Genomic DNA, 54355 nt, shown 5'->3' with positions numbered 1-54355 from the left:
GTGCTGTAGCCCGGCAGTTCCAGCGTGTTGGCGTTGTCCGCGTACCGCTTGCCGACATAGCGCGCGCCACCGGCCACGGTCCAGTCCGGCAGGAACTGCCAGCTCAGCCACACGTTCGCCATCCGCTCGGCCACGTTCGGCGGCACGTTGCCATCGCGCGAGACCACCACCGCCGGCGAGCCGGTGGTTTCCAGGAAGTCCTCGAATTCGGCCTTCAGCACCGTGGCATTCGCATCCAGCGACCAGTGCGGTGCGAACGCCCAGTTCAACGACGCCTCGATACCACGCGAGGTCTGCGCGCCCACCTGCACGCGGCGATCGGGCTGCAGCGGATCACGGCTGAGCAGGCCGGTCTTGCGGATGCGGTACGCCGCCAGCGTCCACTCGCCGCCATCGAACGCCTGCTTCATGCCGACCTCGAACTGCCGGCCCTTGGCCAGGTCGAATGCACCGTTGGCCGGGCTGATCATCAGCAGGCCACTGACCGGATCGGCCGCCTGCGAATACTGCGCATAAAGGCTCAAGGTCGGCCGCAGCGCGAACACCGTACCCGCGCGCCAGCCGGTGCTGCTGTACGTCTTCGAAAACGCTGCCGCGCCACTGATCAGATCGGTGCGGTCGATGGTCGCGCGGTCATGGCGCAGCCCACCCAACACCGACCAGCGTTCACTCAGCGTCAGGTGGTCTTCGGCAAACAGCGCGTACTGTTCGGCACTGTTGCGGTAGCGCGGCAGGTTCGGTGCATCGCTGGCGAATTCACCCGGCACCGGACGGAACGGATCGACCGGCCCGGAGCTGCCAGCGTAGGTGTTGTTGGTGTGCTTGAAGTGCGCGCGGTTGGCATCCAGGCCCACCGCGAAGCTGTTGGCCAGCCCGCCCACCTGCCCCTGCACGCGCAGCGTCGAGGTCAGCCCGGTCTGGTCCTGGTTGTGGGTGATCTGCGTGTTGTCCGAGCGATCGATCAGCCCCGTGGCATCGTTGTAGACGTAGGCCTCGGCATTGCGCCAGTCGCGCTGGCTGTCGATCTGATAGACACGCGTGCGCCATTCGACGTTCGCGGTCGGCGTCCACAGCGCATCCAGCTGGGTCCAGCGGTCGCGGAAGCGGATCTCGCTGTCGGCCACGTTGTAGTTGCGATGACGCAGCGCATCCAGCTGGCGGCCATCCACCAGCGGCGTGCCGAAGTAGCGCATCGGCTGCTGGTAGCCCTGCGCATGGGTCAGGGTCAACTGCAGGTCCGTACGCGGCTGCCACAGCAGCGCGCCGGAGAACGTCGCATCGTTGTTGCGGCCGCGGTCGACCCAGCCACCGCTGTAGTTGCCGCTCACATCCACACGGTAGGCCAGCTCCGGCGTCAGCGCGCCACCGCTGCCGAAGCCCAGGCGCGCGGTGTCCTCGCTGCCCACGGTCACGCTGATCTCGTTCTCGATGGCACCGCGCGTCGGCTTCTTCGGCACGATGTTGATGACCCCGCCGATGGCACCGTCGCCATGGATGACCGAGGCCGGGCCGCGAAGCACTTCGATGCGCTCGATGGACCAGGTATCGAACGGGAAGGTGACGCCCACCCCGCCGTACTGGCGCAGGCCGTCGTACAGGCGCATCACCGACGCGCCATCGGTGGAGCCGCGGCTGCACAGCGCACTGAGGCCATTGCCGGGATGCGGCATCGCACTGATCGCACCCGCGCGGCTGATCGCATCGTTGAGGTTGCTGTCGCCACGCTGTTCCAGCTGGTCGCGGTCGATGACGGTGAGCGCGGCCGGCGTCTGCAGCACGCTCAGGCCAAGGGCGGAGCCCGCGCTGGGCACGGCCGACAGTTCGCCATGGCGGGTATCGACCACGCGCACGGTATCCAGGGTGGTGGGGTCTGCGGCATCGGCGCGGGCCGGTGCGGTGTACAGGGCGCAGGCGCACAGCGCCGGCAGCGTCGCCCAGCGCAGGGCAACGACGTTCGGATTCGTTTTCATGTTTCCACGGCATGCAATGCCGCCCCATCAACGAGGGCAGCAGAAAGAAAGTCGCACGCGGGTGCACCGGGTCATGACCCGGCGGCTTCAATCAGCTCGACAACGCCGGGCGATGCCCAGCAGCTTCAAGAAAATCGGTAGCGCCGGGCCATGCCCGACGGCTTTCGCGTGCGCGGCTCAGCCAGCGAACGCCAGCGGCGGCCCACGCGCGCCCAGGGTTCCGCGCAGCCGCGAGGGCAGCGCTCTGACAGATCCTGCCAATGCCCGGCATACCGGCGCCAACGGCACCAGCAGCAGGAATGCCGCCACCAGCAAGGTGATCAAGCGTGCCGCGATCAGGCAGTACTCGCAGTCCACGCCCATTTCATGCTCGGCGTGTGGATCGACCGCCGGTTTGGCGACGGTCTCGTCGTGCGCCATCGTCATCGCGTGGTGGTCGTGGTGACCTTCCATCGCGTGCTGCGCGTGTTCGGCATGCGCGCTGTGGTCCATCGCGCTGTGGTCCATGGCGCCGTGATCCATCGCACCATGATCCATACCCGCCATCACCGGCGCGACGGCCGGCGCCGGCCCATGGGCCATCCAGCGGCTTACCAGCGGGGCAAGCAGCACCAGCAGCATGGCAAGCCATGCCAGGATCTGGAACCGGCGGTGGAATCGGGGGCGACGCACCCGCCCATTCTACGGCGCGTCGGCCAACCCTGGACCACGTTCAGGGTTTTGCCCCTGCGACACGGTGACGCAGGGGCAAAACCCGGACCATACCGATGACTCCGCCCTCTCGCAGTAGATCCACGCCATGCGTGGATGCTCCTGCTCCTGGGCCATCAACTCACGTACTGCGCCACCCCATTCCCGAACGACCAGTTCTCCGGCTTCACTTCCACCAGATTGATGAACACGTCCTCGCGGCGGACGCCCACCGCCTCATGCAGGCCATTGGCAATGCCCAGGTAGAGCGCTTTCTCCTGCTCCTGCGTGCGCCCCTCGCTCCAGGTGATCTGCACGCAGATGAAGTCATCGGTGCGCGCCACGCCGAGGTAGCCGGGGTCGAAGACGAGGGTGCCGGCCTCGTGTTCCTGAAAAACCTGGAAGCGATCGTTTTCCGGAACACCCACCGCGCGCAGGGCCTGGTAGATGGCCTCCCCCACGCGCTGCAGATAATCAGCGGATTTACCTTTGCGAAGATCGATACGGGCGAGCGGCATGGTGGGACTCCAGAGCCAGAGGGGACAACGTGAGCCGAGACTACGCCTGCCGGGGTCGGCGACACAGCGCATGGATGGAACGTCTGCTTTCATCCATGGCACGTTCGCGCGGGGCTGCGCCGGGTGACGTGATTGCCACCTGCCGGGGCTGTGTAACGGCACGCCTTGGTTCAGGTAACGCGGCGGGCTACGCCATGGGTGCTGGTACACCGTCGTGGCTGGCGTTGTTGCAACTTTCCTCACTGACTTCCGTGTTTGTGCGAATCGATGATCGCCTCGCCGAGGCAGGTCGCCTTGGTCGGGATTGGCGTCTCGAATAAACGAATGAACTTCCAATCGCTACGGTTTACGCCGCAGCAGAGAAAATGCACCGATTGCCTTCAATGGCGGCCGGTGCGTGGGGATCGACAGATCCGCCAGGCCTTCTTCTCGTTGGGAGTTCGTTTGCCTAGGTACGCCAACCCGCACCGTCCGCCACCTTCATTACGGAAGGTGGCTCTACGCCAGTGAGGGTTTCGCCATGAGCAATCGAACCGCATCCCACCCACGCCTGCACGCGCTGATCGGCGACATCGCCAACGAAATGCCCGAAGACCTCGCGCGTGAGATCGAGTGCGCATTGAACGAACAAAATCTGCCCGTGCAGGCACCCACGTTCTTCGCCTGTCTCGATGCCATCCGCCAAGGTGATGGTGCAGATGGTCAGCCGTGCAACGCCCGCAGGATCGGCGCCGACCATCACGCATCACTCAGTCGCTCGCTGGCAGGGCTCACCGCGCTGCTGGATCTTCTCCAAGCCGCCGACCGCGCGCGTGTCGAAGGCATGCCCCAAGAACAGCTGGGCAGTTTCCACACCGATGGTTTGATCGTCGCGGCGCGACAACTGGTGCGCGAAGCCACCCATTGCTTGGAGCGCGGAACGCCCTGAACGCCTTGGCTACAATCGCGAAGGGAATCGCAGGAAACCGCAATGGACGCCGAACACCTGGAGTACTTCAAGGCCGCACTGGAAGGCCGTGCAACCGTAGGCTGGAACGCGTGGTTTGCCGCCAACCAGCAGGCGCTGTCACAGCAGTTGAGCCGCCCTGCCCTGCTGCGGTTGAAGTTCAATCAGCTGGATGAAGCCGAACGCCTGCTGGCCGAGGCAGGCATCGTGCCCACCAGCACGGCGGGCAAGCGCTACGAGATGTACTGCGCGCAGTTCGCACTGGACGTGCTGGATGAAAAAGGCCGACCGCTGCCGGCCATCTGGCGCGCGGCGCACGGCGGTGCCATCGGCCTGCTTGCCGATGGCGAACACGCGGCGGGCCAGGCGAAGCTGCTTGCGGAATTCCGCGGCGTCCGCAAGCGCGGACTGACGCAGGCGCACGAATGGCTGGGCGATCTGTGCTTCGAGGGAGAGGTGGAGCTGCGCGACGGCAATACCGAGGTGGGCCGCCAACTGCTGGCGGTGGTGGTGCAGGCCGGTAGCGGTCACGACCTGCTGGACGGGACCGCGATGATCGCGCGCGAGCTGCTGGGGGATCAAAACTGAAAAAGCCGCGCAGGAGTTCTCTGGAACTACGCAACCCTTCAGGCAAGAAAGACGCTGACAGCTTTTCCCGCACCCGCAAGTGCTGCCACAGCACCGGTGAACAGAAACGCGGCGGGCACACAGCACCCCAGTGCTCTGCCCATCTTGCGCTGGCGACCTGATCGGGTAAGAGGTATGCCGATCTGGCGCGACAGCTTGCTCTTGGCGGCAGACAAGCCGGAAGCCCTCTTCCAGGAGAACCCGGGGATACCTCGCTTACGAGCCATCTCGTTTCCTTGCATGCACTGAGGGACAGTGGCGCCGTGCCAAGCCTATCGCTGCTGCCGGCTACCCTCAATGCGCTATCGCGTCGCACGCACGGGTGCGCGAAGTCACAGGCAACAAAAAAGCCCCCATTGCTGGAGGCTTTTTTCGTTCTGCAACATGGTGGGCGGTACAGGGATCGAACCTGTGACCCTTGCCGTGTGAAGGCAATGCTCTACCGCTGAGCTAACCGCCCGGTGTGTTGCTGAGCCGCTCATTATAGGGGCTTTTCAGAGGCCGTCAACAGTTTTTCACATTTGTGTTCACGGCTGTTTCGAAGGCGTCGCCGGGCATGGCCCGGCGCTACCTCACATCGTGTGCGTCGGCTTGTCCGAACTGGTCAGGCCGGCCAGCAGGGTCTCGATCTTGTGGCGCACGTTCTCGCCTTCCTGGCCGTCGGCCAGCTGCACGCCGATGCCGGCCACGCGGTTGCCCTGTGCACCGGCCGGGGTCACCCAGATCACCTTGCCGGCCACCGGCAGGCGCTCGCTGGAATCGGGCAGGGTCAGCAGCAGGAACACTTCGTCGCCCAGGAAGTAACGCTTGGGCGTGGGCACGAAGATGCCGCCATTCTTCACGAACGGCATGTACGCGCTGTACAGCGCGGCTTTGTCCTTTACAGCCAGGGACAGGATGCCCTGGCGGGCGTTGCTGGCACTCATCGATTTCCCCTTGCGGCAGGCCGCTCGTTCACCTTGTTCCAGGCCAGCAGCAACTCGACCACCGCAAGGTCTGCACGCACGGTGGTGCGCAGCAGGTCGCGGGTGCGGTTGGCAGCATCGAACCAGGCTGCCAGCTTGTGCAATCGGTCCGGCGCGGTCAAGGCATCGGTGCTGGCCTGGGCCAGCGCCAGATCGGCGGCAAAGCGCAGGCGCAGGGCCGCGTTCTCATCACCGCACCACTTCTGCGCCAGTTCCACTGCGCCGGTCTTGCCGGCGGCCAGCTGTTCCAGCTCGCGGCCGACGTCGCGGCGCAGGCTCAGGCCGTCTTCGCGCAGCCAGTTGTCGGCCTGGCCGGGATGGCCGCGCGCCGCGTCCAGCGCTTCGCGTGCGGAGGCTTCGCTGTGGCCCTGCTGCTGCAGCCAGGCCATCGCTTCATCGCGCGGCGGCAGCTTGAATTCCAGGCGCTGGCAGCGGCTGCGCACGGTCTGCGGCAAACGCGCCGGGTCGCTGCTGATCAGCCACAGGTAGCGGCCGGGCTGCGGTTCTTCCAGGGTCTTCAGCAGGGCGTTGGCGGCCGAGCGGTTGATGGCATCGGCCGGGTCGACGATCACCACCTGGGCCACGCCGTACTGCGGGGTCAGCGCCAGCTTGTTGGTGATCTCGCGCACCTGCTCGATGACGATCTCAGTGCGCAGCTTGTCGCCGCTCTTGTTCGGAATGAAGCTGACCAGCTGCAGGTCCGGATGGGTACCGGCGGCGATCAGCTGGCGCGTGCGCGTGGCGTGCGCGGCATCGCCGCGGGCCAGCACGTGGTCGGCCAAGGCCAGCGCGACCTCACGCTTGCCCAGCCCGGCCGGGCCGCAGATCAGCAGGCCATGGCCCAGCCGGTCGGCATCCAGTGCAGCGACGGTCTGGTCGAAGGCGCGCTGCTGCCAGGGCGAGAAGCTGCTCATGCGCCCTCCCCGGCCTGCAGCCAGCGCTCGACGCTGGCCACCACATCGGCGGCCACGCGTTCCTGCACCTGGCCGGCATCGATCAGGGCGAAGCGCTGCGGATCCTGCTGGGCACGGCTGCGGAAGACCTGGCGCACTCGTTCGAAGAAATCGTCCTGCTCGCTTTCGATGCGGTCCGGCCACAGGTCGCGGCCATTGGCGCGGGCGCGGCCCACGGCCACGTCCACATCCAGCAGCAGGGTCAGGCCCGGCAGCAGGCCGACGGCGCGGCGCTCCAGGTCGGCAATCCACTGCGGGTCGAGGCCGCGGCCACCGCCCTGGTAGGCGTAGCTGGAATCGGTGAAGCGATCACTCAGCACATAGGCGCCGCGCTGCAGTGCCGGCTGGATGACCTGGCGCACGTGCTGGGCGCGTGCGGCGAACACCAGCAGCAGCTCGGCTTCGGCGCTGAGCGGCTCGGCAGCGATCTCGGCGTCGGGCTTCAGCACCAGGCCGCGGATGCGCTCGGCCAGCGGCGTACCGCCCGGCTCGCGGGTCAGCACGACCTCGTGGCCGTGGCTGCGCAGGCAATCGCGGATGGCGTTGATGGCGGTGGTCTTGCCCGCGCCCTCGCCGCCTTCCAGGCTGACGAAACGCGGGTGGCGAAGCAGCGCGGAACTCATTGCGCCGGGGTCTCCTTGATACGTTGCTGGCGCAGCTGCTGCAGGTAGCGGGCTACGGCGGCGTTGTGCTGGTCCAGGCTGGGCGAGAACACGTGCGCGCCACTGCCGTCGCCCACGGCGACGAAGTACAGCGCATCGCCGGCGGCCGGCTGTGCGGCGGCCATCAGCGCATCGCGGCTGGGCATGGCGATCGGGGTCGGGGTCAGGCCCGCACGGGTGTAGGTGTTGTAGGGCGTATCGGTGGTCAGGTCGCGGCGGCGGATGTTGCCGTCGTAGGCCGTGCCGATGCCGTAGATGACGGTGGGATCGGTCTGCAGGCGCATGCCGATCTTCAGGCGGCGCATGAACACCCCGGCAATCTGCGGGCGCTCGCTGGCCAGCGCGGTTTCCTTTTCGATGATCGAGGCCATCGTCAGCAGTTCATACGGGCTGTTGATCGGCAGGTCGGCGGCGCGGCTTTCCCAGGCCTCGTCCAGCGCTTTTTCCATCGCGGCATGGGCGCGCTTGAGCACGTCCATGTCACTGTCGCCGCGCTGGTAGACGTAGGTCTCCGGCAGGAAGCGGCCTTCCGGATGCTGGCCGCCAAAGCCAAGGCGCTGCATCAGCGCGGCGTCATCCAGGGTGTCGGTGGTGTGCAGCAGCGGCTCGGCGCGCTTCAGCGCGGCACGCACCTGGCGGATGTTCCAGCCTTCCACGATGGTGACGCGGTGCTGCAGCACCTTGCCGGCACGCATGCGCAGCAGCAGCTCGCGCGGGGTCAGGCTGTTGTCCAGCGCGTACTCGCCCACCTTCAGCTTGCCGGCGGCATCGAGCTGGCGGGCCAGCAGTTGCCACTGGGTGTCCTGGCCTTCGTCCACGCCGGCCTCGCGCAGCTTGCGCAGCACGCTGTTCATGCCATCGCCGCTGGCGATGACCACGCTCTCGGCGGACGGGGTGATGTGGCGGTCTGCGAACTGGCCCTGCTGGTAGAAGAACCACGCGCCCGCGCCGGCGAGGACGGCGCCCAGCACCACCACCAGCGTGACCACGAACAGACACCCGCGCTTGGCTCCCGCCATGGACTACCTCTGAATGCGATTCCGCCGTGCAGGATACCGTGCCGGGTGGTGTGGGGTCATGACCGGGGTGGCGTCTGCGTGCCGACCAACGGTCGGCACCCACCAGTAGAGCCACGCCATGCGTGGATGACCGGCCGTGGAGGCGTCCGTGCCGACCAACGGTCGGCACCTACCAGTAGAGCCACGCCATGCGTGGATGACCGGCCGTGGGGGCGTCCGTGCCGACCAACGGTCGGCACCTACCAGTAGAGCCACGCCATGCGTGGATGACCGGCCATGGAGGCGTCCGCGCCGACCAACGGTCGGCACCTACCAGTAGAGCCACGCCATGCGTGGATGACGGGCCGTCGAGGCGTCCGTGCCGACCAACGGTCGGCACCCACCAGTAGAGCCACGCCATGCGTGGATGACCGGCCGTGGAGGCGTCCGTGCCGACCAACGGTCGGCACCCACCACAATCCATGACCGGCCCCACCGGGGATCCGGTTACCCCTGCTGGCCCAGCGCCCGCAGCAGGCCGCGGGCCTTGGCGCGGGTCTCGTCCAGTTCCTTGTCCGGGTCCGAGTCGACCACGATGCCGGCGCCGGTGCGGAAGCTCACTTCGTGCCCGTCCACTTCGGCGGTGCGGATGAGGATGTTCAGGTCCAGGTCGCCATCGCGGTTCAGCCAGCCGAAGGCGCCGGTGTAGGCGCCGCGCGGCACCTGTTCCAGCTCGCTGATGATCTGCATGCAGCGCACCTTGGGGCAGCCGGTGATGGTGCCGCCCGGGAAGGTCGCGGCGATCACCTCGCCCGGGGTGACCTCGGGGCGCAGGTGGCCGCTGACGTTGCTGACGATGTGGTGCACGTGGGCATAGCTTTCCACGGTCATCAGTTCGTCGACGACCACGGTGCCGGGCAGGCAGATGCGGCCCAGGTCGTTGCGCTCCAGGTCGATCAGCATCACGTGCTCGGCGCGCTCCTTGGGGTGGCCGACCAGTTCCTGGATGCGCGCGGCATCGTCGTCGCCTTCGAAGCGCGGGCGGGTGCCGGCAATCGGCCGGGTCTGCGCGTGGCCGGCATGCACCGACACCAGCCGTTCGGGCGAGGAGCTGACCACGTGGCGGCCGTGCGCGGTGAACAGGCCGGCGAACGGCGCGGGATTGGCGCGGCGCAGCTGTGCGTACAGCGCCTGCGGGCTGACCGGCGCGGCGAACTGCGCGCTCCAGCGCCGCGACAGGTTCACCTGGAACACGTCACCGGCACGCAAGTACTCGATCACCCGGCGCACACCATCGGTGAAGCGCTGCGGCGCGTCCTCGCCCACCGACTGCGGCGGCTGCCAGCCCTGCCCTGCTTCGGGCAGCGCGGCCGAGGCCTGCGCCACCAGCGCGTCCAGCAGGGCCTGCTCGCCGGCTTCGGCGATGACGAAGCTGGCGTCGTTCTCGTGGTCGTGCAGGAGCGCCGCCGGGCAGCGCAGGGCCAGCGCGGTTGGGCGGCCGTCATCGCGCGCACGCGCCGGCAGCACGGTTTCAATCTGGCTGGCCACTTCGTAATCGAGCATCAGCGCCCAGCCACCGCGGAACGGCAGGCTGTGGCTGCCGTCATGCGGCAGGCGCGCGGCCTGCCAGGCGCGGTCCAGCACCTGCAGGAAGCTGCCCGGCTGCGCGACGTCGTGCTGGTCGCGCACCTGGCCGTCAGCGTCCAGCCGCAGGCAGTCGCCCTGCGCGGCCAGCAGCAGGCTCCAGCGGCCCTGGGCGGTGCCCGAGGCGGTGGATTCCATCAGCAGCGGGAAGCGCGCCGGGTCGTGCTGCTGCAGGGCCAGCAGGTCGATCGGGTGCGGCAGCGGGTGGATCAGCGGGGCGTGGGTCATGGCGGCCAGTTCGGGGGTTCAGATGCACGGAAGCCGCCTTGCGGCGGCTCCGTGTTGCTCCGGATGCCGACAGGTAGAGTCGACTGTCAGTCGACTGCTTTCCCATCAGCGATCATTGCGGCGGATCGAAAGGCAGTCGACCAACGGTCGACTCTACCTCACCGGTCAGACGCGCTTGAAGATCAGCGTGCCGTTGGTGCCACCGAAGCCAAAACCATTCGACATCACCACGTCGACCTTGGCCTGGCGTGCTTCGTTGGGCACGTAATCCAGGTCGCAGCCTTCGCCCGGCTGTTCCAGGTTGATGGTCGGCGGAATGACGTTGTCCTGCAGCGCCATCACCGAGAAGATCGCTTCCACGCCGCCGGCGGCACCCAGCAGGTGGCCGGTCATCGACTTGGTGGAGCTGACCATCATCTTGTAGGCGTGGTCGCCGAAGGCGGCCTTCATGGCCATGGTTTCGCCCAGGTCGCCCAGCGGCGTGGAGGTGCCGTGTGCATTGAGGTAACCGACCTGATCCGGGGTCACGCCGGCATCGCGCATGGCCATGGCCATGCAACGGGCAGCGCCTTCGCCGTTCTCGCTCGGGGCGGTCATGTGGTACGCGTCGGAGCTGGCGCCGAAGCCGGCCAGTTCGCAGTAGATCTTCGCGCCGCGGGCCTTGGCGTGTTCATACTCTTCCAGCACCAGGATGCCGGCACCGTCACCCAGCACGAAGCCGTCGCGGTCCTTGTCCCACGGGCGCGAGGCCTGTTCCGGGGCATCGTTGCGGGTGCTCATGGCCTTCATCGCGCAGAAGCCGCCCAGCGCGGTCGGCGAGGAGCCACGCTCGGCGCCACCGGCCACCATCACGTCGGCATCGCCGTACTGGATCATGCGCATCGCGGTACCGATCGAATGGTTCGAGGTCGCGCACGCCGAGACCGCCGAGAACGACGGACCCTTCAGGCCGGTGATGATGCTCAGCTGGCCCGGCAGCATGTTGATGATGGTCTTGGGCACGTAGAAGGGCGAGATCTTCTTGCCCTCGTGGAAATCGATGGTCTGCTCTTCGATGCCCAGCAGGCCGCCGATGCCGGCGCCGACGATGGCGCCGATGCGCTCGGCATTGGCTTCGGTGATGTCCAGGCCCGCATCGTGCAGGGCCATGAAGGAGGCACCGAGGCCGTAATGGATGAACGGGTCCATCTTCTTGGCATCCTTGCCGCTGACCCGGTACTTGCCGAACAGTTCGTTGTCGGCGGTGATGTCAAAGCCTTTGACCTCACCTGCAATCTTGGTGGTGAACCGATCCAGGTAGGCATCAGAAACGTTGGTCAGCGGACCGATGCCCGAACGACCATGGGTGATGCCTTCCCAGCTGCTGGCCAGATCATTGCCCAACGGCGAGACGATACCCAGGCCGGTTACGACGACGCGACGCTTCATTGCTGATTCTCCTGACCCGATGATGTCAACGGGCAACTCGGTTTGCTTCGATGTGATGCTCAAACACACGGGGCCGCAACTGCGGCCCCATGGGGTGCGGTGCGCGGCGAGCGGAACCCGCGCGCGCACTGCCGTCTGACATCAGGCCTTGACGTGGGCCTTGATGTAGTCGATGGCGGCCTGCACGGTGCTGATCTTCTCGGCTTCTTCGTCCGGGATCTCGCACTCGAACTCTTCTTCCAGGGCCATCACCAGCTCAACGGTGTCCAGCGAGTCAGCGCCCAGGTCATCGACGAACGATGCGCTGTTGGTGACTTCTTCTTCCTTGACGCCAAGCTGTTCGACGACGATTTTCTTGACGCGTTCTTCGATGGTGCTCATGGGGTATCGCTCCAGATGGAGTAGTGGTTCAAAAGTGATCGCCATCGGATGGCGATGGCCGTGGGATAGTGTAGTGGAAACCGGCGGGGCCTTGCATGCATGCAAAAAACCTCGCAGATCAACCACTTGCGGCGCAATCCATGCGCCCCTTGCTTACGGCATGTACATGCCGCCGTTCACATGGAGGGTTTCGCCGGTGATGTAGCCGGCCGCCGGGCTGGCCAGGAAGGCCACCGCATGGGCGATGTCTTCCGGCGAACCGAGGCGTTCGAGGGCGATATCGTTGATCAGGGCGGTGCGGGCTTCTTCCGGCAGCGCCTTGGTCATGTCGGTATCGATGAAGCCGGGGGCGACGACATTGACGGTGACGCCGCGCGAGCCGATTTCCTTGGCCAGCGACTTGCTGAAACCGATGATGCCGGCCTTGGCAGCGGCGTAGTTGGCCTGGCCGGCATTGCCGGTCACGCCCACCACCGATGCGATGTTGATGATGCGGCCCTTGCGTGCCTTCATCATGCCGCGCATGACCGCCTTGCTGGTGCGGAACACGCTGGTCAGGTTGGTGTCGATGATCGACGCCCAATCGTCTTCCTTCATGCGCATCAGCAGGTTGTCGCGGGTGATGCCGGCGTTGTTGACCAGGATCGAGATCGCGCCGAATTCCTTGGCGATGCCGTCCAGCACGCTGTCCAGCGCGGCGGCGTCGGTGACGTTCAGCGCGCGGCCGTGGCCGCCGTGGGCCGCCAGGCGTTCGCCGATCGCGGCAGCGCCGGATTCGGTGGTGGCGGTGCCGATGACGGTGGCGCCCTGGGCGGCCAGCAGATCGGCAATGGCGGCACCAATGCCACGGCTGGCGCCAGTGACCAGTGCGATTTCACCCTGCAGGGGCTTGCTCATGATGTTGTCCTCAGACGTGGGCAGCGACCGCGCCCGTGCCGCTTGCAGCGGCCACCGGCACGGTCGGCAGGAACAGGGGGATCAGGCCGACCACGCCTCGCGGGCGCCTTCGAAGTCGCCCGGGGTGGCCAGGGGACGGCCGTCGATTGCCTTGTCGATGCGCTTGACCAGGCCGGTGAGCACCTTGCCCGGACCGCATTCGGCGATCTGGGTGATGCCACGGGCGGCCAGGGCCTGCACGCAACCGGTCCACTGCACCGGCTGGTACAGCTGCTGCACCAGCGCGGTACGGATGGCGTCGACGCCGTCGTGCACCTTGGCATCGACGTTCTGCACCACCGGCAGCTGCGGCGCCTGCCAGGACAGGCCGGCCATCACTTCGGCCAGGCGGTTGGCGGCTTCGCGCATCAACGGGGTGTGCGAGGGCACGCTGACGGCCAGCTTCACCGCCTTGCGCACGCCCTTTTCGGCCAACAGCGCCAGCGCACGGTCGACCGCGGCGGCGTCGCCACCGATGACGATCTGGCCCGGCGAGTTGAAGTTGGCCGGCACCACCACCTGGCTGCCAGCGGCTTCGGCGCAGACGTCCAGCACCAGCTGGTCTTCGGCACCGAGCACGGCGGCCATGGCACCGACGCCGGCCGGCGCGGCTTCCTGCATCAGCTGGCCGCGCAGGCGCACCAGGTGCGCACCGTCATGCAGGCTCAGCGCGCCAGCAGCGACCAGGGCGGTGTATTCGCCCAGGCTGTGGCCGGCCAGCACCGACGGGCGCGGACCGCCGACGGCGTTCCAGGCGCGCCACGCGCCGATGCTCGCCGCCAGCAGGGCCGGCTGGGTGTATTCGGTACGGTTGAGCATTTCCTCCGGGCCACCCTGGGACAGCGCCCACAGGTCGACGCCGGCACCATCGGATGCTTCGGTGAAGGCTTCACGCACCTGCGGGTGCAGCTCGGCCAGCTCGGCCAGCATGCCCACGGACTGCGAGCCCTGACCGGGGAAGACAAATGCGAGGGTGGATACGGTCACGCGGTCATCCGCTTGTTGCAATCGAAGCGGGCCATGATAAGGGCGAATCCCCCGTGTCGTCTGTACGTGCGCGTATGCAGGGCGTATGGACCCACGACGGGGTCGGATCCCTTTTCCCATGGAAAAGGGCTCTGACCCCTGCCCCGATCAGCAGAACAGCTGCAGGATGTCGAGCTCGCCATCGGCGAACCAGTCCACGCACAGCCCCACCACCATGATCAGGCCCAGCGTGGTGGCGCCATGGGTGATGAAGATCGATTGCGCCAGCGCGCGCGCCGAGCGGCCCAGCTTCATGCACACGCGGGCCAGGCCCTGCAGCCGGCCACTGACCGAATGCACGTGCGCGCGTACCGGCGCCTGCACACCATCCATGGCCTCGGCCATCATCGCCTGCAGGTGCTGCGGGCGGTCGGCGTAATACTTGGCCACGCCATAGCCGAACATCAGCCAGTCACGTGCCTGCGCTTCGGCCAGGTCCATCACTTCCAGCGGGTCTTCCTCGAAATCGATGAAGCCCACGTTCTGGCCGTCCCAGGTGAGGTTGCGCGGCACCGGCTGGCCGAAATAGGCGCCACGGGCATGGGCTTCGGCGAGGGCCTTCATTGCGGCGGCCACCAGCCGGTCACGACCGGCGTCATCGGCTTCGCGCAGACAGGTATTGAAGGAACCGCCGTTGTCGCCGATCACCAGCGCGGCGTGGCCGCTGCCGATCACTTCGGGCACGTTCACGCCCTGCGCATGCAGCTCGCCCAGGCGACGCGCTTCGGTCTCGCGCGCGGCATCGCCCCCGCGGTGCGGCGGCGGACGCAGGGCATCGAGGTGGAAGCGGCGGGCAATGAAATTGAGCAGGCCCAAGGCGAATGCGCGGCTTCCCTTGCCGTACTGCTTCAGCCAGGCGCGCTGCCCTTCGATGACGATGGGCTCAACCATGACGGATCTCCTGAACGCGTTACGGCCCCAGAGGGGCCGTAACGACAGACTTCACTTTGTCGTAACTACGCTATCAATAGCGCAGCAGGGCCGAACCCCACGTGAAGCCGCCACCGAAGGCTTCCAGCAGCAGCAGCTGGCCGCGCTCGACCTTGCCCGAACGCACCGCGGCGTCCAGCGCCAGCGGCACCGAGCCGGAGGAGGTGTTGCCGTGGCGGTCGACGGTGACCACGACCTGGTCCATCGACATGTCCAGCCGCTTGGCGGTGGCTTCGATGATGCGCAGGTTGGCCTGGTGCGGGATCAGCCAATCCAGGTCGGACTTGCCCAGGCCGTTGGCCTCCAGGGTTTCGTCCACGACCGAGTCCAGCGCCTTGACGGCGTACTTGAACACGTCGTTGCCCTTCATGTTGATGGTGCCGCCGCCATTGCCGCTGCCATCCTTGAAACCGACCGACACGCCGACCGGGTTCCACAGCAGCTCTTTCTTGCTGCCATCGGAATGCAGGTGGGTGCTGAGGATGCCGGTTTCTTCGTCGGCCTTGAGCACGACCGCGCCGGCACCGTCGCCGAACAGCACGCAGGTGGTGCGGTCTTCCCAGTCGACGATGCGGGTGAGCGTTTCGGCGCCGATGACCAGCACGTAGCGGGCATCACCGGAACGGATGAACTTGTCGGCCACGCTGAGCGCGAACACGAAGCCCGAGCAGGCCGCGTTGACGTCGAAGGCGGGGCAGCCCGACGCACCGAGCTTGGCCTGGATCAGGCACGCGGTGGACGGGAAAATAAGGTCAGGCGTGGTCGTACCGACCACGATCATGTCGAGCTGCGAAGCGTCGATACCGGCCGCTTCAAGCGCACGCACCGCGGCGTGGTAGCCGAGGTCGCTGGTGGTTTCGCCTTCGGCCGCGATGTGCCGTTCACGAATACCGGTGCGCGACTGGATCCACTCGTCCGAGGTTTCGACCATTTTTTCCAGGTCGGCGTTGGTCAGGACTTTTTCCGGCAAATAGCTACCGGTGCCCGCGATCCTCGAGTAGATCCGCTTGCTCATCATGTTTCCTGTTGCGCAGGCTGCCGATCACCGGCATGCCCGGGGAAGAAGGCAAAGGCCGCTGCCCTGGGGCAGCGGCCTTCCGGCACATCAATCTTCTTCGACGGCCGAGGTCTTGGTCTGGATGACCTTCTTGCCGCGGTAGAAACCGTCAGCAGTGATGTGGTGACGCAGGTGCACTTCGCCGGTGGTCGGGTCGGTCGACAGCTGCTTGGCGCTCAGGGCGTCATGCGCACGGCGCATACCGCGGCGGGACGGGGTGACACGGGATTTCTGGACAGCCATGGGATTGCTCCAAACTCGGTTCGATTTGCTTCGTCGTATCGTCGCGCAGGACGCCAGCGCCCAGCACACTTTCGCTTTCGCCGCAGCCGCCGACGACAATCCGGCTGCTAATGCTTTTACTCTTTCTTCAGTGCCGCCAACGCCGCAAACGGGTTGGCCTGCTTCGTTTCTTCTTCGGTCGGTGCCCAGTCCCTGTTGACTGCCTCACCGTCCGGCGACAGCGGTACCACGGGTACCGCCAGCACCAATTCATCTTCGACCAGGTCCAGCGGACGCAGCTGCCCATCTTCCGGCACCAGCAACGCCTCGTACTCCTCGGGCAGGGACGATTCCTCGTCCTCGTCGCGGATCAGGCCAAGCCTCTGGGTCATCTTCACCGGCAACAGGAATCGCTGCATGCTGCGCTGACAGGTCAGCGGCAACGCGGTATCGATGGTCAGTTCCACATAGGATACCCGCAAGACGTCGTCGCGACCGAATTCAAGCGAGTAATTGCACTCACCGTCGGTATCGGCGACCAACCCTTGCAGGCGAGTCAAATCAGCCAAAGAGACCTGGCCGTCGAAGCGCCTTCGCGCTACGACCATCCGCCAAGCATCCAGCGTTTCGGGCACGTTCGCGGACATAAGCCGCTGAATACTAAGGATCGGGACCGCCGCTGTCAAATGCCCGCCATACAGGGGCTTGCTGGCAGCCTCGGCGCCGGGCCAGACTGCCGCGCCCTGCCCCGGAATTGTCGCATGACTGCCCTGCTTCTGGCCTCCACCTCCCGCTACCGGCGCGAGCTGCTGCAGCGCCTCGGCCTGCCCTTCGACTGCGCAAGCCCGGCGGTGGACGAGACCCCGCAGGCCGGCGAAGCCCCGCTGGCCCTGGCCGGGAGGCTGGCGGCTGCCAAGGCCGCCGAGGTCGCCGCGCGCCACCCCGGCGCCTGGGTGATCGGCTCGGACCAGGTTGCGGACCTGAACGGCCAGCCGCTGGGCAAGCCAGGCACGGTCGAGGCCGCCTGCGCCCAGCTGGCGGCAATGGCCGGGCAGACGGTGCGCTTCCATACCGCGATCAGTCTCACGCGCGATGGAGAATCGTTCGCGGCCATGGACCTGACCGAAGTGCGCTTCCGCCCGCTGCAGGCGCAGGAGATCGCCCGCTACGTGGCCGCAGAGCAGCCGCTGGACTGCGCCGGCAGCTTCAAGTGCGAAGGCCTGGGCATCAGCCTGTTCGAAGCCATCGACAACCGCGACCCCACTGCCCTGGTCGGGCTGCCGCTGATCGCGCTGTGCGGACTGCTGCGCCGGGCCGGCTTCGCCGTGCCGTAAGCCACCACGCTCGGCTGCGCTGCTGTTTTGTAGAGTCGAGCCATGCTCGACTGCTTCTGCTCTGTAGAGCCGAGCCCACGCTCGGCTACACCAAGAGCGAAGAGCAGTCGAGCATGGCTCGACTCTACATGGACGGCTTACCGCTCCACCTCGAACGGCTGCTCCTGCCAGTCTTCCACGCTGCCATCGCGGCCATGCAACCGCAGGCCCAGCCAATGCCGGCCGGGTGACAGCGCCTGCATATCGACGCTGGCATCAAAGCCGGCATTCGGGTGCTGCGGATCATTGGACATCGGCCACAACGGGCGGATGTCGAGCTCGCGACCGTACTCCGCATCGCCCACCGGCTTGCCGTCCACCAGCACTTCCACGCGCGCCAGGCCGATGCCGTCCTTGAACGCCCAGCCCTTCACCGCCAGCATGCCCGACACCGCTTCGCCATTGCCTGGCGAATCGAGATAGGCGACGGCCGGCGTCACGCACTCGCCTTCGGCGCGCTGCGCAGGCAGGCGGAACAACAGGAAGCGCTGGAAACCATGATCGTTGCTGACCACCTTCGGCGGCGGCAGCGGTCCCACCTGCGCGCACACCGCGTGGTAGCGCGGCACCAGGTCACGGAAACGCTGATCGCTGGGCGACAGCACCAGCAGCATCGGTCCGCTGCGCTCGCCCTCGTGTACTAGGCCCCACTGCGCCAGCTGCGCGGTGCGCCCGTGCTTGTCGTTGAGCGGGTGCGGCAGCACCGTGATGTTGCCGTCGCCGAGCTGGAAGCCGAGCTCGGCACCCACCTTGAAGTTGCCGGCCAGCACGCGTGTGCCTTCCGGCATCTGCTGCAGTTCGTCGCGTACGGCGGCCGCCAGCGGTTCCCAGCCGGCGAAGTTGCGCGGGTAGTACTTGTCACCGGCCAGCTGTTCGCGCAGCGACGGCGTCGACGCCACCAGGTAATAGCCGAACGCCAGTGTCATGCCGATGCCGGCCAGCCACCAGCCGGTGCGGCGCAGCCAGCGCGGCCAGCCGTTGAGCACCACCGGCACCGCCACCAGCAGCGCCAGGTAGCCCGGCAGCGGCCAGTGGAAGCTGATGCGCTCGACATCGGTGAAGAAGCCCAGCAGGAAAATGCTCAGCGTTGACACGCCGCCGACCAGGCCGAAGTAGCGCCACTGCGTGCGCGCGCCACCGCCGCTGCGCGTACCGGCCAACGCCACCTTCCACATCGCGATGCACAGGATGGGCGTGACCAGCATCGGCTGGATCACCAGGAACCACATCCCGCGCCATTCAAACGCCCAGGGATGGCGCTCGACCACCTGGAATTTCAGGCCGGCATCATGGTTGTCGGCATTCCACGCCAGCAGCGGCAACCACGCCAATACACCCACTGCCAGCGCCACCCACACGCGCGGATCAGCCAGCATGCGCCGTCCCTGCGGCAACACCAGCAGCGCGATGAAGCCGACACCGATCACGCCGATGAAGCGGTAGTGGCTGAGCGCACCGATCAGCAGGCCCAGGCCCAGCTTGATCGCGGACGACGCATCGACGCTGCGCAGCAGGCGTGCACCGGCATCGAGGCACAGCACCGCGGCCAGTGCCATCGGCACATCGGGCACGGCCAACAGGCCCAGCGTGGCCGACAACGGCATCAGCAGGGTCAGGCTGCCCGCCTGCCAGCCGGCCACGTTGCCGAACCAGCGCGTGGCGACACGCGCGACCAGCAACGGCAGCAGTGCGCCGATGGCCAGGAACGGCAGACGCAGTGCCAGCACGTGCTGGCCGCCGATTTCCACGCCCACGCGCGCCAGCCACGCGGTCAATCCCGGCAGGTCGGAGTACGCCGCCGCCAGGTGCTGGCCTTCCTGCCAATAGAACGCCTCGTCCACGAACAGGGGCAGACGCGCGGCCACGAGCAGCTTGGCCGCTGTGACCAGCGTCCATAACCAGAGAAAAATCGTACGTGCGCGCTGTTCGCCCTGCATTGCTCTATGGATAGAATCGAATGGTTCCCGAACGTGAGACGAACATGCCAGCTCCGTCCCCCATGCCCAGCATGCTAACCGATCAACTGCGCCAGGCCCTGCGGGAGGCACAGGATCAGGTCAATGCCCTGGTGCTCGGCAAGGTGCCGGAAGTCAGGCTGGCTTTCGTCGCCCTGCTGTCCGGTGGCCATCTGCTCATCGAAGATCTGCCAGGCCTGGGCAAGACCACGCTGGCCCATGCACTGGCCAGCAGCCTGGGGCTGAGCTTCCAGCGCGTGCAGTTCACCTCCGACCTGCTGCCGGCCGATGTGCTCGGCGTATCGGTGTATGACGCCGGCACGCGCCAGTTCCAGTTCCATCCCGGCCCGGTGTTCTCGCACGTGCTGCTGGCCGATGAGATCAACCGCGCACCGCCACGCACGCAGAGCGCCTTGCTGGAAGCGATGGCCGAACAGCAGGTGACGCTGGACGGGCAGACCCATCCGCTGCCCGACCCGTTCTTCGTGATCGCCACGCAGAATCCGGTCGATCTGTCCGGTACGTTCCCGCTGCCCGATTCGCAGCTGGACCGCTTCCTGCTGCGGCTGGCGATGGGCTACCCCAGCCCGCAGGCCGAACGCGAGCTGCTGCGCGGCACCGACCGCCGCGATCTGATCGCGCGCGCCGTGCCGCAGCTGGATGACAACCAGGTGCGTCAGCTGCGTGAAGCGGTCGGCCAGATCCACGTCAGCGACGCGCTCGTGGACTACGTGCAGGCCCTGCTGACCCGCAGCCGCCAGCATGCCGGCGTGCGCGTGGGTCTGTCGCCACGTGCCGGCCTGGCCCTGCTGCGCGCAGCCAAGGCCCACGCGCTGCTGCTCGGCCGCGGCCACGTGGTACCCGAAGACGTGCAGACCCTGTTCGTCGCCGTGGCCGGCCACCGTCTGGTGGGCGAGTCCGAATCGAGCACGGGTCCGGCGCTGGCGCGCGCCATCCTGCAGACCGTCGCGGTGGATTGAGGATGCCCGCACGCGGCTCACGCCTGCTTCGCCTGGCGCGTCCGCGCACGCCCGAAGCCCTGCCGCAGCGGCTCGACCGCCGGCGCATCTACGTGCTGCCCACGCGCTTCGGCCTGTTCGTGGCCCTGCTGCTGTCGGCGATGCTGCTGGGCGCGCTGAACTACAACAACAACCCGGCCATGCTGCTGGCCCTGCTGCTGGCGGCGGCCGCCATCGCCAGCGCCATCGCCGCCCACCTGCAGCTGTCGGGCGTGCAGATCGACGCCATCTCGGCCGAGCCGGTGCCGGCGGGCCAGCCGCTGCGCCTGCGCGTCGACCTGTCGCTGCGCGACCCGCGGCCACGCCACGGTCTGGAACTGCAGGTCGGCGACAGCCAGGCCTGGACCGACCTGCCCGCACAGGGCCGTGGTGAAGTGGAGCTGGACGTGCCCACCGAGCGGCGCGGCTGGCTCGACCTTCCGCGCATCCGCCTGTCCAGCACCCAGCCGCTGGGCCTGGTGCGCGCGTGGTCCTGGGTGTGGCCGGAACAACCGCTGCTGGTGCACCCGGTGGCCGAGGCTGTGGCGCCGTCATTGCCCGAACAGGGCAGCGACCTGCTGCACACCCGCGCCCACGCCAGCGGCGAGGAGCTGCACCAGCTGCGCCCCTATCGCGCAGGCGACCCGCCGCGCAGCATCGCATGGAAGCATTCGGCACGCCGCGACACGCTGCTGGTGCGCGAATACGAAAAGCCGGTCGGCATCGAAGTGGTGCTGGATTGGCGCGCGCTCTCCACCCTGCCGACGGAAGCGCGCATCTCGCGCCTGGCGCGCTGGGTCGACAGCGCCGAGCGCGAAGGCCGACGCTACACCCTGCTGCTGCCCTTGCAGCCCGCGCTCGGCCCCGGTCAAGGCGCGAGCCACCATCATGCGTGCCTGCGCGCACTGGCGCTGATGCCCCATGACTGAGCCCGCCCCCCTGCTGGACCGCAACGCGCGCAACTGGACCCTGGCCAGCGCCGCGCTGGCGCTGCTGCCGCTGCTGCTGCAGCTGCCCAGCGCGCTGGCCGCGCTGATCGCGGTGGCCGGCCTGGCGACCGCTGCGTTGTCGCTGCGAGGCGTGCTGCCGATGCCGGTGCGCCTGCTGCTGGTGCTGGCCATGCTGGGCGCCATCGTCTGGCAGATGGGCGCGGTGCGGCCCGGGCGCGATACCGGCTGCGCACTGCTGGCAGCGATGCTGGCGATCAAATCCAGCGAACTGCGCAGCGTGCGTGATGCACGCAGCCTGCTCGGCTTCGCCCTGTTCGGCCCGTTTGCCGCCTTCCTGCTCGACCAGGGGCCCCTGACCACGCTGCTGGCCGCACTGGCCGGCATCAGCAGCCTGCTCGCCCTGCAGCGGCTGGCCCACAACGAAGGCCGCAGCGCGGCGCTGCCCCTGCCCGGCCAGCTGCGCGGCGTCGGCCGCCTGCTGTTGATCGGCCTGCCCCTGGCCCTGGCCTGCTTCTGGCTGTTCCCGCGGCTGTCCTCGCCGCTGTGGGGCGTGCCCGAACGCGCGGTCGGTACCCCCGGCCTGTCCGACTCGATGGAGCCGGACAAGTGGCTGGACCTGATGGCCGATGACACCCCGGCACTGCGCGTGCAGTTCTTCGGCCCCGTGCCGCAGCCGGAGCAGCGCTACTGGCGTGGTCCGGTGCTGACCCGCTTCGATGGCCACGTCTGGACGCGTGACCGCAACACCGACTACCGCCGACCAGCGCAGGTGACCCACGAAGGCCCGGGCTGGGACTACCAGATCGACTACGAGCCCACCGACCGCCGCCTGCTGGTGGCGCTGGACCTGCCCACGGCTGCCCCGGAAGGCACCGCGCTCAACTCTGAGATGAGCCTGGCCAGCCAGCGCCCGCTCTCCGCACTGACCCGCTGGCGCCTGCACTCGGCACCGGCGACGCGCTTCGATGCCGAGCTCTCGCCCTACCAGCGGCGTGCGGCGCTGCAGCTGCCGGCCAACTTCAACCCGCGCACGGCAGCGCTGGCCCGGCAATGGCGGCAGGAAGCCGGCGACGACGATGCCGCCGTCGTCCGCCGCGCCCTGGACTGGATCACCGCGGATTTCTCCTACACGCTGGACACCCCAGCGGCCGGGCGCGACCCGGTGGACGCGTTCCTGTTCGACTACAAGGCCGGCTTCTGCCAGCACTTCAGTTCGGCCTTCGTGGTGCTGATGCGCAACGCCGGCATCCCCGCGCGCGTGGTGACCGGCTTTGCCGGCGGCACCCGCAACCGGCTCGGCAACTACTGGGTCGTGCGGCGCATGGACGCCCACGCCTGGGCCGAAGTCTGGCTGCCCCAGCGTGGCTGGGTGCGGGTGGACCCGACCGCGGCAGTGGCACCCGAGCGCATCCTCGACACGCTGGAAGACCGGCTGCCGGCCGGCGCCGACCTCGACCTGCAGCAGCGCTGGCTGCAGGCCGGTCAGATCGGCGATTGGCTGCGCCGTGGCTGGAACGACCTGGTGCTGTCCTTCGACGCGCGCCGCCAGCAGCAGCTGCTGCAGCCGCTGGGCCTGGATGAGCTGAAGCCCGGCCAGCTGCTGGCCGGCTTCGTGGCCACCGCCCTGCTGGCGATGGGCTGGATGGCCTGGCTGCTGGCCCGTGGCGAACGCGAGCGCGACCCGCTGCTGCGCGCCTGGCACCGGCTGGGCCGCCGCTACGCACGGCTGGGGCTGGCCCGCGAGCCGCACGAACCCGCCCTGGCCTGGGCCCAGCGGGTCCATGCCCAGCGCCCCGATCCTGCCCTCATCGCACTCAGCCAGCGTTTCGCCGAAGCGCGCTACGCTGGCACTCGTACCGAGCTCGCCCCATTATTGCGGGACCTGCGCAGGCATCGCCCGACTTCCGGAGCTACTTCATGAACACCAAGTTCCTTCTCACCGCCGTGGCCGCCCTGGCCCTGTCGGCCTGCGCCACGGCCCCCAAGCCGCTGCAGGGTCAGTTCAGCGTGGTTTCCCCGCGCGACTCGGTTGCCACCCAGCAGGTGGGCACCCCCGTTCGCTGGGGTGGCCGCATCATCGAAACCCAGCCCGGCCAGGGCGAGACCTGCTTCCAGATCATCTCGCGCCCGCTCAATGGCAGTGGCCGCCCGAACCAGACCTCGTCCGACGCCAGCGACGGCCGCTTCATCGCCTGCCGTGCCGGCTTCTATGATCCGGCGGTGTTCGAGGCCGGTCGCGACGTGACCTTCATCGGCAAGATCGACGGCTACGCCAACACCCGCATTGGCGAGTACGACTACCGCCTGCCCAAGCTGGCGGCCGACGTCATCTACCTGTGGCCGGAACAGCGCCAGGTCGATGTCGTGCCCTACCCGTACAGCCCGTGGGGCCCGGGTCCGTGGGGCCCGTACTGGGGCGGTTACCGCGGCTGGGGCTGGTGGTAAACCTGCCACGTCCCGCGTGACGCAAAAGGCCGCCCTCGGGCGGCCTTTTTGCTGGTGCACCATCCAAGGTGGGTGCCGACCACCACCCACGGTGGGTGCCGACCGCCATCCACGGTGGGTGCCGACCGTTGGTCGGCACGGAAGCCATGGCTGCCGTTGCCTCAACGCCCCGGCGTACCGAAATGGCCCAGCGGCGCACCGGCCAACAGATGCATGTGGATGTGGAACACGGTCTGCCCGGCATCTTCGCGGCAGTTCATCACGATGCGGTAGCCATCCTCGGCGAAGCCTTCGCTGCGCGCATACGCGGCTGCCGCCAGGGCCAGCTTGCCGATCAGGTGCGCCTGCGACGGCTGCAGGTCGTCCAGGGTCGGGATGATCTCGTTCTTTGGAATGAACAGCACGTGCACCGGCGCCTGCGGTGCGATGTCCTTGAAGCCCAGCACCTCGTCATCCTCGTAGACGATGGTGGCCGGGATCTCGCGACGGATGATCTTGCTGAAGAGGGTTTCGGTGGTCATGGTCGGCCTCGGCGGGATGTCTTCCGCATTGTAGGCCGGCCACGCCACGCGCGGCCGCGGTCAGTCGCGGAATTCGCTGCGCGTTCCGAAGGCATGCGACAGCGTGCCGCGATCGACATACTCCAGTTCACCGCCCAGCGGCAGGCCCTGCGCCAGACGGCTCGGCTGCACCTGGCGCGCACGCGCCAGCTGGGCCAGGTAGTGCGCAGTCGCTTCGCCTTCAACGGTGGCGCTGGTGGCGATGATCAGTTCCTGCACTTCGCCCTGCGCCAGCCGCTGTTCCAGCTGCTCCAGGCCCAGTTCGCGCGGGCCCACGCCATCGAGCGGCGACAGACGGCCCTGCAGCACGAAGTAGACGCCGCGGAAGCCGGTGGCATTTTCGATGGCCAGGCGATCAGCCGGTGACTCGACCACGCACAGCTGGCTGCGCTCGCGACTGTTGTTGGCACAGGTCGGGCACAGCTCGGTTTCGCTGAAATCGCGGCACTGCGCGCAATGGCCGATGCGTTCGACCGCCAGCGCCAGCGCCTCGGCCAACCGCTGCCCACCTTCACGCTCGCGTTCGAGCAGGTGGTAGGCCATGCGCTGCGCGGTCTTCTGGCCAACGCCAGGCAGCACCCGCAGTGCATCGATCAATTGTTCAAGCAGGGGTGCGGACACGGCGGCAGGCTTTGTAGCGTCGAGCCATGCTCGACGATTATTTGTAGAGTCGAGCCATGCTCGACTGAAGGCTGGAACAGTCGAGCAAGCTCGACTCTACGCAGTCGATGGCACCCGCTTGCGCGGGCGCCACGCTGGACATCAGAACGGCAGCTTCATGCCCGGCGGCAGCTGCATGCCGGCGGTGGCCGAACCCATCTTCGACTTCGACTCGGCATCGATCTTGTTCGAGGCGTCGTTGAAGGCCGCGGCGATCAGGTCTTCCAGCATTTCCGGGTCGCTGATCAGCGACGGATCGATGCGCACCTTGCGGCATTCCTTGGCGCCGGTCAGGGTCACGCTGACCATGCCGCCACCGGCGCTGCCGGTCACTTCGATCTTGGCGATTTCTTCCTGGGCCTTCTGCAGGTTTTCCTGCATCTTCTGGGCCTGCTGCATCAGTTGGGCGATGTTGCCGCGCATAGTGTCTTACTCGTCAAAAGAACGGATGGAGTCGGAAACAACCCGGGCGCCATGCTGCTGGATCAGCAGCTGCACTTCCGGATCGTCCATGAAAATGGCCTCGGCGGCCTGTTGCCGCTCGCCACGCTGGCGGTCGGCACGCTGGTGCAGGGTCTCGGCCGGGACCTGCTCGGTTTCCACGGTCTCGACCACGATCCTCGGCGCCTGGCCCAGGGCCTTTTCCAGCATCTCGCCCAGGGCGGACAGCGCGCGTTCGGAACGCAGGTACTCAAATCCGGGCGAAAGGCCCAGTTTCAAGGTGCCGCCCTGGCAGCTGATGAAGGCCGCGTTGGCCGCCAGCTGCCGCGAAGGACCGCTGAGGCCGCTGTTGGCCACCAGGTCCAGCCAGTCTTCGGCACTGGCCAGGTCGGAGATGCTGCCCTGATGCGCTGCCGGCGCCGGTCCTGCCACCGGCGCGGCCGGGGCGATCTCGATGCCCTCGGCATGGAACGCGCGCTCCGGCTCGGCCGCCACGGCCACCGGGGCCGGCGGTTCCTGCCACGGGGCGACCATGGCCGCCTCCGGCGTCGCCATCGCGACCGGCACGTCCATTTCCGCCGCCAGCGCCTGATCACGCGCGTCGGCTTCGTCGGTGGCCCACGGCGGCAGATCATCCGCCTCGGCCACCTGCGGCGCCGCTTCGGCCTTCACCGGCGGCGGCGACACGGGTTCTTCCACCGGAACCGGTTCAGGCTCCGGGGTCGGCTCCGGCTCCGGTTGCGGGGCCGGCTCAGGCTCAGGTTCGGGCTCTCGCGGCGCAGCCTGCATCGGGGCAGCCACGTCGGCCACCGCCGACGGACTCGCCGCCGCGGCTGCAGCCACAGGTGCGGCGTCGTTGCTGCCGGCACCGGCGGCATGGCCACCGCCGGCGTTGCCGCCCGCAGCACCACCACCCGTCGCACCTTCGACCGACTTCGGCACCGGCGGCACCGCCGCGGCCGGGCGGAACGCCAGCATGCGCAGCACCGCCATTTCGAAGCCGGCACGCGGGCTCGGCGCCAGCGGCAGGTCGCGACGGCCGTTCAGGGCCATCTGGTACCAGAGCTGCACCACTTCCGCGCGCAGGCGCTCGGCAAACGCGGCAGCGTCCAGGCCATCGACCGGGGCGGCGGCGCCGGGCACCAGCTGCTGCACCTGGATGCGGTGCAGGCCTTCGGCCAGCGCTTCCAGCACGCCACTCCAGTCCGGCGAGAACTCGGCCAGCGCGGCCACGACCTGCAGCAGGCGCGGGCCATCGCCCTCGGCCAACGCGTCGAGCATGGCCGCCACCTGGGTACGGTCGACCGTGCCCAGCATGGTGCGCACCACGTCCTCGCGCAGCGCGCCGCCGGCATAGGCGATCGCCTGGTCCAGCAGCGACAGGCCGTCGCGCAGGCTGCCGTCGGCGGCCTTGGCCAGCTGCACGATGGCGCTGCCGTCGGCCTCGATCTCCTCGGCGGCGAGGATGCGGGTCATCTGCCCCTGGATCTGGTCCTCGTCCAGGCGCTTGAGGTTGAACTGCAGGCAGCGGCTGAGCACGGTGACCGGCAGCTTCTGCGGGTCGGTGGTGGCCAGCAGGAACTTCACGTGCTCCGGCGGCTCTTCCAGCGTCTTCAGCAGCGCATTGAACGCCGCCTTGGAGAGCATGTGCACTTCGTCGATCAGGTAGACCTTGTACTTGCCACGCGAGGGCATGTACTGCGCGTTCTCGATCACCTCGCGCACGTCATCCACGCCGGTGTTGGACGCGGCATCGATTTCCAGCAGGTCGATGTAGCGGCCGGCGTCGATGTCCAGGCAGGCCGCACACTGGCCGCACGGGTCGGCGCTGGTGCCCTGCTCGCAGTTCAGCGATTTGGCGAAGATGCGCGCGATGGTGGTCTTGCCCACGCCGCGGGTACCGGTGAACAGGAACGCGTGGTGGACCCGGCCGCTGTCCAGCGCGTTGCTGAGCGCACGGACCACGTGTTCCTGGCCCACCAGCTCGGCAAAACGCTTCGGACGCCACTTGCGGGCAAGCACGAGATAGGACATCAGGCCACCGTCTTCCATCGGATGTTCCATTGTGCCATGCCTGTCCAGCCCCCTCGCCTCCGACACACCCGCTGCACATCGATGACTGGGGGTGCTTGTGTACTGCCGCGCCGCCCGCTAGAATCTGCGCCCCTGCTGAGGCGTTTGCCGATGGCAGGGATCCGGAGAGGTGTCCGAGTGGTTGAAGGAGCACGCCTGGAAAGTGTGTAAGCGTCTAAACCGCGCTTCGGGGGTTCGAATCCCCCTCTCTCCGCCAGACAAATAAAAAAGGCCGCCCTTCGGGTGGCCTTTTTTATTTATCTGGCGCAGCAACGCATGGGCCCCTCCCTTTGCCTGCCTCTCCCCGGAAAGTTCAGTAGATCCACGCCATGCGTGGATGGCGTGCCGCCCGAGCCCCCTCCCCTGCCGGCCCCATGCGCTATGGTCACCCCATGAGGACCCGGCCCTACCACCTCAACGATCTGGCCGCCTGCCTGGCGATCTTTGACAGCAATCTGCCGACCTATTTCGCCCCGGAGGAACGCCCGGACTTCGAATCGTTCCTGCGCGAGCTGGCGGAAGATCACGCCTACCAGGTCATCGAACTCGACGGCAGCGTCGTCGCCTGCGGAGGGCTGTCTCCTCCCACGAACGGAACCGCCGGGTTCTGCTGGGGGATGGTCGAGAAATCCCGGCACGGACAAGGACTTGGCCGCCATCTTGCACGGGTACGCCTGCAGCAGGCCGCCACCGACCCCCGCGTGGAGCGCGTTGCGTTGAGCACCAGCCAGCACACCGAGGGCTTCTACGCCGGGCTGGGCTTCCGCGTCACCCAGCGGGTAACGGACGGTCACGGCCCGGGAATCCACGCCGTGCACATGGAAGTACGCCTGCAGTAGATCCACGCCATGCGTGGATGGCATGCCACGCCCGCGCCCCAAAAACGCCCCTGCTCCAAAAGCTGAACGAAACCTGAAAAATCGCTATCGTAGGCGCCTTCACCCTACGCACGGCCTTTTGCCCCGATGAGCTCGATCGACCGCGTGCACGCCGCCTTGCCCGACGCCGATCCATCGGCGCACGGCACCTGCGAGAACTGCGACACCGCCCTGCAGGGCCACTACTGCCATCACTGCGGGCAGTCCGCGCACAACCCGCTCAAGCATGTCGGCCACGCCATCGAGGAAGTCTTCGAATCGTTCTGGCACCTGGACGGGCGCATCTTCCGCACGCTGCGCGACCTGTGGGTGCCCGGCCGCATTGCACTGAACTATCTCAAGGGCCGCCGGGTGGGCTACGTGCAGCCGCTGCGGCTGTTCGTCATCCTCACCCTGTTCACCTTCTTCATCGGCAAGATGTTCGTGCACGTCGACGACTTCAGCGTGGGCGCCAGCGGCAATTCGCTGTTCGGCAAGGCCACCACCGCCGAACAGGTCGAAGCCGTACGCGCGCAGCAGATGGCACTGATCGACCAGCAGGCCAGCACCACGAATACCGGCAACCCCGGTTTCGCCATTGCCCGGGCTGCCGTCAATGCCGCCGCCGCGCAGCGCAGGGCCGAGCTCGGCGCACCCACTGACACCCCCGCGCCGCCGGCCGACGACAATCACGGCACGTTCTTCAACTACAGCATCAATGGCAAGCCCTGGGATGCGGACACCAATCCCATCGTGCTCGCCGGCCTGCCGCACTTCGCCAACAACTGGCTCAACCGGCGCCTGCAGAACGGCAACGCCAACATCCAGCGCATGGGCGGCAAGACCGATCTGTACATGCAGGCGATCCTGACCGCACTGCCCGGCGCGCTGTTCTTCCTGATGCCGGTGTTCGCGCTGGTCCTGCGCATTGCCTACATCCCGCGATCGATGGGCTACCTGGAACATCTGGTGGTGGCGCTGTACAGCCACTGCTGGCTGATGACGGTGGTGCTGGCGACCTTCCTGGTCGCCAGCATCAGCAATGCACTCGCCTCGCCGCTGGTCGCCACGCTCGGCCTGTGGATCACGGCACTGCTGTGGCTGGCGGTGCCGGTCTACCTGCTGTGGATGCAGCATCGCGTGTACGGCGGCAACAAGCTGCTGACCGTGCTGCGCTACACCCTCATCGGCGGCGTCTACTTCTTCCTGGTCAACGTGGTGGTGATGTACGCGGCGCTGGCCTGATCGCGCAGCCTCAGCTGCTGGAGAGCTTCATCAGCACCAGGCCACAGACGATCAGCACGGCCGCGCCGATGCGCATCGCACTGACCTGCTCGCCGAGGAACACGATGCCGACCACGAAGGCGCCCACGGCGCCGATGCCGGTCCAGATCGTGTAGGCGGTACCCAGCGGCAGCGTGCGCATGGCCACGGCCAGCAGCCAGAAGCTGGCGATCATGCCGAGGATGGTGACCACGGTGGGGGTGAGCCTGCTGAAGCCTTCGGACTGCTTCATGGACACGGCCCAGACAATTTCCAGCAGGCCGGCGAACAACAGATAGATCCAGGCCATGACGGCCCTCCTATTGGTAGGGCCAGGCCGTCCTGGTCATTGATTCCCGATGCGGGGGAGGTCGTTCCTCCTGCGGCCGCATTCTAGCAACGGGGGAACGCGCCGGCCGTACTGCCCGTGTACGGGTTACAGCCGATTCATCGCATGAAGCTGGCGTCGAAGCCCACGCCTGCGCTAGAATGCGCGCCTGCCATCGGCCAGCCGATGTGCAGTCCGGCTGTGGTCTCCGGCGCGCGACGCGCTGCTTCCCCTGATCCGTGAACCGGCCGCCCTTGGGCGGCCAACGTCTCTATGGTGGCCCCGTCGGCCCCTCGCGACGCTAGGTCGAAAATCCCGCCAGGGCCGGAAGGCAGCAACGGTATCGATCGACGCGGGCGCCGAGGTCAGCCGGCGGGGCCACCGCCTTTTTGGGCCGTGCCCCGCTCTGGTAGCTGCCAACCTTGGTTGGCGCCCTTCGCCGGGCATGGCCCGGCGCTACCGTGCTTCGGGCGTTCCTTGATGGAACACCACCCGCCATCCCTGCGCATGCCGGCGCCACAGCGAACTGCGCAGCACCCAGCGCTGCGGCTGGCCGTCGAGGTGGTAGCGGCTGCGGTAACGCACCTGGGCCAGGTCCTGCGTCAGCAGCGAGACTGCGTATTGCTCCGATTCGATCTGCACCTGCGCCCGTTCCAGCGGAATCTCGGCCAGCGCCGCCGTACGGCCGTAGCACTGGCCGGAGCTGCCGATCTCGCTGAAATCCTCATCCAGCAGTTCCGCCAGCCGCGCGCGATCGCCGCGCACCTGCGGGGTGTGCAGCGCGCGTTCCAGATGTTCCAGTTCGGCAGCCAGCGCTGCATCAGCAGGCTGGCCAGCGGTGTTCACGGCGGATCCTGCGCCAGCACGTGCGGCGCCGTCGGCGGCGCCAGCGGCACGCACTGCCCCGGCTGCGCGACGCGGTGTCCTCGCGCAGCAAGCGCCTGGCCATCGGCCGCGCTGGCGTAGTGGTAGAGCATCATCCGCGACTGCAGCTCGGCGCTGTATTCGCGCTCCAGGTCGTCCACGCCGGTGTGCGACGGGTTGCCATGCAGGCCGCAGTCGTGGGCGATCAGTTCGTTGTCATTGGCGAAGCGTGCCAGCATCTCCGGGATCGGCCGCGTATCGCCGCTCCAGGTCAGCGCGCCCTGCAGGCGCAGCCCGTAGGCCGTCTCCGGCCAGTGGTGGCGCGCCGGGAACACTTCCAGGCGCACACCCTCGTGCCAGAACGCATCGCCCACCACGATCAGCTGGAACGCATCCCAGAAGTTCGCGCCGCCCTCGGCCAGCACGTTGGGGTAATCGGCCACGCGCTTGTGCAGCAGCGGCACCAGGGTGGCCGGCACGTACAGGCGCACCTTGCCGCGCCGGTGCGTGTTGAAGAAGGTATCCACGAACAGCCGCTCGAAGCCGGCGACATGGTCCAGGTGCACGTGGGTGACGAACATCGCCTGCGGCAGGTGCCCGTAGTGCGCCTTGAACGCGGTCAGCCCTTCGCCGCCGCAATCGATGGTCAGCCACGGCCGGCCATCGCGCTCGATCACCGACATGGGCGAGCCCAGCTCGACCGCCGACGCATTGCCGACGCCGAGGAAACGCAATGACCAGTCCATCAGGTGCCCCGGTTCCAGGCCATGTCGTAGGCGCGACGCAGGCGCGCGTAATCCTTCTGCACGTCTTCCACGCTGCGCTCGCCGCGCAGCTTGACCAGCGAGCGCAGCAGGCGCTTGAGGTTGCGCTCGCGCCAGGCGGTGGCCGGGATGCGGATCACCCCGCGGTCGAAGTCGATCAGCCAGCCATGGCCGTTGCCATCGAACAGGATGTTGTGGGCGTTGAGGTCGGCGTGGTCCAGGCCGGCACGATGGAAGCGCGCGATCAGTCGGCCCGCCTCTTCCCACGGCGCGCCACGGCCGGCCACCAGCGCGCGGTCGGCCAGCGAACGTACGCCCTCGATGCGCTCCATCAGGATGGCCGCGCGGTAGCGCATGCCTTCACGCATGTAGAACGCGGCGATCGGCCGGGGCACCGGCAGCTTCTGCGCGCGCAGGGCACGCATCAGCCGGAATTCGGCGAAACTGCGGGTGCGATCCGCGCCGCGCCAGATGTACTGGTCCCGGCTGAGCTTGGCTGCCAGGCCACCGCGCAGGTAGTGCCGCAGCACGCCGGGGCCGAAGGACGCATCGACGAACCAGGCACTGCCGCGCCCGCCTTCCGCCACCGGCCGGGCCCTACTGCCCCAGTGCTGGGGCGAGAACAGGCCGACCTCGGCTTGCCGCAGCCGCTCGCGGTCGAACAGAATGGCCCCGATGCCGCGACCCTCGCGGCATGGCGTCAGCGCTTCATTGGCGTCAAATACGACCATTCCATTGAGTCTAACAACACATGGCATCAGCGTCCTCATCCTTGTGCCTCCTGCGCCTGTCTGCCCTGGGGGATGTCACCCACGTTGTGCCCCTGGTGCGCACCCTGCAGGCCGCGCGCCCGGACACGCCGATCCACTGGATCATCGACAAGGTCGGCCACAAGCTGCTTGATGGCCTGCCTGGCGTGGTCTTCCATGCGTACGACAAGAAGACCGGCATGGCCGGCGTCAAGGAACTGCGCAAGCAGCTGCCGCCGCGGCGCTTCGATGCGCTGCTGCAGATGCAGGTGGCGTTCCGCGCGAACCTGCTGTCGGCCTTCATTCCGGCCGAACGCCGCATCGGCTACGACCGCAGCCGCTCCAAGGACCTGCATGGGTTGTTCATCAACGAACGCATCCCCGATCGGCCGGGCATCCACGTGCTCGATGCCATCGGCAGCTTCTGCGAGCCGCTGGGCCTGCGCCAGACCGAAGTGAGCTGGGACCTGGCAGTGCCGCCGTCGGCCTACGAGTGGGCCGCTGCGCAGTGGCCCGATGATGGCCGCCCGGTGCTGATGATCTCGCCGTGCTCCAGCCACGTGATGCGCAACTGGTACGCCGACCGCTATGCAGCGGTGGCCAACCATGCCAGCGCGCGTGGCTGGCAGGTGGTGCTGTGCGGTGGCCGCAGCGAGCTGGAGCGCAGCATGGCCGATGCCATCCTCACCCAGCTGGCGACGCCGGCACTGGACCTGGTGGGCCGGGACACGCTGAAGCAGCTGCCGGCCCTGCTGGCCCGCGCCAACCTGGTGATGACTCCGGATTCGGGCCCGATGCACATCGCCAATGCGATGGGCACCAAGGTGCTGGGCCTGCATGCGGCCAGCAACCCGCACCGCAGCGGCCCATACTCCGACCGGCGCTACTGCGTGGACCGCTACGACGATGCCGCGCGCAAGTACCTGGGCAAGCAGGCGGCCGACCTCAAGTGGGGCACCAAGATCGAGTTCGATGATGTGATGGAACTGATCACCGTCGAGGACGGCATCGCCGCCTTCGAGCGCTACGTCGCCGATCACCTCGGCTGAGCGACCGGTGCGGGCCGCATGTGGCCCGCACCCTCCACGCAGGGCGTGGGGTTATTTGTACGACTTCTCTTCCACGTACGCCGAGCCCAGCGCCAGGTTGATCGCCTTCTTGATGCGCGCGCGCTCGTCGTTGCGCAGGTAGACGCTGCGGGCCAGGTCGACGAAGGCCTGGTCGAAGGCCTGCGCCTTCTCCTTCAGGCGGACCTCGTCCTCGATGTCCCACAGCTGCTCGTTGACCGCCTTCAGTTCGGCACGCAGCTTGGCGATGTCCTTCACCGCCGCCGGATGGCCCATCCAGGTGGTCTCCAGCGCGGACAGCTCGCGGCGCACGTTGGCCAGCTTGCCTTCATCGCTGATGCGCTCGGACTTGATCTGCAGGATCGAGATCTTGTCCAGCAGCTCGCCGAAAGAAACAGGCACAAGGATTTCAGCGGTCATGGCAGCGCTCCAGCAATTGATGCGCACATGGTAACCGCAGCGAAGACGCTGTTCCCGCGTGACAGCAACCCGATGGCGCGTCGGGTGGAACAAGCCCCTCTGTTGAGGGGCTGCCCCGACAGGGGCGGGTAGAGGCAGGCAAAGGGAGGGGCCCATTCGTTGCGCAGCAACGCATGGGGCGAAGCGCGCAAAGCGCGCATCGCATCCCGCGCCAGATTAAAAAAGAAGGGCTGCCTTTCGGCAGCCCTTCTTTTTTAATCTGGCGGAGAGGGGGGGATTCGAACCCCCGAGGCGCTATAAACGCCTGCCTGATTTCGAGTCAGGTACATTCAACCGCTCTGCCACCTCTCCAAGTGTTCCCCGGCGAACCGGGGACGCGCATCATACGAGGAAGCGCGGCAGACCACAAGCCATTGCAGCCCATCATGTGAAATATTTCTGACTGAACGCCTTGCCGGATGTCCGCTTGGCCGTGATGATGCCGTTCTCCCCGGCATTACCCCGCCCAGCAACCACCATGATCGAATTCGGACACCTCACCCACCCTGGCCTGCGCCGCGAGCTCAACGAGGACACCTACTACGGTGACAGCGAGCTGGCCCTGTGGCTGGTGGCCGACGGCATGGGCGGGCACGCCTGCGGCGAGGTGGCCAGTGCCCTGGCACGCGAGACCATCGTCCGCGAGATCCGCCGTGGCGCCCCGCTGGCCCACGCCATCCGCACCGCCGACGAGGAGATCATCCGTGCCTCGCGGCGGCGCAACGACACCCTGCCGATGGGCACCACCGTGGTCGCCGCACGCGTGCAGGGCAACCGCTATGAAGTGGCCTGGGTCGGCGACAGCCGCGCCTACATGTGGCGCGACGGCCAGCTGGCCCAGCTCAGCCAGGACCACAGCGTGGTGCAGGAACTGGTCGCGCAGGGCAACCTGACCGCCGAACAGGCGCGTGCCCACCCGCACCGCAACGTGGTCACCCAGGCACTGGGCGTGACCGACCCGAACCATCTGAACGTGGCCACCACCAGTGGCGAACTGCGCCCGGGCATGCAGCTGCTGCTGTGCAGTGACGGCCTGACCGAGGAAGTCGACGACCGCGACATCGCCCGCACCCTCGCCTACGACGACGCCAGCGCCCAGGAATGCGTGGACAGCCTGGTCGCCTCGGCCCTGGACGGCGGCGGCTCGGACAACATCACCGTAATTCTGGTGCGCTGCCATTAACCGGTAGATCCACGCCATGCGTGGATGGGAGACGGTAGTGCCGGCCGCTGGCCGGCATCGCCCCAACCGCGCTTACGCGCTCGCGACCTCTTCCACCTTCGGGCCATCCCACAAGGCGTGGCCGGCCTTCTTGCGCAGGCGCTCCAGCCGCGCGGTGTGCGCTTCCAGCTCCGAGGACGTGGCCACCACGCGCGGGCGCGGCAGCAGCTTGCTGGTGTCGAAGGCCAGCAGCGCGGCGCCATCGGCCCCGCTGTCGTCCTCCAGGCCGAAGCCGATCTCTTCCTGCCCCGAGGTCAGCGCGATGTAGACATCGCCCAGGATCTGCGCATCGAGCAGGCCGCCGTGCAGCGCACGGTGCGAGTTGTCCACGCCCAGGCGCCGGCACAGGGCATCCAGCGAATTGCGCTGGCCGGGGAAGCGCTCGCGCGCCATCGCCAGGGTATCGATCACCGTGCAGCGGTCGGTGATCTTGCCGTACTGCGGCCCCAGCAGGGACAGCTCGTAATCGAGGAAGCCCAGATCGAATGCCGCGTTGTGGATGATCAGCTCGGCGCCATCGATGAACGCCAGGAACTCCTCGGCAATCTGCGCGAACTCCGGCTTGTCGGCGAGGAAGTCCAGGCTCAGGCCGGTGACTTCCTGCGCACCCTGCTCGAAGTCGACGTCGGGCCTGATGTACTGGTGGTAGTTGTTGTTGGTCGGGCGGCGCTTGAACAGCTCCACGCAGCCGATTTCAACGATGCGGTTGCCCTTCTTCCATTCCAGGCCGGTGGTTTCGGTATCGAGGATGATCTGACGCATGGGCTCAGTTTACCGGGCTGCCGTCGCGGATCTGGATCGCGGCATTGCGCGCCAGGGTGTCGACCCGCTCGTTGTCGGGGTCACCGGAGTGGCCCTTCACCCAGCGCCAGTCGATCTGGTGCCGCAACGTGGCCGCATGCAGGCGCTCCCACAGCTCGCGGTTCTTCACCGGGTCGCCGCCGGCGGTCTTCCAGTTCTTGCGGATCCACCCCGCCATCCACTGGGTCAGGCCCTGCCGCACATACTGCGAATCGGTATAGAGCACGATCTCGCAGGCTTCGGTAAGGCTTTCCAGCGCGGAAATGGCCGCCATCAGCTCCATCCGGTTGTTGGTGGTGTGCGCTTCGCCGCCACTCAGTTCGCGCTCGTGGCCCTTGTAGCGCAGCAGTGCGGCCCAGCCACCCGGGCCGGGATTGCCGAGGCAGGAACCGTCGGTGTGGATTTCGATGGTTTTCAATACAACTCCAGATCAGGTAGCAACGGTGCCGTACCAGCGCACCGGCAGCGGGGTCGGCCCGGGCAGGGCCAGCGTACGTTTTTCGGCATGGAACAGGCAGGCCGCGCGCAGCGGCGCCCAGCCCGCCCGACGGCGGCTGCCGGCGCCCTGCCACAGCGGCCCCAGGTAGCGGGTGTCATCGCATTCCAGGCCATGGCGGGCCAGCAGCAGGCGCAGCCGCTGCGGCGTGCGCACCACCAGCCCATGCTGGCGCCAGCGGGTACGGAAGGGGCTGAACGGGTTGAGGCTGCTCAGCCACAACTGGCCGCCGGGCATCAGCACGCGCGAGCACTCATCCAGCAGGTAGTCGGCATCGGCGGCGGTGACATGCTGCAGCACGATGGCGTTGACGCTTTCATTGGCCAGCGGCAGCGGCAGCGCGCAGCGGGTATCACCGGCATAGCCGGCGCCCTCGCGGTACAGGCGCAGGCCGCGGCCGCCCAGCTGCGCATCCTCCAGCCAGGAGGCCGTGGGTGCGATCCACAACCAGGGCTGGGACGGCAGGCCGGCCAGCCGTGGCAGCAGCAGCTGGCGCTCAAGCAGGCGCAGGGCTGCCGCCGGCTCGCTGTCGAACCACGGCACCAGGCTCGCTTGACGGTGGCTCTGCAGCAGGGGCATGGTCCAATTCTATGCGACTGACTGCCCTGACCGCATTTGCGGACAACTACATCTGGATGCTGATCGCCGACGATGGCGCCGCCGTGGTCGTCGACCCCGGCGATGCCGCGCCGGTGCTGGCGCTTGCCGATCAAGGCCTGCGCGTGGACACCATCCTGCTGACCCACCACCACGACGACCACATCGGCGGCGTGCCCGCGCTGCAGGCGCGTTTTCCCGGCGCGCGGGTGATCGCGCCGGTCGACGAGCGCATCCCGACCGCCACCGAACGGGTGGGCGAAGGTGAACGCGTTCAGGCACTGGGCCGGATGTTCCACGTACTATCCGTGCCCGGGCATACCCGCAGCCACATCGCGTTTCACACTGCTGAACATCTTTTCAGCGGAGATTCGTTGTTCAGCCTGGGCTGTGGGCGCCTGTTCGAAGGTACGCCGTCCCAGCTGCTGGCGTCGATGCGCAAGCTGGGTACCTTGCCTGTGCAACTGCTGCTTTGTTGCGCCCACGAGTACACCGTGTCAAATGCCGTCTTCGCGCGGCATGTCGACCCCGCCAACGCTGCCCTGTGGCAGCGCCAAGAGGAGGCTTTGGCCATGCGCCGCGATGACCGTTCCACCCTGCCGGTAACCCTGGCCAACGAGCTGGACTGCAATCCGTTCCTGCGTGTGCACACCGCGCCGATCCGCGCGGCGGTGTCAGCGCACCTGGGGCGCGATGTCGTGGACGACGTCGATGTCATGGCCGGTCTCCGGCACTGGAAAGACGGCTTCCGCGCATGATGCGCCGAAGTCTGCCGCTGGCCCTGGGCCTTGTCCTGGGGCTGGCCGGAAACGCGGGCGCGCAGTCGCTGGGCGCCGGCATCAGCCAGAACCTGACCGCCGCGTCGGCCGTGCCGATGGATCCGTCCCTGTTGCCGGCCGCCTCGGTCCGCAACGGCCAGGAGATCTTCGCCAGCTTCCGCGAGGGCCTGGCTGAACCGACCTGCGAGGCCGAGGCCACCAGCCCGCGCTGGCAGAAGCAGTTCGCCCATGCCCCCTCGCGCCTGGCCAACCAGGATGACGATGCGCTGGTGCTGTTCGGCTACGTGGTCGAAGAACTGCGCAAGGCCAGCCTGCCCACCGAATTCGCGCTCATCCCGTTCGTGGAGAGCGGCTACCGCCCCAACGCCCGCAACGGCAGCGGCCCGACCGGCCTGTGGCAGTTCATCGCCACCACCGCGCGCAACCACCGCGTGCCGATGGCCAACGGCTACGACGGCCGCCTGTCGGCCGTGGATTCCACCCAGGCCGCGGTGCGTTACCTGAAGACCCTGCACGGCATGTTCGGCGGCGACTGGCGCCTGGCCACCATGGCCTACAACGCCGGCGAGTACCGCGTGCTGCAGTCGATGCGCAAGGCGGGAATGAACGCGCAGAACGCCAAGCCGGCCGCCCTGCCCGGCCTGTCGCCGGTCACCCACGCCTACGTCGAGAAGCTGCATGCCCTGGCCTGTGTGCTGGAGGATGCCGAAGACGAACCCGGCGTGATGGCCTCGCTGGACCGCACCGTGCCGGTGCTGAAAGGCCACACCCTGCCAGCGGGCACCAGCGTGCAGCAGTGGGCGGCGCAGCGTGCGCTGGACCCGAACCGCATTGCCCGCCTGAACCCAGCCCTGGCCGGCAGCAGCCGCCCGTCAGGCACCACCCGCGTGCTGGCCCCGGTGGCCGCCGCCTCTGCGCCGGTTGACGATGTCGCCACGGTTGCGACCGCAGCGACCTTCGTTGCCCCCAGCGCAAGCCTGCAGCCGGCCCCGCAGGTCGCCAGGACCGTGGCCAGCGCGGCCGACCGCCCGCGCAACCGCCGCCACACCGTACGCAACGGTGAATCAGCCTGGACCATCGCCCGCCGCTACGGCATGCCGGTGAAGGCCCTGCTCTCGTTGAACGGCCTGAGCGGCAGCAGCGTGCTGAAGCCCGGCGCCGTGCTGCGCATCGAAGACTGACAGCCGCAGCCGGCGGCTGCCCCCGCTGTTCGTAGAGGTCGAGCTTGCTCGACCGCTCTTCCGCTCTTCCGCCCTTTGTAGAGTCGAGCCATGCTCGACTGCTTCTTCACGTCTCCACAAAAGCAGTCGAGCATGGCTCGACTCTACATACAGCGGACGCGCCAACAAAAAAGGCCCGGCATTGCCGGGCCTTCTTCGTCCTGCTCGCCTGGCGGCTTACAGGTTCGCTTCGGTGGTCTGCACCACGAACTTCTTGCGCATCGCGTCGATGTAGGCCTTGGCTGCCGCCATGCCGTCGATCTGGCTCAGCTGGTCCTTCAGCTGCTTCTGCTGTTCCGGCGTCACTTCCTTGATGTTGCCCGGGGTGACCTTGTTCACCACGAACACCAGCGCGTGGCCGTTGACGTCGACCTTGCCGAAGCTCGGCTTGCCTTCGGCCGGCACCGGCGCACTGAAGATGGCGCGGTTGATTTCCGGGGTCGGCACCGGCTGGCTGCGCGGCAGGCCCGGCATCGGGCTGACCTGCAGCTTGTCGCTGGCCACCAGCGACTGCAGGCTGGCACCGCCCTTCAGCTTGGCCAGCACGGCGTCAGCCGCCTTGTCGCTGGCCTGGCGCTGGCGGTCGGCACGGATCGCGGCGATGACCTGCTCACGGGCCTTGTCCAGCGGCAGTGCCTGTTCCGGGGTGTGCGCGGCCACGCGGATCACGACACTGTGGTTGGTGCTGCCGCCCAGGGCGATCGGATCGCTGGCGGTACCGTCCTGCACCATCACGTCGGAGAACGCCGAGCGCAGCACGGCCGGATCGGCGGCGATACCGCTGGCGGTGGCACGGGTGATCGGGCCCAGGGTCTGCACCGGCAGGTCGACCGACTTGGCTGCAGCAACGAGGTCGCTCGGGCTCTTGTTGATGGCATCGACCAGACGGCCGGCCAGATCGTTGAAGCCACGCTCGCCGTCGGCCTTCAGCTGCTCGGCGGCCAGCACGTCACGCACTTCCTCGAACGACTTGCCTTCGCCACCGCGCACGGCCGCGACCTTGATGATGTGGTAACCGAAGTCGGTCTTGACCGGACCGATCACGTCACCAGCCTTGGCGGCGAACAGCGCGTCCTCGAACGGCTTCACCATCGCGCCACGCTCGACCCAGCCCAGGTCACCGCCCTGGTCCTTGGAACCCGGGTCTTCCGAGTTGGCCTTGGCCAGCGCGGCGAAGTCGGCACCGGCCGCCTTGGCTTCGGTGGCCAGCTTGGCGGCCTTGGCTTCGGCACCGTCGCCGGTGATCAGGATGTGCGAGGCCTGGCGCTGTTCCGGGGTCGCGAACTTGGCCTTCTCTTCTTCATAGCGCTTGCGCAGGGTGGCCTCATCGGCCGGCACCGGCGCCGGCAGGTTGGCACCGTTGAGCTCGACGTATTCCAGCGAGACCGATTCGGCCTGGCGGAAATCCTTGCCGTGGCTGTCATACCACTGCTTGATCTGCGCGTCGGTGACCGGCGCGGTATCGGCCGGGACTTCCGGCAGCGCGACCAGCTCGACGTCACGGGTTTCACCCAGCAGCTTCAGCAGGCGCTCGGTCTCGGCCTGGGTGACGAAGCCGGAGTTCTGCAGGCCGGCCGGGATCACCGACTGCTGCAGGCTGGCACGCACTTCTTCCTGGAACTGCGACGGGGTACGCGGCGGATTGCCACCGCCCAGCGCCAGCCGGTAGTTGTTCTCGTTGAACTTGCCATCGCTGCCGAGGAAGGCCGGGATGGTCATGATGTAGTCGCGCACGGCGCCGTCACCGACGACCACGCCGGCCTGTTCGCCCACCAGGCGCACGACCTGCTCGTCGATCAGCTGGTCCAGCACGGCCAGCTTGTTCTCGGTGCTCTCGAACGCGCGCGGGTCGAAGTTCTCGCCCTGCTGCTGGCGCTCACGCATGCGCTCCTGCTCGAAGCGGGTGCGGAAATCCTGCGCGCTGATCTCGTGGTGCTGCCACAGCATGCGCACCGGCCACCACGACGGCGCCGAGCGCCACCAGGTCGGCGGTGCCGAAACCTTGGCCACGTTCTGTGCGCCGACACCACCGAGGTAGCTGTTGTCGATCACGAACAGGAACGGAATCATCAGCAGCCCCAGGATCACGGTGACGATCCAGCCTGAGGTCTTGTCGCGGAGTTTCTGCAGCATGGTGAGGAATCACATGGCCTGATTGGCGAGCCCGGCAGTGTAACCCGCTTCGCGGCCCGCACCAAAAACGGCGCGGAGGCAGGCGGGACAAGGATCTGCGCCGCATGCGCAGCCGCCACGCCCATGCCAGCGCTGGGCGCAGACGCGGCAGCCGGCGCATACTGGCCGGTCAGATGGGCGGCATGCCCCGGCTGCGGCGCGTCACAGGCACAAGGAGGACCCCGTCCATGCGCATCCTGGTCACCGGCGCCTCCGGCTTCGTGGGGGGTGCCCTGCTGCGCCGCCTTGCCGACGTGCCCGGCGTGCAGGCCTTCGGTGTCGCCCGCCGCCCGCTGCCCCTGCCCAACTACGCCGCGCGCGACCTGTCGCAGCCGTTCGAGCTGCCGTTCCGGCCCGACGTGGTGGTACATGCCGCCGCCCGCGTCGCCCCCTGGGGTACCCCGGCGCAGTTCCGCCAGCAGAACGTGGACACCACCGCACAGGTGATCGAGTTCTGCCGCCGCGCCGGCCATCCGCGCCTGCTGCTGGTGTCCAGCACCGCGGTGTTCTACCGCGAGGCGCACCAGCATGATCTGGACGAGGACAGCCCGATCGGTCCCGCTTTCCTGAATGAATACGCGCGCAGCAAGGCCGAGGCCGAGCGCCTGCTGGCCCGCTACGACGGCCCGTCCTGCATCCTGCGCCCGCGCGCGGTGTTCGGCCCCGGTGACACCGTGCTGCTGCCCCGCCTGCTGGCGGCCGCGCGCCGCGGCAGCGTGCCGCTGCTGGTCAGCCCCGGTGGCCCGCCGAAGATCGACCTGATCCACATCGACACGCTGGTGGAGTACCTGCTGCGCGCCGCCCAGGCCCCGCAGCTGGGCGCGGCCTACAACCTGACCAATGCCGCCCCGGTGGACCTGCACGCCCTGCTGAAGCGATTGCTGGCCGCCCTGCAACTGCCAGCCCCACGCCGCCGCGTGCCGACCGCGCTGGCCCTGCGCGCGGCCAGCGTGATCGAAGCCGCTTGGCGCGTCCTGCGCCTGCGCAGCGAACCGCCGATCACCCGCTTCGGCGTGGCCGCCTTCGCCTATTCAAAAACCTTCAATCCGCAGCGCATGCTGGCAGACCTAGGGCCACCACAGGTTTCGCTGGAGGACGGTATCGAACGCTTCATCAGCGAGCAGCGTGCGCAATGGTCGGCCTGAGCCTGAACGGGATCGCCCTGGCCAGCCTGCTGCTGGCGGCCCTGTACCTGCTGCTGATGGGCCTCAAGGCGGTCGGCGCGCTGCGCATCCTCGGCCAGTGTCCGCCCCGGCCGCAGGCGCCCGCCGGCCATGACGTCCGCGGCATCGCCATCCTGCAGCCCATCCTCGGCGGCGACCCGCTGCTGGCGCAGGTGCTGCAGCACAACCTGCAGGCGCTGCCCGGCGCGCATTTCCACTGGCTGCTGGATGATGCCGATGCCATCGGACGCGCTACTGCGGATGCGCTGTGCGCTGCACACCCCGGCCACCAGATCACCTGCCTGCTCTACCCGGCCGCACCGGAAGGGACCAACCCGAAGACCTTCAAGCTGGACGCGGTGCTGCCGCAGGTGCGCGAACCGGTGCTGCTGGTGCTGGACGACGATGCGCGCCTGTCGGCGGCGGCGCTGGCGCAGCTGGTCGATGAACTGGGCGCCGCCGACGCCGACCTGGTCACCGCCCTGCCCTGCTACCGCGACGACGGCGCGCGCGGCGCACGCCTGATGGCGCAGTTCGTCAATAACAATGCGGTGCTGACCTACCTCGGCCTGCTGCCGTGGCTGCCGCCGCTGTCGATCAACGGCATGTGCTACGCGCTGCGCAGCGAACGCCTGCGTGAGCTGGGCGGATTCACCCCGCTGCTGCGTATGCTGGCCGACGACCTGGCCCTGGCCCGTGCGCTGCGCCGACAGGGGGCGCGCCTGTTCCAGTCCACCGCGCCGGTGGAAGTGCAGACCCACGTGCCGACGCTGCAGCGCTACCGCCAGCAGATGCACCGCTGGATGCTGTTCGCGGTGCTGCTGCTGCGCGATGAATCACCGCGCCTGCGCCTGTTGATCGGCGTGCTGCATGGCCTGCCACCGCTGCTGCTGTGGGCGCTGCTGGTGCTGGCGGTGCTGCCGCCGATCGGGCCGCCAGCGCTCGTTGCCGCGCTGGTGCTGGTGCTGCGCGCAGGCCTGCTGGTGCACCTGCAGCGCTGCGCCGGCGGCCGCGCCCGGCATCGTCCGCTGGCCTCGCTGCTGGCCGAACTGCTGCAGCCGCTGCATCTGCTGCATGCGGCCTGCGTGCGGCGCATCCGCTGGCGCACGCGGCTGTACCAGGTGCGGGCGAATGATGATTTCCAGGGCGGCTGAGCCGATGCCCACGGCCGCACCGCAACTGCAACTGGCCTTCCTCACCGGGCAGAGCGATCCGGCGCGCTGTGCGCTGAGCCCGCTCCAGCGCGCATTCGGCGATGCTCTGCTGGCACCGGGGCGGGTGCTGCATCCCTGCAATTTCCCTTACGACGCCGCCACGCCCGATCACCAGCCCGCCGCGCTACTGGCAGCCAGCTGGCACAACAGCCGCCACTACCTGCGCTCGCGCCAGCCGGGTTTCGCCGCAGCACACGCGCCAGCACTGGCCCAGCTGCTGCACGCCGCACCGCACACCCTGCTGCTGGTGGGCAGCTGCGGGCTGGAGCTGCTGGCCAACCTCACCCTGCCGCCGGCCCTGGCGCAGCGCTGCAGCGTGCTGGCCTACGGGCCGGTCGCACGCCGCGCACCTGCGGTCGCCCACCTCCAGATCCTGGTGGGCCGCCAGGACTGGATCTCGCGGCTGGGCTGGCGCGGCGCACGGCAGTGGGTCGACAGCGGTCACATGGATTATCTGCAGCAGCCGGACGTGCTCTCCATCGCCCGCGACCTGGCCGCGCGCCTGCAGCAGGAATACGCATGAAGATCGAACTGCTCGCCCCGCCCTACAGCGGCCATCTGCACCCGATCCTCGCCATCGCGCGGCAACTGCAGCCACAGCACGACGTAACCGTGCTGAGCACACCCGGTGCGCAGGCGGCAATCTCGGCCAGCGGACTCAACGGTGGCGTGCTGCTGTCGGCAGACCAGGAATCAGCGCTGTGGCAGATCGCCAACCCGCCCAAGCCGGTCAAGGCCAATCCACTGCGCCTGCACGCGCAGCTGACCCAGGCGCTGCGGCTGATGGAACAGATGCGGGAATCGCTGCAGCAGCGCTGGCAGCACGCACGCCCGGATCTGGCCATCGTCGATTTCACCCTGCCCCCGGCCGGATTGCTGGCCGCCGAGCTCGGCATCCGCTGGTGGACCAGCCTGCCCTCGCCCTGCGTGCTGGACTGCATGGACGGCCCGCCGCCGTATCTGGGCGGCCAGCGCCCGGCGCGCACGGGCTGGCAGGCGCTGCAGCATGCTGGTGGCCGCCAGCTGACCCGGCTGTTCAAGCGCGGCGTGCACGCGTGGCAGCGCCCGGCGATGCAGCGGCTGGGCGTGCCGTCGATCTATCGCGCCGATGGCAGCGAACGCGTGTATTCAGATGAATGCATCCTCGCCCTGGGCGTGCCGGAGCTGGAATTCCCGCGTACCTGGCCACGCGCACTGCAGTTCATCGGGCCGATGCTGCATACACCGCCCAGCACGCACGCAGCACCGCCGTTCGTGGATGGCGCGCGGCATCTGCTGGTCACCGCCGGCACCCACCAGGACTGGATCAAACCGCGCCTGGCCGAGGCGGCGACGACGCTGGCGGCGCTGCACCCGCAGTGGCAGATCCACGTCAGCGACGGCCACCAGCATGAAACAAGCGATGCATTGCAGCCGCTGCCGAACCTGCACCGGCTGCCATTCGTCGATTACGCGCGCCACCTGCACCGCTATGACCGCGTGCTGCACCACGGTGGCGCCGGCGTGATGTACCACGCACTGCGCGCCGGCGTGCCATCGCTGGTCCATCCACTGGATTACGACCAGTTCGACCACGCCGCGAGACTGCAGGACGCAGGCGCAGGGCTGTGGCTGCGCGATCTGGATCAGCTGCCAGCGCTGTTCGCACGCGCACTGCAGGCCGATGCGTTCCCGGGGCTGGCCGCGCTGCAGGCATCGGTGCAGCGGCATATGGCCATCGAGGCGGTGCTGGACCGCGCCGCATCGCTCGAGCGGTAGCGCCGGGCCACGCCCGGCGTAGATCGACCCCGAAAAAGCAAAATGCCCGCAGGTCCAGGACCGACGGGCATCTTCGTTGACACTTCAAACTCTGCTGGCGGAGCGGACGGGACTCGAACCCGCGACCTCCGGCGTGACAGGCCAGCATTCTAACCAGCTGAACTACCGCTCCACATGGGCAGAACTTGTTGGGATCCGGGATGGCGGAGCGGACGGGACTCGAACCCGCGACCTCCGGCGTGACAGGCCAGCATTCTAACCAGCTGAACTACCGCTCCACAGCACTTCCAGATACCCCTGCTTGCAACTTGGCGGAGCGGACGGGACTCGAACCCGCGACCTCCGGCGTGACAGGCCAGCATTCTAACCAGCTGAACTACCGCTCCACGTTTGCTGCAAACCTTTCTGTCTCCCCCGGCCGAGGCCGGTTGAAACAAGGCGCCCGGTTGCCCGGGAGCCCTTGAAACTGGCGGAGCGGACGGGACTCGAACCCGCGACCTCCGGCGTGACAGGCCAGCATTCTAACCAGCTGAACTACCGCTCCAGTTGTGTTGCTGTTTTCCCGAAGGGCGAACCCTTGAAGAAAACAAAGCCCCCAGTTGCCCGGGGGCCTCGCGTCAAAGTGGCGGAGCGGACGGGACTCGAACCCGCGACCTCCGGCGTGACAGGCCAGCATTCTAACCAGCTGAACTACCGCTCCACACTTGAACTTTTACTGCGGTGCTGTGGTGGGTGCTGAGGGTTTCGAACCCCCGACCCTCTCCGTGTAAAGGAGACGCTCTACCGCTGAGCTAAGCACCCCAGCGAGCCGCTTAGTTTACAGCATCCTTCAGGGCCTTACCAGCCTTGAACGACGGATTCTTCGAAGCAGCGATCTTGATGGTGTCGCCGGTCTTCGGGTTGCGGCCGGTGCGGGCAGCACGGTCGCGGACCTGGAAGGTACCGAAGCCAACCAGGGTGACCGCATCGCCGTCCTTCAGCGCCTTGGTGACGGCAGCAACGACGGCATCGACAGCGCGGCTGGACTCGGCCTTGGTCAGGTCGGCGGCTTCAGCAACGGCATCGATCAATTCGGTCTTGTTCATTCTGTACAACTCCTTTGGCGGTGGGTTCCGCTTATTCGACAGGGAAGCAACCGCACGCGATGCGCGCACGGCCGCCATGTGGAAACTGTTCGCCGAATTCAGCGATCGCCAGACTGCGATCACTCATTCGCGGGTGCTGCTTTTATACCAGCGCCCCTACCCCCACGCAAGGTGGAAAGCCAGCAACGACGCGGGTTTCAGGCATTTCGACAGCGCGCGTCAATGCTTGACGCGCGCGTTTCCACTCGGTTTGGCCTTGCTGCGCACCGTGACGCGCTGCGCACTCTTGCGCGCCTTCTTCGGTGCCAGCGGACGCTCCAGCGCCAGGTCGAGCACTTCCTCGATGTACTTCACCGGCACGATCTGCAGGTCGCGGGTGACGTTGGCCGGGATGTCGGCCAGGTCCTTGCGGTTCTCCTCGGGGATGATGACCGTGCGGATACCGCCACGCAGTGCCGCCAGCAGCTTTTCCTTCAGGCCACCGATGGCGGTGACGCGACCGCGCAGGGTGATCTCACCGGTCATCGCCACGTCGGCACGCACCGGCACCTTGCTCAGCATCGACACCAGCGAGGTGACCATCGCCGCGCCGGCACTGGGGCCGTCCTTCGGCGTGGCGCCATCGGGCACGTGCACGTGCACGTCGTGCTTCTGCAGGAAGTCCGCATCGATGCCGAAACCGACGGCGCGCGAACGCACCACCGACAGCGCCGCCGATGCCGATTCCTTCATCACGTTGCCGAGCTGGCCGGTCAGGATCAGCTGGCCCTTGCCCGGCACCAGGGTCGATTCGATCTGCAGCAGGTCGCCGCCCACTTCGGTCCAGGCCAGGCCGGTGACCAGGCCGATTTCGTTGGCTTCCTCGGCGCGGCCGAAGTCGAAGCGACGCACGCCCAGGTACTTGTCCAGGTTCTTGCTGGTGACGCTGACCAGGGCCTTGGACTTCTTCGCGCCCTTCTTCGCCTTCACCGGCTGCGGGCCGGCCAGCGCGATTTCCTTCACCACCTTGCGGCAGATCTTGGCGATCTCGCGTTCCAGGTTGCGCACGCCGGATTCGCGCGTGTAGTAACGCACGATGTCCTGGATGGCATCGCTGCCGATTTCCAGTTCTTCCGGCTTCAGGCCATTGGCCTTGATCTGCTTCGGCGACAGGTAACGGGTGGCGATGTTGAGCTTCTCATCCTCGGTGTAGCCGGGGATGCGGATCACTTCCATGCGGTCCAGCAGCGGGCCCGGGATGTTGAGCGAGTTGGAGGTCGCCACGAACATCACTTCGGACAGGTCCAGGTCCACTTCCAGGTAGTGGTCGTTGAACGCGTTGTTCTGCTCCGGGTCGAGCACTTCCAGCAGCGCCGAGGACGGATCGCCACGGAAGTCCATCGACATCTTGTCGATCTCATCGAGCACGAACAGCGCGTTCTTGCTGCCGACCTTGTTGAGGTTCTGCACGATGCGGCCCGGCATCGAACCGACGTAGGTACGGCGGTGGCCACGGATCTCGGCCTCGTCGCGCACGCCGCCCAGCGACATGCGCACGAACTTGCGGTTGGTGGCCTTGGCGATGGACTGACCCAGCGAGGTCTTGCCCACGCCCGGCGGACCGACCAGGCACAGGATCGGGCCCTTCATCTGCTTCACGCGCGACTGCACCGCCAGGTATTCCAGGATGCGGTCCTTGACCTTGTCCAGGCCGTAGTGGTCGGCGTCCAGGGTGTCCTGCGCGGCCTTCAGGTCCTTGCGCACCTTGGTGCGCTTCTTCCACGGCACGCCCAGCAGCCACTCCAGGTAGTTGCGCACGACTGCGGCTTCGGCCGACATCGGCGACATCTGCTTGAGCTTGTTCAGCTCGTTGCGCGCCTTGGTTTCCACCGGCTTGGGCATGCCGGCTTCGGCGATCTTGCGGGCCAGTTCTTCCAGCTCGCCCGGCGCGTCGTCGAGGTCACCCAGTTCTTTCTGGATGGCCTTCATCTGTTCGTTGAGGTAGTACTCGCGCTGGCTCTTTTCCATCTGCGACTTCACGCGGCCGCGGATGCGCTTTTCCATCTGCTGCACGTCGATCTCGCCGTCGACCAGGCCGACCAGCATCTCCAGGCGCTCGCCCACGGCCAGCGTTTCCAGCAGGCGCTGCTTGTCGGCCAGGCGAACGCTGATGTGCGCGGCGATGGTGTCGGCCAGGCGCGCCGGCTCGTCGATGCCGGCCAGGGTCTGCAGCAGCTCCGGCGGCAGCTTGCGGTTGGTCTTGACGTACTGCTCGAACAGCGACATCAGCGAGCGGGCGATGGCCTCGATCTCGCGCGGTTCGCGCGGATCGGCCGCGTCGATTTCCACGGCCTGGCCGTGCAGCGAGCCATCACGCTCGTCGACGTGGGTGACCTGCACGCGCGACAGGCCTTCGACCAGCACCTTGATGGTGCCATCGGGCAGCTTCAGCAGCTGCAGCACCTGCGCCAGCGTACCGACCTGGTAGAGGTCGGCCGCATGCGGGTCGTCGGTCTCGGCCGACTTCTGCGCCAGCAGCAGGATGCGCTTGTCTGCCTCCATTGCCTGTTCGAGCGCGTGCATGGACTTGTCACGGCCGACGAACAGCGGGATGACCATGTGCGGGAACACCACTACGTCGCGCAGCGGCAGGACCGGCAGGTCGAGGGTTTCACTTGGGGAACGGGCCATGGGGGCTCCAGGGAAGGGGAAAACCGTCTCCGGGAGGGCATCTTCCGGAGACAAAAAAAGCCGATGGCCCCGTTATGGGGCCATCGGCTTTCAGATGCAAGGCGTTCGTTGAAAATCCTTTCAAATCAAAAACTTGAAAGGATCACTCGGCGCCTGCGGCCTTCTGTTCAGGGGCCGCCGGGGTCTGGTAGATCAGGTACGGCTCGGACTTGTGCTCGATCACCGATTCATCCACGACCACCTTGCTGACGTTTTCCTGCGAGGGAAGGTCGTACATGGTGTCCAGCAGGACCGATTCGACGATGGTGCGCAGGCCACGCGCGCCGGTCTTGCGCTTGAGCGCCTTCCTGGCGATGGCCGACAGCGCATCCGGACGGAACTCGAGCTCGACGTTCTCCATCTCGAACAGCTTCTTGAACTGCTTGGTGATGGCGTTCTTCGGCTCGGTCAGGATCTTGATCAGGGCCGGCTCGTCCAGCTCCTCCAGGGTCGCCACCACCGGCAGGCGGCCGACGAACTCGGGGATCAGGCCGAACTTGATCAGGTCTTCCGGCTCGACTTCAGCCAGCACCTTGCCCACTTCCACCTTGCGCTCGGCACTCTTCACCTTGGCGCCGAAGCCGATGCCGCCGGCGTCGTTGGAGCGCTGCTGGATCACCTTGTCCAGGCCGGCAAACGCGCCGCCACAGATGAACAGGATGTTCTTGGTGTCCACCTGCAGGAATTCCTGCTGCGGGTGCTTGCGGCCGCCCTGCGGCGGAACGCTGGCCACGGTGCCTTCGATCAGCTTCAGCAGGGCCTGCTGGACGCCTTCGCCGGACACATCGCGGGTGATCGACGGGTTCTCGCTCTTGCGCGAGATCTTGTCGATTTCATCGATGTAGACGATGCCCTGCTGTGCCTTCTCGACGTCGTAGTCGCACTTCTGCAGCAGCTTCTGGATGATGTTCTCCACGTCCTCGCCCACGTAACCGGCTTCGGTCAGCGTGGTGGCGTCGGCCATGGTGAACGGCACGTTGAGCAGGCGGGCCAGGGTTTCGGCCAGCAGCGTCTTGCCCGAACCGGTCGGGCCGACCAGCAGGATGTTCGACTTGGCCAGTTCGACCTCATCGTTCTTCTGCCGGCTCTCGATGCGCTTGTAGTGGTTGTAGACGGCCACGGCCAGGGTGCGCTTGGCCCGGTTCTGGCCAATCACGTACTGGTCGAGCACCTCGAGGATCTCGCGCGGCTTGGGCAGCGAACTGCGCGCCGACTGCGCCTTTTCCTCGAGTTCTTCACGGATGATGTCGTTGCACAGCTCCACGCATTCATCGCAGATGAACACGCTCGGACCCGCAATAAGCTTGCGCACTTCATGCTGGCTCTTTCCGCAGAAAGAGCAGTAGAGGATCTTGCCGGTGTCCGTGGAACGACCTTGGCGGTCTTCGCTCATGCTTCGCTTACCCAGTTACCCCACCCGCTGAACGGGGGTTCGATTCGAGAATAGCACAGGGCCGGAGGGACGACAGTCCCGGTCCGACCCTGCAGGAACGGGGCCTCCCTGGCCCCGTGCAGGCCGATCAACCGGCCTGGATCGACTCTTCCGGACGACGCTCCAGCACCTGGTCGACCAGGCCGTAGGCCACCGAGTCGACTGCGCTCTTGAAGTTGTCGCGCTCGGTGTCGCGGGCGATCGTTTCCAGCGACTGGCCGGTGTGCTTGGCCAGCACTTCGTTCAGGCGCGAACGCAGGGTCAGGATTTCACGGGCATGGATGTCGATGTCCGTGGCCTGGCCCTGGAAGCCGCCCAGCGGCTGGTGGATCATCACGCGCGAGTTCGGCAGCGCATAACGCTTGCCGGCAGCGCCCGAGGCCAGCAGCAGGGCGCCCATCGAGGCGGCCTGGCCGACGCAGATGGTGCTCACGTCCGGCTTGATGTACTGCATGGTGTCGTAGATCGCCATGCCGGCGGTGACCACGCCACCCGGCGAGTTGATGTAGATGCTGATGTCCTTTTCCGGGTTTTCCGCTTCCAGGAACAGCAGCTGCGCCACCACCACGTTGGCCATGTGATCGTCGATCGGGCCCACGAGGAAGATCAGGCGCTCCTTCAACAGGCGCGAATAGATGTCGTAGGCACGCTCGCCGCGGCTGGTCTGCTCGACCACCATGGGAACCATGTTCAGGGCTTTGGTCCGGTTGTCCATTTCGTGAGGTACCTGTCTTGGGGGGAAACACCCCCGCGCCGGTGCAGGCGCGGGGTATGGGGAGATCCGCCCCGTGTTACTGGCGGATCGCGTCCTGGAACGACAGCTTTTCTTCGGTGTGCTGGGCGCGCTCGGCGATCCAGTCGATCACCTGCTCTTCCATCACACGGTTCTGCAGACCAGACATCAGCTGGGGGTCGTTGCGGTACATCTCAATGACCTGTTCCGGCTCTTCGTAGGTCGAAGCGATCAGACGCATCGTTTCATTCAGGCGCTTGGGTTCCAGGCGCAGGTCGTTGGTGCGGGCCACTTCGCCCACCACCAGGCCGACCAGCACGCGCTTGGCGGCGGCGTCCTTGAAGCCTTCGTGGGCATCGGCCGGGATTTCACCGACGTTCTGGCCGTTGCGGCGGGCCTGCTCGACCTGCTGGCCCAGCATGGCGCGGGCTTCGTTCTCGACCAGGCGCGGCGGCATTTCCACCGACGAATAGGCGGCGATCAGCTGCTCGCCCACTTCGCGGCGCAGGCGGTTCATCAGGGCGCCCTTCAGCTCGCGCTCCAGGTTGGCGCGGATGTCGCTGCGGAACTGCTCGACGTCGCCGCCCTTCACGCCGAAGCTCTTGATGAAGGCTTCATCGACGGCCGGCACGACCGGCTCGGACAGCTCGACGACCTTGACGGTGACCTGCACGGTCTTGCCCGCCAGCACCGGCACGCGCCAGTCAGCCGGGAACTCGACGTCCAGGGTCTTCTCTTCGCCCTTGGCCAGGCCGACCAGGCCCTTTTCGATGGTTTCGAACATCATGCCCTGGCCGAGCACGATCGAACCCTTCTCGGTGCCTTCGGCCGGCAGGCGCTCTTCGCCGGCCTGCGACCAGGTTTCCAGCGCGACCAGGTCGCCGTCCTGCGCGCCACGGGTGACCGGGGCCCAGGTACGACGCTGGTTCTGCAGGTTCTCGATCATCTGGTCGATGTCGGCGTCGGTGATTTCAGCGGTGTGGCGCACCACGGTCAGCTTGCTGACGTCGATGTCGCCGAAGTCCGGCACCACTTCCACGGTGGCGACGAAGGAGAATTCACCCTCTTCACCCTTGTCGATGCGCGGGCTGCCGACGATGCGCAGGTCGTGCTCACGCACGGCGGCATCGAAGGTTTCGCGCAGCAGGCCGTCCAGCGCCTCGCCACGGACCTGCGCGCCGAAGCGCTGCTCGATCACCTTGGCCGGCACCTTGCCCGGGCGGAAGCCCTTGATGCGGGTGGTACGGGCGATTTCGCCCAGGCGGCCGTTGATGTGGCTCTGCAGACGGTCTTCCGGCAGCGAGAAGCTCAGGCGGCGTTCCAGGTTGCCGATGGTTTCGATCGAAGCTTGCATGTTGACTCCTGCCACCGGCGGCCCACGCCCCCGGCTCGATGATTGGGATGAAACGGTTGTAAGGACACGACGTCTGGGACGCGCCTGCTTGCCGCAGCCCTTTAGTTTCGCCCAATTCGGCCTGCACTGCCAGCGCGTGGCGGTCAAGGGTCCGTCGGCGGCCCGATCAGGGCGGAGACAGGCCGGCACTGGTGCGAAAGGGGGGACTCGAACCCCCACGCCTTGCGACACTGGAACCTAAATCCAGGGCGTCTACCAATTCCGCCACTTTCGCGTGGCCGGCACAGAGGTTCATTGTCGCAGGCGGGGCTGGAAAGCGAAAGGCATGACAAAGCTGAATGCGAATTCCCACGCATTTCGCGCAGACTCGCCGGATTGCCCCGGCTGGACGTCCCGATGGAGCACATCAGCACTGCCCCGCCCTCCCCGCGCACCTGGAACGCCGGGTGGAAGGCCGCCGCCTGGATTTTGGGCCTGGCCGTGGCCGGCCACTTCCTGTGGGTTACCGCACAGCGCTATGTGCAGGTGACGCCGGAGGCCTACGGCATGTTCTGGGACCGGCGCAGCTGGCTGTGGCTGCACGTCGCCGGTGGCAGCCTGGCCATGCTGGCCGGGGCCAGCCAGTTCGTGGCGGCGTTGCGCCGGCGCTGGCCCGCCCTGCACCGCTGGCTGGGACGCACCTACCTGCTGGGCATCCTGATTGGCAGCACCGCCGTGGTCGGGCTGCTGGTCACCACCCAGGGCTGGCTGGCACTGAAACTCGCGTTTGCCGCCACCGGTCTTGCCTGGCTGATCACCTCTTTGCGCGGCTACCGCACGATCCGCCGTGGCGACATCGACGCGCACCGGCGCTGGATGCTGCGCAGCTACCTGGTGACGCTGTCACCCGCCGTGTTTCGCCTGTTCCTGCTGGTACCGGCACTGATGCAGCTGGCGTCGCCGCTGGTGATGGTGCCCAGCCTGCTGGTGCTGAGCTGGGCGCTGCCACTGCTGGCCTACGAAAGCGGACGACGCCTGCGCAGCCTACACACGTCACCCGCAAAGGCCCGGATGGCCTGAACCACACCGGGCCCGGCAGGCTCAGTGCGCGGGTTCGGCCGGTTGCGCCGGCTCGGCCGCCGCTGGCGGATCGGATGCATCGACCTTGCGCAGCTGCACCGACGACCCATCGGCCGCGCGGGTGATCTCGACCGCCTCGGTCGTCCCACCGTTCTCCGAAGGCGTCGCCGGCTGCGCCGCCATGCTCGCCGTATCGGCATCACGCGGCACGGTCTGCGCGTGGTCGTCTGTGGTCGATGGCGACTCACCGGCCTTGCAGCCCACCAATGCGAGCAGCAGCACGCCGGACACGATCAGCCCTGCATTCCTCTTCATTGCAATCATCAAGACTCACTCCACATGCATGCGCTTCTGGCGCGGAACACCCATTGGGAGTGATGCGAAGCGCGGCCGGTGAGATGCAGCGCACAGCATTGAAAACACTGATGACGCATGTAACCCAGTTTTAAGCGTCGCTTCAGTAGATCCACGCCATGCGTGGATATGACGCGCCGATTGATCAGTAGATCCACGCCATGCGTGGATGCGTCCCGATCACGCAAACCGCCCGATCGCAGGCAAGAAAAAAGCCACA

The 54355-nt window shown here is 67.4% G+C and carries 54 protein-coding genes, 10 tRNA genes and 1 other RNA gene (1 of these 65 running past the window's edge); 20 read left to right on the top strand and 45 right to left on the bottom strand.

The window, feature by feature from the left end:
• The 3 genes from C1925_RS05425 to C1925_RS05415 form a co-directional block, all read right to left on the bottom strand.
• Window positions 1-1970 carry the 5' portion of a TonB-dependent receptor gene (locus C1925_RS05425; RefSeq protein WP_108767994.1) on the bottom strand. Its footprint begins 166 nt before the window's first position, so the window shows 1970 of its 2136 coding nt (coding positions 1-1970); the start codon lies at window positions 1968-1970; its stop codon lies off the left edge, out of view.
• 177 nt (window positions 1971-2147) lie between these two features.
• Window positions 2148-2591: a DUF2946 family protein gene (locus C1925_RS05420; protein WP_108767993.1), complete on the bottom strand. Its 444-nt coding sequence runs from the start codon at window positions 2589-2591 to the stop codon at window positions 2148-2150.
• A gap of 206 nt (window positions 2592-2797) precedes the next feature.
• Window positions 2798-3178 carry a tautomerase family protein gene (locus C1925_RS05415; protein ID WP_108767992.1) on the bottom strand — a complete coding sequence of 127 codons (381 nt, stop codon included), beginning with the start codon at window positions 3176-3178 and terminating at the stop codon, window positions 2798-2800.
• A 520-nt stretch (window positions 3179-3698) separates the two neighbouring features.
• Here C1925_RS05415 and C1925_RS05410 point away from each other — a divergent pair.
• Both C1925_RS05410 and C1925_RS05405 read left to right on the top strand, forming a co-directional pair.
• Window positions 3699-4106, top strand: a complete 408-nt coding sequence (locus tag C1925_RS05410) for a hypothetical protein (RefSeq protein WP_108767991.1) — start codon at window positions 3699-3701, stop codon at window positions 4104-4106.
• Window positions 4107-4148: 42 nt separating this feature from the next.
• On the top strand, window positions 4149-4712 hold the full coding sequence (locus C1925_RS05405) for a hypothetical protein (RefSeq protein WP_108767990.1): 564 nt from the start codon (window positions 4149-4151) through the stop codon (window positions 4710-4712).
• 424 nt (window positions 4713-5136) lie between these two features.
• Here C1925_RS05405 and C1925_RS05395 read toward each other — a convergent pair.
• From C1925_RS05395 to C1925_RS05330, 14 genes are all read right to left on the bottom strand, one after another.
• Window positions 5137-5211 (bottom strand) — tRNA-Val (locus C1925_RS05395).
• Window positions 5212-5323: 112 nt separating this feature from the next.
• Window positions 5324-5677, bottom strand: a complete 354-nt coding sequence (locus C1925_RS05390) for a PilZ domain-containing protein (protein WP_079220849.1) — start codon at window positions 5675-5677, stop codon at window positions 5324-5326.
• Window positions 5674-6630, bottom strand: a complete 957-nt coding sequence (locus tag C1925_RS05385) for a DNA polymerase III subunit delta' (RefSeq protein WP_079220848.1) — start codon at window positions 6628-6630, stop codon at window positions 5674-5676. The genes C1925_RS05390 and C1925_RS05385 overlap by 4 nt, the downstream gene beginning before the upstream one ends.
• On the bottom strand, window positions 6627-7292 hold the full coding sequence (gene tmk, locus C1925_RS05380) for a dTMP kinase (RefSeq protein ID WP_108767988.1): 666 nt from the start codon (window positions 7290-7292) through the stop codon (window positions 6627-6629). Before tmk ends, C1925_RS05385 begins: the two co-directional genes overlap by 4 nt.
• Window positions 7289-8350, bottom strand: coding sequence for an endolytic transglycosylase MltG (gene mltG, locus C1925_RS05375; RefSeq protein ID WP_108767987.1), 1062 nt, complete (start codon window positions 8348-8350; stop codon window positions 7289-7291). Before mltG ends, tmk begins: the two co-directional genes overlap by 4 nt.
• 486 nt (window positions 8351-8836) lie before the next feature.
• A complete protein-coding gene (locus C1925_RS05370) occupies window positions 8837-10201 on the bottom strand; it encodes an aminodeoxychorismate synthase component I (RefSeq protein WP_108767986.1) in 1365 nt (454 codons plus the stop codon).
• A 165-nt stretch (window positions 10202-10366) separates the two neighbouring features.
• Window positions 10367-11629, bottom strand: coding sequence for a beta-ketoacyl-ACP synthase II (fabF, locus tag C1925_RS05365; protein WP_108767985.1), 1263 nt, complete (start codon window positions 11627-11629; stop codon window positions 10367-10369).
• A gap of 141 nt (window positions 11630-11770) precedes the next feature.
• The gene (gene acpP, locus C1925_RS05360; protein ID WP_005415509.1) at window positions 11771-12010 is read right to left on the bottom strand and encodes an acyl carrier protein; all 240 of its coding nucleotides are present in this window, start codon (window positions 12008-12010) and stop codon (window positions 11771-11773) included.
• 153 nt (window positions 12011-12163) lie between these two features.
• Entirely contained in the window at window positions 12164-12907 is a 744-nt protein-coding gene (gene fabG, locus C1925_RS05355; protein ID WP_079220844.1) for a 3-oxoacyl-ACP reductase FabG, read from the bottom strand.
• 81 nt (window positions 12908-12988) lie between these two features.
• Window positions 12989-13933 carry an ACP S-malonyltransferase gene (fabD, locus tag C1925_RS05350; protein WP_108767984.1) on the bottom strand — a complete coding sequence of 315 codons (945 nt, stop codon included), beginning with the start codon at window positions 13931-13933 and terminating at the stop codon, window positions 12989-12991.
• Window positions 13934-14080: 147 nt separating this feature from the next.
• Window positions 14081-14863, bottom strand: a complete 783-nt coding sequence (locus tag C1925_RS05345; RefSeq protein WP_108767983.1) for a serine/threonine protein phosphatase — start codon at window positions 14861-14863, stop codon at window positions 14081-14083.
• A 73-nt stretch (window positions 14864-14936) separates the two neighbouring features.
• Window positions 14937-15917: a beta-ketoacyl-ACP synthase III gene (locus C1925_RS05340; RefSeq protein WP_108767982.1), complete on the bottom strand. Its 981-nt coding sequence runs from the start codon at window positions 15915-15917 to the stop codon at window positions 14937-14939.
• A 90-nt stretch (window positions 15918-16007) separates the two neighbouring features.
• Window positions 16008-16202, bottom strand: a complete 195-nt coding sequence (rpmF, locus tag C1925_RS05335) for a 50S ribosomal protein L32 (RefSeq protein WP_004154640.1) — start codon at window positions 16200-16202, stop codon at window positions 16008-16010.
• Between the two features lie 116 nt (window positions 16203-16318).
• Window positions 16319-16828: a YceD family protein gene (locus C1925_RS05330; protein ID WP_108770625.1), complete on the bottom strand. Its 510-nt coding sequence runs from the start codon at window positions 16826-16828 to the stop codon at window positions 16319-16321.
• A 114-nt stretch (window positions 16829-16942) separates the two neighbouring features.
• Here C1925_RS05330 and C1925_RS05325 point away from each other — a divergent pair, with 114 nt between their 5' ends.
• Window positions 16943-17515 carry a Maf family nucleotide pyrophosphatase gene (locus C1925_RS05325; protein ID WP_108767981.1) on the top strand — a complete coding sequence of 191 codons (573 nt, stop codon included), beginning with the start codon at window positions 16943-16945 and terminating at the stop codon, window positions 17513-17515.
• Between the two features lie 137 nt (window positions 17516-17652).
• Here the strand turns inward: C1925_RS05325 and C1925_RS05320 are convergent, their stop codons facing one another.
• Window positions 17653-19491 carry a glycosyltransferase family 39 protein gene (locus C1925_RS05320; RefSeq protein ID WP_108767980.1) on the bottom strand — a complete coding sequence of 613 codons (1839 nt, stop codon included), beginning with the start codon at window positions 19489-19491 and terminating at the stop codon, window positions 17653-17655.
• A 44-nt stretch (window positions 19492-19535) separates the two neighbouring features.
• Between C1925_RS05320 and C1925_RS05315 the strand changes: the two genes are divergently transcribed.
• From C1925_RS05315 to C1925_RS05300, 4 genes are read left to right on the top strand one after another with little or no spacing between them, the layout of a single operon-like run.
• Window positions 19536-20489 carry a MoxR family ATPase gene (locus tag C1925_RS05315; RefSeq protein ID WP_108770624.1) on the top strand — a complete coding sequence of 318 codons (954 nt, stop codon included), beginning with the start codon at window positions 19536-19538 and terminating at the stop codon, window positions 20487-20489.
• Between the two features lie 2 nt (window positions 20490-20491).
• Complete coding sequence (locus C1925_RS05310; protein ID WP_108767979.1) at window positions 20492-21436, top strand: DUF58 domain-containing protein; 945 nt, start codon at window positions 20492-20494, stop codon at window positions 21434-21436.
• The gene (locus C1925_RS05305; RefSeq protein ID WP_108767978.1) at window positions 21429-23378 is read left to right on the top strand and encodes a DUF3488 and transglutaminase-like domain-containing protein; all 1950 of its coding nucleotides are present in this window, start codon (window positions 21429-21431) and stop codon (window positions 23376-23378) included. Before C1925_RS05310 ends, C1925_RS05305 begins: the two co-directional genes overlap by 8 nt.
• A complete protein-coding gene (locus C1925_RS05300) occupies window positions 23375-23902 on the top strand; it encodes a Slp family lipoprotein (protein ID WP_108767977.1) in 528 nt (175 codons plus the stop codon). The genes C1925_RS05305 and C1925_RS05300 overlap by 4 nt, the downstream gene beginning before the upstream one ends.
• Window positions 23903-24063: 161 nt before the next feature.
• On the opposite strand, the gene C1925_RS05295 is transcribed toward C1925_RS05300, so the two are convergent.
• From C1925_RS05295 to dnaX, 4 genes are all read right to left on the bottom strand, one after another.
• Entirely contained in the window at window positions 24064-24423 is a 360-nt protein-coding gene (locus tag C1925_RS05295; protein WP_108770623.1) for a histidine triad nucleotide-binding protein, read from the bottom strand.
• A gap of 60 nt (window positions 24424-24483) precedes the next feature.
• Window positions 24484-25083, bottom strand: coding sequence for a recombination mediator RecR (gene recR / locus C1925_RS05290; RefSeq protein WP_108760009.1), 600 nt, complete (start codon window positions 25081-25083; stop codon window positions 24484-24486).
• Window positions 25084-25224: 141 nt separating this feature from the next.
• The gene (locus C1925_RS05285; RefSeq protein WP_108767976.1) at window positions 25225-25545 is read right to left on the bottom strand and encodes a YbaB/EbfC family nucleoid-associated protein; all 321 of its coding nucleotides are present in this window, start codon (window positions 25543-25545) and stop codon (window positions 25225-25227) included.
• A 6-nt stretch (window positions 25546-25551) separates the two neighbouring features.
• Entirely contained in the window at window positions 25552-27615 is a 2064-nt protein-coding gene (gene dnaX, locus C1925_RS05280; protein WP_108767975.1) for a DNA polymerase III subunit gamma/tau, read from the bottom strand.
• 145 nt (window positions 27616-27760) lie between these two features.
• On the opposite strand from dnaX, the gene C1925_RS05275 reads away from it, so the two are divergent.
• The 3 genes from C1925_RS05275 to C1925_RS05265 all read left to right on the top strand — a co-directional run bounded on the left by C1925_RS05275 (window position 27761) and on the right by C1925_RS05265 (window position 29738).
• Window positions 27761-27853, top strand: a tRNA-Ser gene (locus C1925_RS05275).
• Window positions 27854-28028: 175 nt separating this feature from the next.
• Complete coding sequence (locus C1925_RS05270; RefSeq protein WP_108767974.1) at window positions 28029-28475, top strand: GNAT family N-acetyltransferase; 447 nt, start codon at window positions 28029-28031, stop codon at window positions 28473-28475.
• Between the two features lie 126 nt (window positions 28476-28601).
• On the top strand, window positions 28602-29738 hold the full coding sequence (locus C1925_RS05265) for a DUF3667 domain-containing protein (RefSeq protein ID WP_108767973.1): 1137 nt from the start codon (window positions 28602-28604) through the stop codon (window positions 29736-29738).
• Between the two features lie 10 nt (window positions 29739-29748).
• Here C1925_RS05265 and sugE read toward each other — a convergent pair whose 3' ends face one another.
• A complete protein-coding gene (sugE, locus tag C1925_RS05260; RefSeq protein WP_108767972.1) occupies window positions 29749-30066 on the bottom strand; it encodes a quaternary ammonium compound efflux SMR transporter SugE in 318 nt (105 codons plus the stop codon).
• Between the two features lie 300 nt (window positions 30067-30366).
• On the opposite strand from sugE, the gene ffs reads away from it, so the two are divergent.
• An RNA gene (gene ffs / locus C1925_RS05255) (signal recognition particle sRNA small type) lies at window positions 30367-30463 on the top strand.
• A 77-nt stretch (window positions 30464-30540) separates the two neighbouring features.
• Here the strand turns inward: ffs and C1925_RS05250 are convergent.
• The 3 genes from C1925_RS05250 to C1925_RS05240 are packed head-to-tail and all read right to left on the bottom strand — an operon-like array spanning window position 30541 to window position 32443.
• Window positions 30541-30930 carry a nuclear transport factor 2 family protein gene (locus tag C1925_RS05250; RefSeq protein WP_108767971.1) on the bottom strand — a complete coding sequence of 130 codons (390 nt, stop codon included), beginning with the start codon at window positions 30928-30930 and terminating at the stop codon, window positions 30541-30543.
• Window positions 30927-31694 carry an MBL fold metallo-hydrolase gene (locus tag C1925_RS05245; protein ID WP_108767970.1) on the bottom strand — a complete coding sequence of 256 codons (768 nt, stop codon included), beginning with the start codon at window positions 31692-31694 and terminating at the stop codon, window positions 30927-30929. The genes C1925_RS05250 and C1925_RS05245 overlap by 4 nt, the downstream gene beginning before the upstream one ends.
• The gene (locus tag C1925_RS05240; protein WP_108767969.1) at window positions 31694-32443 is read right to left on the bottom strand and encodes a 3-deoxy-D-manno-octulosonic acid kinase; all 750 of its coding nucleotides are present in this window, start codon (window positions 32441-32443) and stop codon (window positions 31694-31696) included. The genes C1925_RS05245 and C1925_RS05240 overlap by 1 nt, the downstream gene beginning before the upstream one ends.
• 20 nt (window positions 32444-32463) lie before the next feature.
• On the opposite strand from C1925_RS05240, the gene C1925_RS05235 reads away from it, so the two are divergent.
• Complete coding sequence (locus C1925_RS05235; RefSeq protein ID WP_108767968.1) at window positions 32464-33510, top strand: glycosyltransferase family 9 protein; 1047 nt, start codon at window positions 32464-32466, stop codon at window positions 33508-33510.
• A gap of 51 nt (window positions 33511-33561) precedes the next feature.
• On the opposite strand, the gene C1925_RS05230 is transcribed toward C1925_RS05235, so the two are convergent.
• Both C1925_RS05230 and C1925_RS05225 read right to left on the bottom strand, forming a co-directional pair.
• A complete protein-coding gene (locus tag C1925_RS05230; protein ID WP_108767967.1) occupies window positions 33562-33948 on the bottom strand; it encodes a DUF6165 family protein in 387 nt (128 codons plus the stop codon).
• Between the two features lie 260 nt (window positions 33949-34208).
• Window positions 34209-34299: transfer RNA gene (locus tag C1925_RS05225), tRNA-Ser, on the bottom strand.
• Between the two features lie 166 nt (window positions 34300-34465).
• Here C1925_RS05225 and C1925_RS05220 point away from each other — a divergent pair.
• A complete protein-coding gene (locus C1925_RS05220; protein WP_108767966.1) occupies window positions 34466-35170 on the top strand; it encodes a protein phosphatase 2C domain-containing protein in 705 nt (234 codons plus the stop codon).
• A gap of 72 nt (window positions 35171-35242) precedes the next feature.
• On the opposite strand, the gene dnaQ is transcribed toward C1925_RS05220, so the two are convergent.
• From dnaQ to C1925_RS05205, 3 genes are read right to left on the bottom strand one after another with little or no spacing between them, the layout of a single operon-like run.
• Window positions 35243-35971: a DNA polymerase III subunit epsilon gene (gene dnaQ, locus C1925_RS05215; RefSeq protein ID WP_108767965.1), complete on the bottom strand. Its 729-nt coding sequence runs from the start codon at window positions 35969-35971 to the stop codon at window positions 35243-35245.
• A gap of 4 nt (window positions 35972-35975) precedes the next feature.
• The gene (rnhA, locus tag C1925_RS05210) at window positions 35976-36428 is read right to left on the bottom strand and encodes a ribonuclease HI (protein ID WP_108767964.1); all 453 of its coding nucleotides are present in this window, start codon (window positions 36426-36428) and stop codon (window positions 35976-35978) included.
• A gap of 12 nt (window positions 36429-36440) precedes the next feature.
• Window positions 36441-37085 (bottom strand): class I SAM-dependent methyltransferase, encoded by a 645-nt coding sequence (locus tag C1925_RS05205; RefSeq protein ID WP_108767963.1) that lies wholly within the window; start codon window positions 37083-37085, stop codon window positions 36441-36443.
• An 11-nt stretch (window positions 37086-37096) separates the two neighbouring features.
• Here C1925_RS05205 and gloB point away from each other — a divergent pair, with 11 nt between their 5' ends.
• Together gloB and C1925_RS05195 are read left to right on the top strand one after the other, a co-directional pair.
• Window positions 37097-37861: a hydroxyacylglutathione hydrolase gene (gene gloB / locus C1925_RS05200; RefSeq protein ID WP_108767962.1), complete on the top strand. Its 765-nt coding sequence runs from the start codon at window positions 37097-37099 to the stop codon at window positions 37859-37861.
• The gene (locus C1925_RS05195) at window positions 37858-39063 is read left to right on the top strand and encodes a lytic transglycosylase domain-containing protein (protein ID WP_108767961.1); all 1206 of its coding nucleotides are present in this window, start codon (window positions 37858-37860) and stop codon (window positions 39061-39063) included. The genes gloB and C1925_RS05195 overlap by 4 nt, the downstream gene beginning before the upstream one ends.
• Window positions 39064-39279: 216 nt before the next feature.
• On the opposite strand, the gene C1925_RS05190 is transcribed toward C1925_RS05195, so the two are convergent.
• Window positions 39280-41235, bottom strand: coding sequence for a peptidyl-prolyl cis-trans isomerase (locus tag C1925_RS05190; RefSeq protein ID WP_108767960.1), 1956 nt, complete (start codon window positions 41233-41235; stop codon window positions 39280-39282).
• A 227-nt stretch (window positions 41236-41462) separates the two neighbouring features.
• On the opposite strand from C1925_RS05190, the gene C1925_RS05185 reads away from it, so the two are divergent.
• From C1925_RS05185 to C1925_RS05170, 4 genes are read left to right on the top strand one after another with little or no spacing between them, the layout of a single operon-like run.
• Window positions 41463-42419, top strand: a complete 957-nt coding sequence (locus C1925_RS05185) for an NAD(P)-dependent oxidoreductase (protein WP_254051391.1) — start codon at window positions 41463-41465, stop codon at window positions 42417-42419.
• Complete coding sequence (locus C1925_RS05180) at window positions 42407-43591, top strand: glycosyltransferase (RefSeq protein WP_108767959.1); 1185 nt, start codon at window positions 42407-42409, stop codon at window positions 43589-43591. The genes C1925_RS05185 and C1925_RS05180 overlap by 13 nt, the downstream gene beginning before the upstream one ends.
• Window positions 43569-44174 carry a hypothetical protein gene (locus C1925_RS05175; protein WP_159097487.1) on the top strand — a complete coding sequence of 202 codons (606 nt, stop codon included), beginning with the start codon at window positions 43569-43571 and terminating at the stop codon, window positions 44172-44174. The genes C1925_RS05180 and C1925_RS05175 overlap by 23 nt, the downstream gene beginning before the upstream one ends.
• Window positions 44171-45409, top strand: coding sequence for a nucleotide disphospho-sugar-binding domain-containing protein (locus C1925_RS05170; protein ID WP_108767957.1), 1239 nt, complete (start codon window positions 44171-44173; stop codon window positions 45407-45409). The genes C1925_RS05175 and C1925_RS05170 overlap by 4 nt, the downstream gene beginning before the upstream one ends.
• A gap of 95 nt (window positions 45410-45504) precedes the next feature.
• Here C1925_RS05170 and C1925_RS05165 read toward each other — a convergent pair.
• The 12 genes from C1925_RS05165 to C1925_RS05110 form a co-directional block, all read right to left on the bottom strand.
• A tRNA-Asp gene (locus tag C1925_RS05165) sits at window positions 45505-45581 on the bottom strand.
• 29 nt (window positions 45582-45610) lie between these two features.
• Window positions 45611-45687 (bottom strand) — tRNA-Asp (locus C1925_RS05160).
• 31 nt (window positions 45688-45718) lie between these two features.
• Window positions 45719-45795: transfer RNA gene (locus C1925_RS05155), tRNA-Asp, on the bottom strand.
• 81 nt (window positions 45796-45876) lie between these two features.
• Window positions 45877-45953: transfer RNA gene (locus C1925_RS05150), tRNA-Asp, on the bottom strand.
• 79 nt (window positions 45954-46032) lie between these two features.
• Window positions 46033-46109, bottom strand: a tRNA-Asp gene (locus C1925_RS05145).
• 26 nt (window positions 46110-46135) lie between these two features.
• Window positions 46136-46210 (bottom strand) — tRNA-Val (locus tag C1925_RS05140).
• An 11-nt stretch (window positions 46211-46221) separates the two neighbouring features.
• Window positions 46222-46494 (bottom strand): HU family DNA-binding protein, encoded by a 273-nt coding sequence (locus C1925_RS05135; RefSeq protein WP_004146343.1) that lies wholly within the window; start codon window positions 46492-46494, stop codon window positions 46222-46224.
• 219 nt (window positions 46495-46713) lie between these two features.
• A complete protein-coding gene (lon, locus tag C1925_RS05130) occupies window positions 46714-49164 on the bottom strand; it encodes an endopeptidase La (RefSeq protein ID WP_108767956.1) in 2451 nt (816 codons plus the stop codon).
• 142 nt (window positions 49165-49306) lie between these two features.
• Window positions 49307-50596 carry an ATP-dependent Clp protease ATP-binding subunit ClpX gene (gene clpX / locus C1925_RS05125; protein ID WP_108758290.1) on the bottom strand — a complete coding sequence of 430 codons (1290 nt, stop codon included), beginning with the start codon at window positions 50594-50596 and terminating at the stop codon, window positions 49307-49309.
• Window positions 50597-50723: 127 nt separating this feature from the next.
• Window positions 50724-51350 carry an ATP-dependent Clp endopeptidase proteolytic subunit ClpP gene (gene clpP, locus C1925_RS05120; protein ID WP_079220811.1) on the bottom strand — a complete coding sequence of 209 codons (627 nt, stop codon included), beginning with the start codon at window positions 51348-51350 and terminating at the stop codon, window positions 50724-50726.
• 76 nt (window positions 51351-51426) lie between these two features.
• The gene (gene tig / locus C1925_RS05115) at window positions 51427-52722 is read right to left on the bottom strand and encodes a trigger factor (protein ID WP_108767955.1); all 1296 of its coding nucleotides are present in this window, start codon (window positions 52720-52722) and stop codon (window positions 51427-51429) included.
• A gap of 189 nt (window positions 52723-52911) precedes the next feature.
• Window positions 52912-52996: transfer RNA gene (locus C1925_RS05110), tRNA-Leu, on the bottom strand.
• Window positions 52997-53118: 122 nt separating this feature from the next.
• Here C1925_RS05110 and C1925_RS05105 point away from each other — a divergent pair.
• Window positions 53119-53781, top strand: coding sequence for a DUF2306 domain-containing protein (locus C1925_RS05105; protein WP_108767954.1), 663 nt, complete (start codon window positions 53119-53121; stop codon window positions 53779-53781).
• Window positions 53782-53802: 21 nt separating this feature from the next.
• Here C1925_RS05105 and C1925_RS05100 read toward each other — a convergent pair whose 3' ends face one another.
• Entirely contained in the window at window positions 53803-54096 is a 294-nt protein-coding gene (locus C1925_RS05100; protein ID WP_108767953.1) for a hypothetical protein, read from the bottom strand.
• Window positions 54097-54355 lie beyond the last annotated feature (259 nt).

This window comes from Stenotrophomonas sp. SAU14A_NAIMI4_5, from assembly GCF_003086795.1.
GTDB lineage: Bacteria > Pseudomonadota > Gammaproteobacteria > Xanthomonadales > Xanthomonadaceae > Stenotrophomonas.
This window is presented reverse-complemented; position numbering and strand designations above follow the sequence as displayed.

What these genes read in the sequence shown, in the direction of transcription:
- C1925_RS05420 (WP_108767993.1), bottom strand. Translation starts at nt 2,591, where the DNA reads ATGCTGCTGGTGCTGCTTGCCCCGCTGGTAAGCCGCTGGATGGCCCAT.
- C1925_RS05415 (WP_108767992.1), bottom strand. Translation starts at nt 3,178, where the DNA reads ATGCCGCTCGCCCGTATCGATCTTCGCAAAGGTAAATCCGCTGATTAT.
- C1925_RS05410 (WP_108767991.1), top strand. Translation starts at nt 3,699, where the DNA reads ATGAGCAATCGAACCGCATCCCACCCACGCCTGCACGCGCTGATCGGC.
- C1925_RS05405 (WP_108767990.1), top strand. Translation starts at nt 4,149, where the DNA reads ATGGACGCCGAACACCTGGAGTACTTCAAGGCCGCACTGGAAGGCCGT.
- C1925_RS05390 (WP_079220849.1), bottom strand. Translation starts at nt 5,677, where the DNA reads ATGAGTGCCAGCAACGCCCGCCAGGGCATCCTGTCCCTGGCTGTAAAG.
- C1925_RS05385 (WP_079220848.1), bottom strand. Translation starts at nt 6,630, where the DNA reads ATGAGCAGCTTCTCGCCCTGGCAGCAGCGCGCCTTCGACCAGACCGTC.
- tmk (WP_108767988.1), bottom strand. Translation starts at nt 7,292, where the DNA reads ATGAGTTCCGCGCTGCTTCGCCACCCGCGTTTCGTCAGCCTGGAAGGC.
- mltG (WP_108767987.1), bottom strand. Translation starts at nt 8,350, where the DNA reads ATGGCGGGAGCCAAGCGCGGGTGTCTGTTCGTGGTCACGCTGGTGGTG.
- C1925_RS05370 (WP_108767986.1), bottom strand. Translation starts at nt 10,201, where the DNA reads ATGACCCACGCCCCGCTGATCCACCCGCTGCCGCACCCGATCGACCTG.
- fabF (WP_108767985.1), bottom strand. Translation starts at nt 11,629, where the DNA reads ATGAAGCGTCGCGTCGTCGTAACCGGCCTGGGTATCGTCTCGCCGTTG.
- acpP (WP_005415509.1), bottom strand. Translation starts at nt 12,010, where the DNA reads ATGAGCACCATCGAAGAACGCGTCAAGAAAATCGTCGTCGAACAGCTT.
- fabG (WP_079220844.1), bottom strand. Translation starts at nt 12,907, where the DNA reads ATGAGCAAGCCCCTGCAGGGTGAAATCGCACTGGTCACTGGCGCCAGC.
- C1925_RS05345 (WP_108767983.1), bottom strand. Translation starts at nt 14,863, where the DNA reads ATGGTTGAGCCCATCGTCATCGAAGGGCAGCGCGCCTGGCTGAAGCAG.
- C1925_RS05340 (WP_108767982.1), bottom strand. Translation starts at nt 15,917, where the DNA reads ATGAGCAAGCGGATCTACTCGAGGATCGCGGGCACCGGTAGCTATTTG.
- rpmF (WP_004154640.1), bottom strand. Translation starts at nt 16,202, where the DNA reads ATGGCTGTCCAGAAATCCCGTGTCACCCCGTCCCGCCGCGGTATGCGC.
- C1925_RS05330 (WP_108770625.1), bottom strand. Translation starts at nt 16,828, where the DNA reads ATGTCCGCGAACGTGCCCGAAACGCTGGATGCTTGGCGGATGGTCGTA.
- C1925_RS05325 (WP_108767981.1), top strand. Translation starts at nt 16,943, where the DNA reads ATGACTGCCCTGCTTCTGGCCTCCACCTCCCGCTACCGGCGCGAGCTG.
- C1925_RS05320 (WP_108767980.1), bottom strand. Translation starts at nt 19,491, where the DNA reads ATGCAGGGCGAACAGCGCGCACGTACGATTTTTCTCTGGTTATGGACG.
- C1925_RS05315 (WP_108770624.1), top strand. Translation starts at nt 19,536, where the DNA reads ATGCCAGCTCCGTCCCCCATGCCCAGCATGCTAACCGATCAACTGCGC.
- C1925_RS05310 (WP_108767979.1), top strand. Translation starts at nt 20,492, where the DNA reads ATGCCCGCACGCGGCTCACGCCTGCTTCGCCTGGCGCGTCCGCGCACG.
- C1925_RS05305 (WP_108767978.1), top strand. Translation starts at nt 21,429, where the DNA reads ATGACTGAGCCCGCCCCCCTGCTGGACCGCAACGCGCGCAACTGGACC.
- C1925_RS05300 (WP_108767977.1), top strand. Translation starts at nt 23,375, where the DNA reads ATGAACACCAAGTTCCTTCTCACCGCCGTGGCCGCCCTGGCCCTGTCG.
- C1925_RS05295 (WP_108770623.1), bottom strand. Translation starts at nt 24,423, where the DNA reads ATGACCACCGAAACCCTCTTCAGCAAGATCATCCGTCGCGAGATCCCG.
- C1925_RS05285 (WP_108767976.1), bottom strand. Translation starts at nt 25,545, where the DNA reads ATGCGCGGCAACATCGCCCAACTGATGCAGCAGGCCCAGAAGATGCAG.
- dnaX (WP_108767975.1), bottom strand. Translation starts at nt 27,615, where the DNA reads ATGGAAGACGGTGGCCTGATGTCCTATCTCGTGCTTGCCCGCAAGTGG.
- C1925_RS05270 (WP_108767974.1), top strand. Translation starts at nt 28,029, where the DNA reads ATGAGGACCCGGCCCTACCACCTCAACGATCTGGCCGCCTGCCTGGCG.
- C1925_RS05265 (WP_108767973.1), top strand. Translation starts at nt 28,602, where the DNA reads ATGAGCTCGATCGACCGCGTGCACGCCGCCTTGCCCGACGCCGATCCA.
- sugE (WP_108767972.1), bottom strand. Translation starts at nt 30,066, where the DNA reads ATGGCCTGGATCTATCTGTTGTTCGCCGGCCTGCTGGAAATTGTCTGG.
- C1925_RS05245 (WP_108767970.1), bottom strand. Translation starts at nt 31,694, where the DNA reads ATGGACTGGTCATTGCGTTTCCTCGGCGTCGGCAATGCGTCGGCGGTC.
- C1925_RS05240 (WP_108767969.1), bottom strand. Translation starts at nt 32,443, where the DNA reads ATGGTCGTATTTGACGCCAATGAAGCGCTGACGCCATGCCGCGAGGGT.
- C1925_RS05235 (WP_108767968.1), top strand. Translation starts at nt 32,464, where the DNA reads ATGGCATCAGCGTCCTCATCCTTGTGCCTCCTGCGCCTGTCTGCCCTG.
- C1925_RS05230 (WP_108767967.1), bottom strand. Translation starts at nt 33,948, where the DNA reads ATGACCGCTGAAATCCTTGTGCCTGTTTCTTTCGGCGAGCTGCTGGAC.
- C1925_RS05220 (WP_108767966.1), top strand. Translation starts at nt 34,466, where the DNA reads ATGATCGAATTCGGACACCTCACCCACCCTGGCCTGCGCCGCGAGCTC.
- dnaQ (WP_108767965.1), bottom strand. Translation starts at nt 35,971, where the DNA reads ATGCGTCAGATCATCCTCGATACCGAAACCACCGGCCTGGAATGGAAG.
- C1925_RS05205 (WP_108767963.1), bottom strand. Translation starts at nt 37,085, where the DNA reads ATGCCCCTGCTGCAGAGCCACCGTCAAGCGAGCCTGGTGCCGTGGTTC.
- gloB (WP_108767962.1), top strand. Translation starts at nt 37,097, where the DNA reads ATGCGACTGACTGCCCTGACCGCATTTGCGGACAACTACATCTGGATG.
- C1925_RS05195 (WP_108767961.1), top strand. Translation starts at nt 37,858, where the DNA reads ATGATGCGCCGAAGTCTGCCGCTGGCCCTGGGCCTTGTCCTGGGGCTG.
- C1925_RS05190 (WP_108767960.1), bottom strand. Translation starts at nt 41,235, where the DNA reads ATGCTGCAGAAACTCCGCGACAAGACCTCAGGCTGGATCGTCACCGTG.
- C1925_RS05185 (WP_254051391.1), top strand. Translation starts at nt 41,463, where the DNA reads ATGCGCATCCTGGTCACCGGCGCCTCCGGCTTCGTGGGGGGTGCCCTG.
- C1925_RS05180 (WP_108767959.1), top strand. Translation starts at nt 42,407, where the DNA reads ATGGTCGGCCTGAGCCTGAACGGGATCGCCCTGGCCAGCCTGCTGCTG.
- C1925_RS05175 (WP_159097487.1), top strand. Translation starts at nt 43,569, where the DNA reads ATGATGATTTCCAGGGCGGCTGAGCCGATGCCCACGGCCGCACCGCAA.
- C1925_RS05170 (WP_108767957.1), top strand. Translation starts at nt 44,171, where the DNA reads ATGAAGATCGAACTGCTCGCCCCGCCCTACAGCGGCCATCTGCACCCG.
- C1925_RS05135 (WP_004146343.1), bottom strand. Translation starts at nt 46,494, where the DNA reads ATGAACAAGACCGAATTGATCGATGCCGTTGCTGAAGCCGCCGACCTG.
- lon (WP_108767956.1), bottom strand. Translation starts at nt 49,164, where the DNA reads ATGGCCCGTTCCCCAAGTGAAACCCTCGACCTGCCGGTCCTGCCGCTG.
- clpX (WP_108758290.1), bottom strand. Translation starts at nt 50,596, where the DNA reads ATGAGCGAAGACCGCCAAGGTCGTTCCACGGACACCGGCAAGATCCTC.
- clpP (WP_079220811.1), bottom strand. Translation starts at nt 51,350, where the DNA reads ATGGACAACCGGACCAAAGCCCTGAACATGGTTCCCATGGTGGTCGAG.
- tig (WP_108767955.1), bottom strand. Translation starts at nt 52,722, where the DNA reads ATGCAAGCTTCGATCGAAACCATCGGCAACCTGGAACGCCGCCTGAGC.
- C1925_RS05105 (WP_108767954.1), top strand. Translation starts at nt 53,119, where the DNA reads ATGGAGCACATCAGCACTGCCCCGCCCTCCCCGCGCACCTGGAACGCC.
- C1925_RS05100 (WP_108767953.1), bottom strand. Translation starts at nt 54,096, where the DNA reads ATGAAGAGGAATGCAGGGCTGATCGTGTCCGGCGTGCTGCTGCTCGCA.